This window comes from Variovorax sp. FW305-3-2-15-B-LB1 (assembly GCF_058787635.1).
On sequence record NZ_JBYSZY010000001.1, the window covers coordinates 1 to 54810 of the forward strand.

Annotated in this window: 60 protein-coding genes and 1 riboswitch (1 of these 61 only partly in view); of the genes, 35 read left to right on the forward strand and 25 right to left on the reverse strand. The window is 68.7% G+C overall.

The window, feature by feature from the left end:
• Positions 1-51: 51 nt before the first annotated feature.
• The 7 genes from AC3WQR_RS00005 to AC3WQR_RS00035 are packed head-to-tail and all read left to right on the forward strand — an operon-like array spanning position 52 to position 8388.
• Positions 52-1578 (forward strand): ABC transporter substrate-binding protein, encoded by a 1527-nt coding sequence (locus AC3WQR_RS00005; RefSeq protein ID WP_492740950.1) that lies wholly within the window; start codon positions 52-54, stop codon positions 1576-1578.
• 15 nt (positions 1579-1593) lie between these two features.
• A complete protein-coding gene (locus tag AC3WQR_RS00010; protein WP_062473187.1) occupies positions 1594-2538 on the forward strand; it encodes an ABC transporter permease in 945 nt (314 codons plus the stop codon).
• The gene (locus AC3WQR_RS00015; protein WP_492740818.1) at positions 2535-3350 is read left to right on the forward strand and encodes an ABC transporter permease; all 816 of its coding nucleotides are present in this window, start codon (positions 2535-2537) and stop codon (positions 3348-3350) included. The genes AC3WQR_RS00010 and AC3WQR_RS00015 overlap by 4 nt, the downstream gene beginning before the upstream one ends.
• Positions 3347-5008 (forward strand): ABC transporter ATP-binding protein, encoded by a 1662-nt coding sequence (locus AC3WQR_RS00020; RefSeq protein ID WP_492740819.1) that lies wholly within the window; start codon positions 3347-3349, stop codon positions 5006-5008. Before AC3WQR_RS00015 ends, AC3WQR_RS00020 begins: the two co-directional genes overlap by 4 nt.
• Positions 5005-5994 carry an alpha/beta hydrolase fold domain-containing protein gene (locus tag AC3WQR_RS00025; protein ID WP_492740820.1) on the forward strand — a complete coding sequence of 330 codons (990 nt, stop codon included), beginning with the start codon at positions 5005-5007 and terminating at the stop codon, positions 5992-5994. The genes AC3WQR_RS00020 and AC3WQR_RS00025 overlap by 4 nt, the downstream gene beginning before the upstream one ends.
• A gap of 10 nt (positions 5995-6004) precedes the next feature.
• Complete coding sequence (locus tag AC3WQR_RS00030; RefSeq protein ID WP_492740821.1) at positions 6005-6643, forward strand: FMN-binding negative transcriptional regulator; 639 nt, start codon at positions 6005-6007, stop codon at positions 6641-6643.
• A 23-nt stretch (positions 6644-6666) separates the two neighbouring features.
• Positions 6667-8388, forward strand: coding sequence for a hypothetical protein (locus AC3WQR_RS00035; protein WP_492740822.1), 1722 nt, complete (start codon positions 6667-6669; stop codon positions 8386-8388).
• Between the two features lie 25 nt (positions 8389-8413).
• Here AC3WQR_RS00035 and ilvB read toward each other — a convergent pair whose 3' ends face one another.
• A complete protein-coding gene (gene ilvB, locus AC3WQR_RS00040) occupies positions 8414-10201 on the reverse strand; it encodes a biosynthetic-type acetolactate synthase large subunit (RefSeq protein WP_492740823.1) in 1788 nt (595 codons plus the stop codon).
• Between the two features lie 65 nt (positions 10202-10266).
• On the opposite strand from ilvB, the gene AC3WQR_RS00045 reads away from it, so the two are divergent.
• The 16 genes from AC3WQR_RS00045 (at position 10267) to AC3WQR_RS00120 (ending at position 21075) form a co-directional block, all read left to right on the forward strand.
• Positions 10267-10761: an Lrp/AsnC family transcriptional regulator gene (locus AC3WQR_RS00045; protein WP_174250212.1), complete on the forward strand. Its 495-nt coding sequence runs from the start codon at positions 10267-10269 to the stop codon at positions 10759-10761.
• A 77-nt stretch (positions 10762-10838) separates the two neighbouring features.
• Positions 10839-11366, forward strand: a complete 528-nt coding sequence (locus AC3WQR_RS00050) for a P-loop nucleotide/nucleoside kinase family protein (RefSeq protein ID WP_369629187.1) — start codon at positions 10839-10841, stop codon at positions 11364-11366.
• 4 nt (positions 11367-11370) lie between these two features.
• Positions 11371-11691 (forward strand): hypothetical protein, encoded by a 321-nt coding sequence (locus tag AC3WQR_RS00055; RefSeq protein WP_492740824.1) that lies wholly within the window; start codon positions 11371-11373, stop codon positions 11689-11691.
• A 25-nt stretch (positions 11692-11716) separates the two neighbouring features.
• Positions 11717-12250 (forward strand): GNAT family N-acetyltransferase, encoded by a 534-nt coding sequence (locus tag AC3WQR_RS00060; protein WP_492740825.1) that lies wholly within the window; start codon positions 11717-11719, stop codon positions 12248-12250.
• Positions 12251-12316: 66 nt separating this feature from the next.
• Positions 12317-12565: a DUF1272 domain-containing protein gene (locus AC3WQR_RS00065; RefSeq protein ID WP_369629190.1), complete on the forward strand. Its 249-nt coding sequence runs from the start codon at positions 12317-12319 to the stop codon at positions 12563-12565.
• 131 nt (positions 12566-12696) lie between these two features.
• Positions 12697-13014 (forward strand): hypothetical protein, encoded by a 318-nt coding sequence (locus tag AC3WQR_RS00070; RefSeq protein ID WP_369629191.1) that lies wholly within the window; start codon positions 12697-12699, stop codon positions 13012-13014.
• Between the two features lie 622 nt (positions 13015-13636).
• A complete protein-coding gene (locus AC3WQR_RS00075) occupies positions 13637-13957 on the forward strand; it encodes a hypothetical protein (RefSeq protein ID WP_369629192.1) in 321 nt (106 codons plus the stop codon).
• Positions 13958-14035: 78 nt separating this feature from the next.
• Positions 14036-14614 (forward strand): imm11 family protein, encoded by a 579-nt coding sequence (locus tag AC3WQR_RS00080; protein WP_369629193.1) that lies wholly within the window; start codon positions 14036-14038, stop codon positions 14612-14614.
• Positions 14615-14736: 122 nt separating this feature from the next.
• Entirely contained in the window at positions 14737-15153 is a 417-nt protein-coding gene (locus AC3WQR_RS00085) for a VOC family protein (RefSeq protein WP_492740826.1), read from the forward strand.
• 55 nt (positions 15154-15208) lie between these two features.
• Complete coding sequence (locus AC3WQR_RS00090) at positions 15209-15418, forward strand: DUF4287 domain-containing protein (protein WP_070061083.1); 210 nt, start codon at positions 15209-15211, stop codon at positions 15416-15418.
• Between the two features lie 104 nt (positions 15419-15522).
• On the forward strand, positions 15523-16062 hold the full coding sequence (locus AC3WQR_RS00095) for a DUF6886 family protein (protein WP_492740827.1): 540 nt from the start codon (positions 15523-15525) through the stop codon (positions 16060-16062).
• Between the two features lie 84 nt (positions 16063-16146).
• Positions 16147-16518, forward strand: a complete 372-nt coding sequence (locus tag AC3WQR_RS00100) for a VOC family protein (RefSeq protein ID WP_492740828.1) — start codon at positions 16147-16149, stop codon at positions 16516-16518.
• A 73-nt stretch (positions 16519-16591) separates the two neighbouring features.
• Positions 16592-17116, forward strand: a complete 525-nt coding sequence (locus AC3WQR_RS00105) for a sigma-70 family RNA polymerase sigma factor (RefSeq protein WP_070061085.1) — start codon at positions 16592-16594, stop codon at positions 17114-17116.
• Positions 17113-18108, forward strand: coding sequence for a FecR domain-containing protein (locus tag AC3WQR_RS00110; protein WP_492740829.1), 996 nt, complete (start codon positions 17113-17115; stop codon positions 18106-18108). Before AC3WQR_RS00105 ends, AC3WQR_RS00110 begins: the two co-directional genes overlap by 4 nt.
• 130 nt (positions 18109-18238) lie before the next feature.
• Positions 18239-20746, forward strand: a complete 2508-nt coding sequence (locus AC3WQR_RS00115) for a TonB-dependent siderophore receptor (RefSeq protein WP_492740830.1) — start codon at positions 18239-18241, stop codon at positions 20744-20746.
• A 137-nt stretch (positions 20747-20883) separates the two neighbouring features.
• Positions 20884-21075, forward strand: a complete 192-nt coding sequence (locus tag AC3WQR_RS00120; RefSeq protein WP_492740831.1) for a hypothetical protein — start codon at positions 20884-20886, stop codon at positions 21073-21075.
• A gap of 36 nt (positions 21076-21111) precedes the next feature.
• Here the strand turns inward: AC3WQR_RS00120 and AC3WQR_RS00125 are convergent, their stop codons facing one another.
• The 4 genes from AC3WQR_RS00125 to AC3WQR_RS00140 form a co-directional block, all read right to left on the reverse strand.
• Positions 21112-21543, reverse strand: a complete 432-nt coding sequence (locus AC3WQR_RS00125) for a VOC family protein (protein ID WP_492740832.1) — start codon at positions 21541-21543, stop codon at positions 21112-21114.
• Between the two features lie 80 nt (positions 21544-21623).
• On the reverse strand, positions 21624-21812 hold the full coding sequence (locus AC3WQR_RS00130; RefSeq protein ID WP_492740833.1) for a hypothetical protein: 189 nt from the start codon (positions 21810-21812) through the stop codon (positions 21624-21626).
• The gene (locus AC3WQR_RS00135; RefSeq protein WP_492740834.1) at positions 21809-23104 is read right to left on the reverse strand and encodes an ankyrin repeat domain-containing protein; all 1296 of its coding nucleotides are present in this window, start codon (positions 23102-23104) and stop codon (positions 21809-21811) included. Before AC3WQR_RS00135 ends, AC3WQR_RS00130 begins: the two co-directional genes overlap by 4 nt.
• Before the next feature lie 59 nt (positions 23105-23163).
• The gene (locus tag AC3WQR_RS00140) at positions 23164-23673 is read right to left on the reverse strand and encodes a hypothetical protein (RefSeq protein WP_492740835.1); all 510 of its coding nucleotides are present in this window, start codon (positions 23671-23673) and stop codon (positions 23164-23166) included.
• A gap of 123 nt (positions 23674-23796) precedes the next feature.
• Between AC3WQR_RS00140 and AC3WQR_RS00145 the strand changes: the two genes are divergently transcribed.
• Positions 23797-24498: a phytanoyl-CoA dioxygenase family protein gene (locus tag AC3WQR_RS00145; RefSeq protein WP_492740836.1), complete on the forward strand. Its 702-nt coding sequence runs from the start codon at positions 23797-23799 to the stop codon at positions 24496-24498.
• A 152-nt stretch (positions 24499-24650) separates the two neighbouring features.
• On the forward strand, positions 24651-25037 hold the full coding sequence (locus AC3WQR_RS00150; RefSeq protein ID WP_492740837.1) for a VOC family protein: 387 nt from the start codon (positions 24651-24653) through the stop codon (positions 25035-25037).
• A gap of 18 nt (positions 25038-25055) precedes the next feature.
• Here the strand turns inward: AC3WQR_RS00150 and AC3WQR_RS00155 are convergent, their stop codons facing one another.
• Positions 25056-25772, reverse strand: a complete 717-nt coding sequence (locus AC3WQR_RS00155; RefSeq protein ID WP_492740838.1) for a winged helix-turn-helix transcriptional regulator — start codon at positions 25770-25772, stop codon at positions 25056-25058.
• Between the two features lie 103 nt (positions 25773-25875).
• Between AC3WQR_RS00155 and AC3WQR_RS00160 the strand changes: the two genes are divergently transcribed.
• A complete protein-coding gene (locus tag AC3WQR_RS00160) occupies positions 25876-27297 on the forward strand; it encodes an FAD-binding oxidoreductase (protein WP_492740839.1) in 1422 nt (473 codons plus the stop codon).
• 63 nt (positions 27298-27360) lie between these two features.
• Here the strand turns inward: AC3WQR_RS00160 and AC3WQR_RS00165 are convergent, their stop codons facing one another.
• Together AC3WQR_RS00165 and AC3WQR_RS00170 are read right to left on the reverse strand one after the other, a co-directional pair.
• On the reverse strand, positions 27361-27672 hold the full coding sequence (locus AC3WQR_RS00165; protein WP_095747647.1) for a hypothetical protein: 312 nt from the start codon (positions 27670-27672) through the stop codon (positions 27361-27363).
• A gap of 133 nt (positions 27673-27805) precedes the next feature.
• Positions 27806-28699 (reverse strand): LysR family transcriptional regulator, encoded by an 894-nt coding sequence (locus tag AC3WQR_RS00170; protein ID WP_492740840.1) that lies wholly within the window; start codon positions 28697-28699, stop codon positions 27806-27808.
• 88 nt (positions 28700-28787) lie between these two features.
• Between AC3WQR_RS00170 and AC3WQR_RS00175 the strand changes: the two genes are divergently transcribed.
• A complete protein-coding gene (locus AC3WQR_RS00175) occupies positions 28788-29606 on the forward strand; it encodes an NAD(P)H-dependent oxidoreductase (protein WP_492740841.1) in 819 nt (272 codons plus the stop codon).
• A gap of 95 nt (positions 29607-29701) precedes the next feature.
• Positions 29702-30091, forward strand: a complete 390-nt coding sequence (locus tag AC3WQR_RS00180; RefSeq protein ID WP_062481469.1) for a DUF427 domain-containing protein — start codon at positions 29702-29704, stop codon at positions 30089-30091.
• 126 nt (positions 30092-30217) lie between these two features.
• Here the strand turns inward: AC3WQR_RS00180 and AC3WQR_RS00185 are convergent, their stop codons facing one another.
• From AC3WQR_RS00185 to AC3WQR_RS00205, 5 genes are all read right to left on the reverse strand, one after another.
• Positions 30218-30598: a helicase SNF2 gene (locus AC3WQR_RS00185; protein WP_492740842.1), complete on the reverse strand. Its 381-nt coding sequence runs from the start codon at positions 30596-30598 to the stop codon at positions 30218-30220.
• A gap of 247 nt (positions 30599-30845) precedes the next feature.
• Entirely contained in the window at positions 30846-31655 is an 810-nt protein-coding gene (locus AC3WQR_RS00190) for an APH(3'') family aminoglycoside O-phosphotransferase (protein ID WP_492740843.1), read from the reverse strand.
• Positions 31656-31658: 3 nt separating this feature from the next.
• Positions 31659-31994, reverse strand: coding sequence for an SMR family transporter (locus AC3WQR_RS00195; protein WP_062481473.1), 336 nt, complete (start codon positions 31992-31994; stop codon positions 31659-31661).
• Between the two features lie 114 nt (positions 31995-32108).
• Complete coding sequence (locus AC3WQR_RS00200) at positions 32109-32642, reverse strand: cupin domain-containing protein (RefSeq protein ID WP_492740844.1); 534 nt, start codon at positions 32640-32642, stop codon at positions 32109-32111.
• On the reverse strand, positions 32639-33382 hold the full coding sequence (locus AC3WQR_RS00205; RefSeq protein ID WP_492740845.1) for an NAD-dependent epimerase/dehydratase family protein: 744 nt from the start codon (positions 33380-33382) through the stop codon (positions 32639-32641). The genes AC3WQR_RS00200 and AC3WQR_RS00205 overlap by 4 nt, the downstream gene beginning before the upstream one ends.
• Before the next feature lie 96 nt (positions 33383-33478).
• Here AC3WQR_RS00205 and pdxR point away from each other — a divergent pair, with 96 nt between their 5' ends.
• Positions 33479-34900 (forward strand): MocR-like pyridoxine biosynthesis transcription factor PdxR, encoded by a 1422-nt coding sequence (gene pdxR, locus AC3WQR_RS00210; protein ID WP_492740846.1) that lies wholly within the window; start codon positions 33479-33481, stop codon positions 34898-34900.
• A gap of 3 nt (positions 34901-34903) precedes the next feature.
• On the opposite strand, the gene AC3WQR_RS00215 is transcribed toward pdxR, so the two are convergent.
• Positions 34904-35716, reverse strand: coding sequence for an ankyrin repeat domain-containing protein (locus AC3WQR_RS00215; protein WP_492740847.1), 813 nt, complete (start codon positions 35714-35716; stop codon positions 34904-34906).
• Positions 35717-36054: 338 nt separating this feature from the next.
• Here AC3WQR_RS00215 and AC3WQR_RS00220 point away from each other — a divergent pair, with 338 nt between their 5' ends.
• Genes AC3WQR_RS00220 through AC3WQR_RS00240 form a run of 5 tightly spaced genes read left to right on the forward strand, consistent with a single transcriptional unit; the run spans position 36055 to position 40383 of the window.
• Positions 36055-37155 carry a GNAT family N-acetyltransferase gene (locus tag AC3WQR_RS00220; protein ID WP_492740848.1) on the forward strand — a complete coding sequence of 367 codons (1101 nt, stop codon included), beginning with the start codon at positions 36055-36057 and terminating at the stop codon, positions 37153-37155.
• Positions 37152-38003 carry a PA4780 family RIO1-like protein kinase gene (locus AC3WQR_RS00225; protein WP_492740849.1) on the forward strand — a complete coding sequence of 284 codons (852 nt, stop codon included), beginning with the start codon at positions 37152-37154 and terminating at the stop codon, positions 38001-38003. The genes AC3WQR_RS00220 and AC3WQR_RS00225 overlap by 4 nt, the downstream gene beginning before the upstream one ends.
• 22 nt (positions 38004-38025) lie before the next feature.
• Complete coding sequence (locus tag AC3WQR_RS00230; protein WP_369646632.1) at positions 38026-38952, forward strand: ABC transporter substrate-binding protein; 927 nt, start codon at positions 38026-38028, stop codon at positions 38950-38952.
• A gap of 13 nt (positions 38953-38965) precedes the next feature.
• Complete coding sequence (locus AC3WQR_RS00235) at positions 38966-39832, forward strand: GNAT family N-acetyltransferase (RefSeq protein ID WP_062481484.1); 867 nt, start codon at positions 38966-38968, stop codon at positions 39830-39832.
• Complete coding sequence (locus AC3WQR_RS00240) at positions 39829-40383, forward strand: SET domain-containing protein (protein ID WP_062481486.1); 555 nt, start codon at positions 39829-39831, stop codon at positions 40381-40383. The genes AC3WQR_RS00235 and AC3WQR_RS00240 overlap by 4 nt, the downstream gene beginning before the upstream one ends.
• Positions 40384-40405: 22 nt before the next feature.
• Here AC3WQR_RS00240 and AC3WQR_RS00245 read toward each other — a convergent pair whose 3' ends face one another.
• From AC3WQR_RS00245 to AC3WQR_RS00290, 10 genes are all read right to left on the reverse strand, one after another.
• A complete protein-coding gene (locus tag AC3WQR_RS00245; RefSeq protein ID WP_255221224.1) occupies positions 40406-40669 on the reverse strand; it encodes a DUF1090 family protein in 264 nt (87 codons plus the stop codon).
• Between the two features lie 123 nt (positions 40670-40792).
• Complete coding sequence (locus AC3WQR_RS00250; protein ID WP_062481490.1) at positions 40793-41200, reverse strand: RidA family protein; 408 nt, start codon at positions 41198-41200, stop codon at positions 40793-40795.
• A gap of 133 nt (positions 41201-41333) precedes the next feature.
• Positions 41334-41780 (reverse strand): vWA domain-containing protein, encoded by a 447-nt coding sequence (locus tag AC3WQR_RS00255; RefSeq protein WP_492740850.1) that lies wholly within the window; start codon positions 41778-41780, stop codon positions 41334-41336.
• 191 nt (positions 41781-41971) lie between these two features.
• The gene (locus AC3WQR_RS00260) at positions 41972-43030 is read right to left on the reverse strand and encodes a magnesium chelatase ATPase subunit I (protein WP_369646630.1); all 1059 of its coding nucleotides are present in this window, start codon (positions 43028-43030) and stop codon (positions 41972-41974) included.
• Positions 43027-46839, reverse strand: a complete 3813-nt coding sequence (cobN, locus tag AC3WQR_RS00265) for a cobaltochelatase subunit CobN (RefSeq protein ID WP_492740851.1) — start codon at positions 46837-46839, stop codon at positions 43027-43029. The genes AC3WQR_RS00260 and cobN overlap by 4 nt, the downstream gene beginning before the upstream one ends.
• Positions 46840-46843: 4 nt before the next feature.
• On the reverse strand, positions 46844-47908 hold the full coding sequence (cobW, locus tag AC3WQR_RS00270) for a cobalamin biosynthesis protein CobW (protein WP_390343234.1): 1065 nt from the start codon (positions 47906-47908) through the stop codon (positions 46844-46846).
• 112 nt (positions 47909-48020) lie between these two features.
• On the reverse strand, positions 48021-48698 hold the full coding sequence (locus AC3WQR_RS00275; RefSeq protein WP_390343232.1) for an energy-coupling factor ABC transporter permease: 678 nt from the start codon (positions 48696-48698) through the stop codon (positions 48021-48023).
• 73 nt (positions 48699-48771) lie between these two features.
• Positions 48772-50310: a PepSY domain-containing protein gene (locus tag AC3WQR_RS00280; RefSeq protein ID WP_492740852.1), complete on the reverse strand. Its 1539-nt coding sequence runs from the start codon at positions 50308-50310 to the stop codon at positions 48772-48774.
• Positions 50311-50320: 10 nt separating this feature from the next.
• Positions 50321-52345 (reverse strand): TonB-dependent receptor, encoded by a 2025-nt coding sequence (locus AC3WQR_RS00285; protein WP_492740853.1) that lies wholly within the window; start codon positions 52343-52345, stop codon positions 50321-50323.
• 290 nt (positions 52346-52635) lie between these two features.
• Positions 52636-52918: riboswitch (cobalamin riboswitch) on the reverse strand.
• A gap of 81 nt (positions 52919-52999) precedes the next feature.
• Positions 53000-53221 carry a hypothetical protein gene (locus AC3WQR_RS00290; protein WP_062480886.1) on the reverse strand — a complete coding sequence of 74 codons (222 nt, stop codon included), beginning with the start codon at positions 53219-53221 and terminating at the stop codon, positions 53000-53002.
• A gap of 151 nt (positions 53222-53372) precedes the next feature.
• On the opposite strand from AC3WQR_RS00290, the gene AC3WQR_RS00295 reads away from it, so the two are divergent.
• Complete coding sequence (locus AC3WQR_RS00295) at positions 53373-53780, forward strand: hypothetical protein (RefSeq protein WP_070061115.1); 408 nt, start codon at positions 53373-53375, stop codon at positions 53778-53780.
• Positions 53781-53784: 4 nt separating this feature from the next.
• On the opposite strand, the gene AC3WQR_RS00300 is transcribed toward AC3WQR_RS00295, so the two are convergent.
• Positions 53785-54810 carry the 3' portion of a cation:proton antiporter domain-containing protein gene (locus AC3WQR_RS00300; RefSeq protein WP_062480880.1) on the reverse strand. Its footprint extends 678 nt past the window's final position, so the window shows 1026 of its 1704 coding nt (coding positions 679-1704); its start codon lies off the right edge, out of view — the gene reads right to left on this strand; its stop codon occupies positions 53785-53787.

Sequence of the window (54810 nt, forward strand, 5' to 3'; positions counted from 1 at the left end):
TCCCTCCCTCCCGCTGCGCGCACCGCCGCCGCGCTGGTCCTCGGCCTCGGCCTGGCCGCCAGCGCGGCCTTCGCCCAGGCCCCGGCCGGCCAGACGATGCGGATCCAGATCAACTCCGACATCCGCTCCACCGACCCCGGCGGCAACCGCGACGACAACACCGACAACGTGCTCATCCACGTGGTCGAAGGCCTGGTCGCGCTGCGCGAAGACACCTCGGTCGGCCCGATGCTCGCGAGCAAGGTCGACACCTCGGCCGACGGCCTGACCTACACCTTCACGCTGCGCGACGGCGTGAAGTTCCAGAACGGCGCGCTGCTCACGGCCGACGACGTGGTGTGGAGCTGGCAGCGCTACCTCAAGCCCACCAGCGGCTGGCGCTGCCTGCCCGAGTTCGACGGCAAGGGCATGACCAAGGTGCTCGCGGTGGAAGCGCCCACGCCGAAGACGGTGGTGTTCAAGATCGAGCGCCCGAGCGCGCTGTTTCTCACCATGATGGCGCGCCCCGACTGCGGCGGCGCCGCCATCCTGCACCGCAGCTCGCTGGGCGCTGACGGCCAGTGGAAGGAGCCCGTGGGCACCGGCCCCTACAAGATCAAGGAGTGGAAGCGCGGCCAGTACATCGAGCTCACGCGCTTCGACGGCTACAGCTCGCGCCCCGAAGCGCGCGACGGCCTCACGGGCGGCAAGAAGGCCGAGATCGAGAACCTGCGCTTCGTCGTCATTCCCGACTCGGCCGCGGCCAAGGCGGCGCTGTACAGCGGCGGCATCGACGCCTTCATCAGCCCCAGCCCCGCCGACGTGGTCGAGATGCGCGGGCGCAGCGACGTGCGCGTCGACACCACGCCGGTGATGACCATGGTGGCCCTGCTCCTGCAGACCACCGACCCGCTGCTGAAGGACGTGCGCATCCGCCGCGCGCTGGCACTGGCGCTGGACACGCCCGAGATCGCCAAGTCGGTCACCGAGGGCCTGTCGGCCGTCAACAACTCGGTCGTGCCCTCGTCCAGCCCGTTCTACAGCCCCGTGCAGGCCGGCGGCTACAAGCGCGACATCGCCGGTGCCAAGAAGCTGCTGGCCGAGGCCGGCTACCGCGGCCAGCCGATCAAGCTCGTCGCCAACAAGCGCTACGAGGCGCTGTACTCGGCCGCCGTGCTGGTGCAGGCCATGGCCTCCGAGGCCGGCATCAACATCGAACTCGAAGTGCTCGACTGGGCCACACAGCTCGACCGCTACACCAAGGGCCAGTACCAGAGCATGGCCTTCATCTACTCGGCGCGCATCGACCCCTCGCTCAACTACGAGATGGTGTCGGGCGACAAGGCCACGCAGCCGCGCAAGGTGTGGGACAACGCCGCCGCGCAGACCCGGCTCACCGAGAGCATGGTCTCGCGCGACAAGGTGCGCCGCCAGGTGCTGTTCGACGAGCTGCACAAGCAGATGCTGCAGGACGTGCCGATGGTCGTGCTCTTCAACGCCAGCGACGCCACCGCCATGCGCAAGAGCGTGGCCGGCTTCAAGGGCTGGGCGCCGGCCAAGCCGCGGTTCTGGAACGTCCGGCTCGACGCGCGCGGCTGACGGGGCGCCGCCGCCATGCTTGCCTACCTCTTGCGCCGGATCGCCATGACGGTCCCGACGCTGCTGCTGGTGTCGATTGCCGTCTTCACGCTCATGCGGCTGATTCCGGGCGACCCGGTGCAGCTCATGCTCGGCGAAGGCGCCGACCCCGCGCAGCTCGAACTCGCCCGCCAGCAGATGGGGCTGGACCAGCCCCTGGTCACCCAGTACGTCGTGTGGCTGCGCCACGCGCTCACCGGCGACCTGGGCGTGTCGACCACCAACGGCCTGGCCGTGCTGCCGCTGATCTGGGAGCGCTTTCACGTGAGCGCCGTGATCGTGCTCACCGCCGTGGCGCTGGCCTCGCTGATCGCCGTGCCCGCCGGCCTCGTCGCCGCCTGGCGCAAGGACCGGCCGACCGACCTCGCCATCATCGGCGCGGCCACGCTGATGCTGTCGGTGCCGAGCTTCTGGCTCGGCCTGCTGCTGTTGATGTTCTTCGGCCAGTACCTGCACTGGCTGCCGGTGGTGGGCTACGTGCCCATGTCGGAAGACTTCTCGCAGGGCCTGCTGTACGTCATCTTGCCGATCGTCACGCTGGTGCTGGTCGAGACCGGCGTGCTCACGCGCATGTCGCGCGCCAGCACCATCGAGGTGCTGCGGCTCGAATACGTGACGCACGCGCGCGCCAAGGGCGTGCCCGAGTCGCAGGTGCTGCGCCGCCATGTGCTGCCCAACGCCTTCAACCCCACGCTCACCATGATCGGCCTCATCCTGGGCCATCTGCTGAGCGGCATCGCGGTGCTCGAAACGGTGTTCACCCTGCCCGGCCTGGGCCGCCTGATGATCGATTCGATCTTCGCGCGCGACTACCCGGTGCTGCAGGGCTGCCTGCTGTTCACGGCCTGCATCTACGTGGTCATCAACCTGATCGTGGACATGTGCTATCCCCTCTTCGATCCCCGGGTGTCGGTGCAGTGAAAAAGCTCAAGACCCATACCCTCGTGGGCGGCGTGCTCATCGGCGTGCTGCTGGTCCTGGCGCTGGTGGCCGCGCTGTGGACGCCCTACAACCCGCTGGGCATCGACCTGCGCGGCAAGCTGCAGCCGCCCTCGGCCGCGCACTGGCTGGGCACCGACGAGTTCGGGCGCGACGTGGCCAGCCGCGCCATGCGCGCGGCCTCCACCAGCGGCCTCATCGCGCTGCTCACGGTGGCGCTGGCCACCGCCGTCGGCCTCGTGGTGGGCGTGCTTGCCGGCTTCGTGCGCGGCTGGACCGACCGCGTGCTCATGGCCTTCAACGACACGCTGCTGGCCTTTCCGGGCCTGCTGCTGGCGCTGGGCGTGATGGTGATCGTGGGCGCCAACCAGTGGGGCATCGTGCTCGCGCTGAGCATGGCCTACGCGCCCTCGGTGGTGCGCGTGGTGCGCGGCACCGTGCTGTCGCTGCGCGAGCGCGAGTACGTCGAGGCCTCGCGCATGATCGGCAACGGCGAGATCTACACCATGTGGCGCCACATCCTGCCCAACTGCGTGGCGCCCGTCGCCGTGCTGGCCACCAGCATGTTCGGCTGGGTGCTGCTGTCGGAAAGCGCCCTGAGCTTTCTCGGCCTGGGCGTGCCGCCGCCCGCGCCCACCTGGGGCAACATGCTCTCCAGCGCACGCCCCTACATGGCCTCGGCCGTGTGGCTGTGCCTGGTGCCGGGCCTGTGCATCGCGCTCACGCTGCTGGGCATCAACCTCCTGGGCGAATCGCTGCGCGACCGGCTCGACCCGCGCACGGAGAAGTCATGACCCATCCCTCTACTTCCGCATCGCCCGTGCTTTCCGTGCGGCACCTGAAGATCGACCTGCACGGCGGCGCCCAGACGCTGGTGCACGACCTCTCGTTCGACGTGCGCCCCGGCGAGTTCCTTGCCGTGGTGGGCGAATCGGGCAGCGGCAAGACCATGGCCGCGCGCGCCATCCTGCAGCTGCTGCCGCCCGGCATCGCGCAAAGCGGCGGGCAGATCGTGTTCGACGGCGAAGACCTGAGCACCCGCGACGTGAAGGCCATGCGTTCCATCCGCGGGCCCGGCATCGGCATGGTGTTCCAGGAGCCGATGGTCTCGCTCAACCCGGTGCACCGCATCGGCGAGCAGATGGCCGAGGGCCTGCGCATGCACACGAAGCTGTCAGCCACCGAGATTCGCGCGCGCTGCCTCGACATGCTGCGGCGCGTGCAGATCGCCGACCCCGAGCGCTGCCTGCACGCCTACCCGCACGAGTTCTCGGGCGGCATGCGCCAGCGCATCATGCTGGCCAGCGTGATGCTGCTCAAGCCCCGCCTGCTGATCGCCGACGAGCCGACCACCGCGCTCGACACGCTGAGCCAGCGCGAAGTGCTCGACCTCATGGTCGGCCTCGCGAAGGACCAGGGCACGGCCGTGCTGCTCATCACGCACAACCTCGGGCTGGTCGGGCGCTATGCGCAGCGCGCCATCGTGCTGGAAAAAGGCAAGCTCGTGGAGACGGGCGACGTGCCCGCCATCCTCGTCGACCCGAAGCAGCCCTACACCCGCAAGCTGGTCGACGCCCTGCCGCGCCGCCAGGCTGCGAAGCCGGCCCCGGCCACGGCGCAGCAGCCGCTGGTGCAGGTGCGCGGCCTGTGCGTGAGCTACCCCGGCGCGCGCGCGGGCTTCTTCAAGCGCCATGCGCCGGTGCAGATCATCGACCGGCTCGACCTGGACATCCACCCCGGCGAGATGGTCGCGCTGGTGGGCGGCAGCGGCTCGGGCAAGACCACGCTGGGCCGCGCCATTCTGCGGCTCGCGCCGTCGCACGCAGGGCAGATCCTGTTTCGCGGCGACGACGTGCGCAGCGCCGACCGCGCCGCGCTGCACCGCTTCCGGCTCGCCTGCCAGCTGGTGTTCCAGGACCCGTTCTCGTCGCTCGACCCGCGCATGCGCGTGCAGGAGATCGTGGCCGAGCCGCTGCGCCACCTGCCCGCGCTCGATGCCGCCGCGCGCGTGAAGCGCGTGCACGAAACGCTCGACGAAGTCGGCCTGGACGGCCTGGGCGCGCGCTACCCGCACGAGCTCTCGGGCGGCCAGCGCCAGCGCGTGGCGATTGCGCGCGCGCTGGTGCGCCGGCCCGCCTTCGTGGTGGCCGACGAGCCCGTGTCCGCGCTCGACATGACCATCCAGGCGCAGGTGCTGCGCCTGTTTCAGAGCCTGCAGGCGCACCACGGCTTTGCGTGCCTCTTCATCAGCCACGACCTCGCGGCTGTCGAGCAGATCGCCGACCGCGTCGTCGTGATGGAGCGCGGCCGCATCGTCGAGCAAGGCCCGCGCGACGCCGTGTTCGACCAGCCGAGCCATGCCTACACGCAGGCGCTGCTGGCGGCCACGCCCCGGCCGCTTGCGTCGCTGGCCGAACCCGTCCTTCGCCCTCCCGAGAAAGTGTTTGCGTGACTGCCAACCCCTTGCCCGCCACTTGGCTGAACCCCACCGCCCCGCCCCCGCTCGATCCGCAGATCGTCGAGTTCATGCGCCTCATGGCGGCCGAGGGCGGCCGCTACCCGAAGCGCCACACCATCCCGATCGCCGAAGGCCGCGCCAACGCCGAGAAGGTGCGCGCGCCGTGGACCGAAGGCGGCCCGACGATGGCGCGCACGGTCGAACAGCAGGTGCCCACGCGCCACGGCAACGTGCGCATCCGCGTGCACTACCCCAAGACGCGCTCGCTGCAGGGCGCGCTGGTCTACATCCACGGCGGCGGCTTCGTGCTGTTCAGCCTCGACACCCACGACCGCGTGATGCGCGAGTACGCGGGCCGCGCGGGCATCGCCGTCATCGGCATCGACTACACGCGGGCACCCGAGGCACAGTTTCCGCAGCCGCATGATGAGTGCGTCGACGTGATGCGCTGGCTCGCGACGAACGCGGGCGCGCTCGACATCGACCCCGCGCAGCTCTTCATCGGCGGCGACTCGGCGGGCGCCAACCTGTCGGTGGGCGCCTGCCTCGTGCTGCGCGACGCGGGCGAGCCGCTGCCCCTGGGCATGCTGCTGAACTACGGCGCCTACAGCACCGAGCTGTACCGCGAGTCGGTGGTGCGCTACGGCGCGGGCGAGTACGGCCTGTCGTTGCACATGATGGTGTGGTTCTACGGCCTGTACCTGCGCCGGCCCGAAGACTTTCGCGACCCGCGCCTGGCCAGCCTCACGGCCCGGCTCGAGGGCCTGCCGCCCGCGTGCCTGGCGATCACCGAGTGCGACCCACTGCACGACGACAGCGTGCTCATGGCCGCGCGCCTGCGCGAGGCCGGCGTGGCCGTGACCGATGTGCTCTACCCCGGCACCATCCACGGCTTTCTGGAAGCGGTGTCGATCGCCGACGTGGCGGGCCGCGCCTTCGACGACGCCGCCCGCTGGATGCACGCGCTGGCCGCGCGCTGAAGCCTTCGCCATGTACACGCCCAAGCCGTACACCGAGGACGACCTTGCGACGCTGCACGCCGGCATCCGCGCGTGGAGCTTCGGCACGCTCATCACCGTGGGCCCATCAGGCGCCAGCGCCACGCACCTGCCCTTCCTGCTCGACGCGCAAGACGACGGTCCCGGCCTGCTCACCACGCACCTGTCGAAGAAAAACCCGCAGTTCGACGAACTGCGCGCGGGCGCCGAAGTGCTCGCCATCTTCCAGGGGCCGCATGCCTTCGTCACGCCCAGCTGGTACGTGAAGCAAAGCACCTTCCCGACCTGGAACTACACCGCGATCCACGCGCGCGGCACACCCCGCGTGATCGAGGAGCGCATGGCCATCCATGCCGTGCTGCGCCGCACCGTCGCGCTGTACGACACGCCGCTGGGCGGCAACTGGGACTTCGACGCCATGCCCTTCGACTTCGTGGCGCCGCGGCTGGACATGATCGCGGCGGTCGAGATTCCGGTGCGCGTGCTCGAAGGCAAGTTCAAGCTCAACCAGGACCGCTCGGAAGACGATCGCAAGGGCGTGATCGCCGCGCTGGAACGGCTGGGCGATCCGCAGGGCGTGGCTGTGGCCGGGCTCATGCGACAGCAGATGGCGTTGACGGTGGCGGGCTGAATCGCGGCGGCACAATCGTCCGCGTGCCACGCCTACTTCACCTTCTGACCGCCGGCCTCGCGCTCGCATCCTCCTTCGCCCACGCGGCCGACCCGGTGCTGCTCGTCACCTCGCCCGTCGCGCTGCAGGCCGCCGAGAAAGCCGGCGCCGGTTTCGGCCGCTGGTTCGACGTGCCCTCTGCGGCCAGCGGCATCGCCACCAACCAGGCGCTCGCACGCTCGCACGCCTGGCAATCGATCGCCGATCCGCTGAAGACCAGCCTCGCCGCCCTGCAGCGCCGCGACCCGCAGGCCGGCGTCGGCATTGCGCGCTACCCGCACCGGATCTTCGATGCGCGCTGGCTTGCCAGCCCCGACGCCTTCTTCGAACTGGTCGGCGTGGCCAACCGCATGGACCGCCGCCCCTTCCAGCCCGGCGCCTGCGGCGAGACGCGGCTCGTGTACCGGCTCGCCTACCGCTCGGCCGCGATGCAGTCGCGCCTGCCGATGACCGTCGCCGTCGAGCTGCGCGGCGATGCGCCCGATGCCGACGGCAGCTGCGCCAGCGCGGCGCGGCGTTGGCAGCCACCACAGGCGTCGATGAAAGACGAGGCCCTCGGCCGCTGGCTCGTATCGGCCGACGGCCCGCTCGCGCCGCAGCAGCTCGCGCAGGCCCGCATCTCGCAGGTGACGACCAACCTGCAGAGCGTGCGCTGGCCCTCGGCCGTGCGGCCCGACCTGGGCGGCCACGCCGAGTACCTGCTGCGTGCCTTCCGCTGGAACGCGGGCACGCAGCGCTTCGACGCAGGCCCGCTCGAGAACACGCCCGACGTCGCGAAGCTCAAGGCCGACGCCCCGCTGCGCAAGGCGCTGCTGCAATGGCTGCAGCAGCCCGACACGCTGCGCGCGCTCGACAGCGCCACCGTGCGCATCCCCGATCGCTTCCTGGCGACCGAGTCGGTCTCAGTTGCGCCGCGCGGCCTCGAGCGCCTGGCGAACCGCCCTTTCGAACAGCTGTTCGCACCCGGCGACTGGCAGCCCGTGCCCGGCAGCCGCACGCTGCAGTCACCGCAGGCCGTGCTGCGCCGTCTCGACGACCTGAGCTGCGCGGGCTGTCACCAGAGCCGCGCGGTTGCGGGCTTTCATCTGTTGGGCGTGGACCGGCGCGGCGCCTCGCGCACCTTCACGACCGGCAACGCGCTCGCGCTGCCGCACTCGCCGCACCTGCAGGATGAGTTGGCGCGGCGCGAACGCTATGTGAAGGCCACGTTGACGACGCCCGTGCCCGACCCGTTCCGCCCGCTGGCCTCGTCGGACGATGCGAACGCCTTGCCCGACAAAGCCACCGTCGGCGCCAGCTGCGAGCCCACGCGCATCACCGCCTCGGCCGACCCATGGCGCGACCGCGCGCAAAAGCTGCCACGCACCGCCACCACGACCTGCGAAGGCGCGGATTCGGTCTGCGAGAAAACCTCGGTCGGATTCCCCGGCGGCATGTGCTCGGGTCGCTGCGATCCGAAAGACCCGAACGGCACCTGCGGCGGCATCGCCATCCTCAGCGACTTCAACCAGTGCCTGGCAGCGAAGCAACCCTTCGGCGATTGCCTGAGCAAGCACACGCGACCCGGCAACCTGCGCAGCTGCTCGGCGCAACAGCCTTGCCGCGAGGACTACATCTGCGCGCAGGCCGAAGGCCAGCCCGAAGGACGCGGGGCGTGCATTCCGCCCTACTTCCTGTTCCAGATGCGGGTGGACGGGCACTCCTGAACTGAGCGAGCGCGAGGACCCGCGCTCAGCTTTCTTCGTACCACCTGTCCTTCGCCAGCATCACCCGGTGGTGCCCGCACCCCGACGGCATCATCGGAAAGCAGTTCTCCTGCGCCGCCACCTGCACGTCGAGAAAGAACGGCCCCTTGCTCTCCAGGCATTCGGCCAGCGCCTCTTCCAGCTCCGCCGGATCGGACACGCGTCGCGCCCCCCAGCCAAAGGCCTTGGCCAGCGCCACGAAGTCGGGCAGCGCCTCGTTCCAGCTGTGGCTCAGGCGGTTGCCGTGGTTCAGCTCCTGCCACTGGCGCACCATGCCCATGTAGCCGTTGTTGCTCAGCACCAGCTTCACGGCCGTTCCGTGCTGCATCGCCGTCGACAGCTCCTGGATGTTCATCAGCACCGAGGCGTCGCCGCTCACGCACACCGTGAGCGCGTCGGGGTGACCGATCTGCGCGCCGATGGCTGCGGGCAGCCCGTAGCCCATGGTGCCGGCGCCGCCCGAGGTGAGCCAGTGGCGCGGGCTGTCGAAGCGCAGGTACTGCGCGGCCCACATCTGGTGCTGGCCCACGTCGGTCGAGACGATCGCGTCGCGGCCCGCGATGGCCCGCTGCAGCGATGACATCAGCTGCTGCGGCAGGATCTCTTCGGTCGACGGCGTGAAGGCCAGGCAGTCTTCGGCGCGCCAGCGCTCGATGCGCGCCCACCACGGCGCCAGCCGCTCGGGCGCAAAGTTTTCGGGCAGCAGCCCCAGCAGCGCTTCGACGATGGCGCCGCAGTCGCCCACCATCGGCACGTCGACGTGCACCACCTTGTTGATGCTGCCGGGGTCGATGTCGATGTGGATCTTGCGGGCGTGCGGACAGAACTCGTCGAGCTTGCCCGTCACGCGGTCGTCGAAGCGCGCGCCCACGCACACCACCAGGTCGGCCTCGTGCATCGCGAGGTTGGCTTCGAGCATGCCGTGCATGCCCAGCATGCCGACGAACTTCGGATCGGACGCGGGGAACGCGCCCAGCCCCATCAGCGTGAGCGTGCACGGCGCGTGCAGCCGGTGCACGAGCTGCGTGAACGCCTCGCAGGCCGCCGGCCCCGAGTTGATGAGCCCGCCGCCGCCGTAGAGCACCGGCCGGCGCGCGGTCGAGATCAGGTCGGCGGCGCGCTGCAGCATCGCCCGCGGCGGCAGCGGCGCGCGACCCGTGCGCAGCGCGCGCAGCGGGGCCGGCGCGGCGCCGTGCGTGAGGCGCATCAGCTGGATGTCCTTCGGCACGTCGAGCAGCACCGGACCGGGGCGGCCGGTGGTGGCGATGTCGAGCGCGCGGCGCACCAGCGCGGGCACGTCGTCGGCCGCGCGCACCTGACGGTTCCACTTGGTCACCGGGCGCGACATGCCCAGCGCGTCGCTTTCCTGGAAAGCCTGCGTGCCGATCACCGCCGTCGACACCTGCCCGCTGATGCACAGCACCGGCACCGAATCGCTCATCGCGTCGAGCAGCCCCGTGATCGTGTTGCCTACGCCCGGCCCCGAGGTGACCAGCACCACGCCGACGCGGCCCGTGCTGCGCGCATAGCCCTCGGCCGCATGCACCGCCGCCTGTTCGTGGCGCACCAGCACATGGCGCAGCCGGGGTTCGCCGTGCAGCGCGTCGTACAGCGGCAGCGCCGCGCCGCCGGGGTAGCCGAAGATCGTGTCGACGCCGCACGCGACCAGCGTGTCGAGCAGCGCTTCGGCGCCGTTGCGCACGCGGAGTGGGGTCTCGGGCATGGCCGGCGAGAGGGAGGGCGAGGATGTGGGGGGAAGGTCGAGCAGTCGCATGCCGTCAATTCTTCCGCTCTTGAGGCAGAATTTGCTTCTTTCTTTTGGCTGTTTAAGCTCGAAACATGAAAACTAATCGCCAAACATCGACAGACAACGAAGGATCTTTCGACAAGACCGATCTGGCGATCCTGCGGGTGCTGCTGCTCGACTCGCGCAAGACCCTGCAGGAGATCGGCAACGAGGTCGGCCTGTCGCCCACCAGTTGCTGGACGCGCATCAAGAAGCTCGAGGCCTCGGGCGTCATCAAGCGCTACACCGTCGACGTCGACCCGGCCAAGCTCGGGTACCACGATTCGGTCATCGTGCAGGTCACGCTCGAGAGCCACACCGACGAAACCCTGTACGACTTCGGCCGCACCCTCGCCACCATTCCCGAGATCCAGGAGGCCTACCTCGTGTCGGGCGACTACGACTACTACATCCGCATCGCCGTGCGCGACACGCGCGACTACGAGCGGCTGCTGCGCGAGAAGCTCTACAAGATCCCCGGCATTCGCCACAGCAAGTCGCACTTCGTGCTGCGGGTGCTGAAGGAAGCGACGGTGCCGCTGATCTGACAGGTCGACGGGCCCGCATGAACGAATGGTGGGTACGATCGCCGACGAACGGCCCTTCACAGACGCCATCCCTTTCCATGAGATCGACTTCGGAACATCGAACCCTGATCGTCCTGAGCGGACTGCCCGGCACAGGCAAGACCACCATCGCGCGCGAACTCGTGACGCGCGCCCCGTCGGTGTACCTGCGCATCGACGCCATCGAGCACGCACTGAAAACCGCAAGCGGGCGCACTGACGACGTGGGCCCGGCGGGCTACGTCGTGGCCTACGCGCTGGCTCGGTCCAACCTTGCGCTCGGCATGTCCGTGGTCGCTGATTGCGTCAACCCGCTGTCGGTCACGCGTGAGGCGTGGCGGGCCGTGGCGGCCGAGACGTCATTGCATCTGGTAGAGGTTGAGGTCGTGTGCTCTGACGTCGTTGAACATCGCAGGCGGGTGGAGCACCGGGAAGCCGACATGGCGGGCTTTGCGTTGCCGAGCTGGGAGGCTGTGCTTGGGCATGACTACGAGGCTTGGGATACGAGTCGCCTAGTCATCGACTCGGCGCTGGTGAGCGCAAGTGAGGCGGCGGACCTGATCTGGCGGCGCATGCGTGAGCGGTAAATCGATGCGCTCCCGTTTCATCGACGCCTTCCTGGGCGCCATCGTGCTCGGCCCCTGGGCGGCGATGTTTGCCTATCTGGGCCTTGCACCGTTGGCCGCGTACTGGCTCGACGGCACCAAGCATCGCACGGGCGCCAGCCGCGGTTCTTCCTATTGGTGGAGCTTCCCGGACGCCGTGGCCGCGCAGTACCCGATGCTCACCTGGCTGCTCGAGCTCAAGAGCCATGTCGTTGTGTGGAGTTGCCTGGCTGGCATGGTGATCGGGCCGGTGGTTGCGTGGATCATGAGCAGCCGCTTGAACCGCATGCGTCGCGGCATTCGCTAGTATTTTTTTGAATGAACGATCGTCCATGAATCCGACCGCAGAGATCTCGGTGCAACCGGCCAAACTCGATGAATGGAAGACCTATCGAGACCTGCGTCTGCGGGCGTTGCTCGACTCGCCGGACGCCTTCGGAAGCACGTACGAGGCAGAGGCCACGAGAACCGATGCGATGTGGTCCGCTCGCATTGCTGCGGCGACTTCGTCGGGGAAAGACCGTGTGCTTTTCGCGTTCAACCGCACCGACGCCTGCGGCCTGATCTGGTGCAAGGTGTCCGGCGATGAACCGACTGTCGCTCATCTGTTTCAGATGTGGGTCGACCCCGCCTCACGAGGCATCGGGGCCGGTCGCGCCTTGCTTGAAGAAGCGGTTTCCTGGGCAGCGCGTGCAGGGATGAAGCGCGTCGGCCTGGGGGTCACTGTCGCAGACACGCCCGCGATGCGCCTGTACATGGCGTGCGGCTTCCGACCCGATGGTGCGTTGGAGCCGCTGCGGGAACACTCGCATCTGATGGTGCAGCCGATGAGCCTTGCACTCGGGCCCGTTGGCTCGACGAACTGAATTCCGCCATCGGCCGCCTTGCCTTCGTTTAAGCTCAACTGACAAAACGCTCTCTGAGGTTTCGCCATGCTCCAAATGCGCCCCGGGTGTGAATGCTGCGACCGAGACTTGCCGCCGGATTCGGCCGATGCCCGCATCTGTTCTTTCGAGTGCACGTTCTGCATTGATTGCGCGAACCAACGCATGGCGGGCACATGCCCGAACTGCGGCGGAGAGTTGGTGCCGCGCCCGTCGCGGCCGGCGGCCAAACTTGCAAAGTTTCCGGCATCGACCACGCGGGTGTTCAAGCCTGAGGGGTGCGCGGCGGCATCGTGAAAGGCCTCGCCAGATTCGTCCCATCGACGACTGCTAGTGGCCAAGAAGAGCGGACCTTGATGGCTACGTCGCGAGGCTCTGCGCAACTGTTCAGACAAAGTCCTTCCATCCAAGTTCGCTCGGGAGAAATCATGGAATGGTCACCGATTTCTGCCAGAGAGCTTGAGGCCTTGGTGGAACTCCAACTCTCAGAGTGCACGCTGACGGAGCGGGAGATTTTTGCGCAGTACCGCATTCCATTTCGTCTCGCGGCTATCGAGCGCTCCGGTGAATTCGAGAGCGTCTTTGTTGTCGCGATGCACCGCAGCGTCGCCATGTACTTCGAGGATGTAGAAGAAGGGTTCAATCTTTCTCCACTGCGCTCTGATGGTTCGATTGCGCAGCCTGGATGGCGGCAATGGAGTCTTCAAGAAGCACTCAATAATCTTGTCCTCCCGCAGCCTGAATAGGCTGGGCTGCGGCCAACGGTGGACTTTCATCGAAGCTTCAGAATTTGGGTAGAAGCGCTCTATATTGCAGCATGCCTTATCGGATTCGATTGCCTGAAACGTACCTGTTGGTTCACTCAGCCAACACGCACAGCGGCCGCTGGACGGCAGAGGTTCTTCGCGCGTGTCACCAGGTTGGAATCGACTTGGAATCCATAGAGATCGTCGATGAGGAACAGGCCACAGCAGCAGGCGACCTTGCTAGCGTCGTCTTGAAGATCTGCGATCGGGTGTCTCCTGAAACCGGCCAGCGCCTGCGAAATGAGGTGCAAGCTGGCTGTCCGCAGGGCGTATCGGCTCGGCTGATAAGGGCCGTCTCACCGGGAGATTTTTCCCTTGAGCCAGGAGGCATCTCCACCGCATATTTCAGACGTGAGTTCGCAGTGAACAGCTGCATGATCTTTCACACAACAAGCTGCGTAAGGCTCACACACCGTGCCACCGGTCGCAGCGTGCGCAGCACGGCGCATCGCTCTAGGGCTCTCAACTCCGAAGAGGCACTCTTCCTCTTGGAGTCCCTTATGAGGAGCGGCACCGAGGTGGCATAGTCGTCCGCTTTCAGCTAGGAGAAGACGTTGAGACCATGAACCCTCAAAACATTCCGCTTCGCCTCGTCGTGGTAGTCGCTCTCACCATCTCACATGTTGGATTAACCATGTCGCAGGCCCTCATTTTGAAAGTCGGAGACACCGGGTCGCATGCCGAACTGGCAGCAAGGCCGAATCCAGAAGGCTTGGTGTTGCTGCACAACCCCGGCATCTCTGCTTTGCTCGCTCGGGCCGAGTCGCTCAAGGGTTCTACTCTCACGGGCAGCGAGAAGAAGCGTATCGCGGACAGTGCCCCCGTGATCGCTACACCGAAGTCAGTTGCAGAGGCAACCATTCAGAAGCGCGGGTATGAATAGCACCAACGCGTTGAGCTCAAGCGATTCGTTGGGAAGCCCGCACGGCTGAAGACGGCCAAGCAGACACTAAATATCTACATGACAAAGCTGCTGACCATCAATCTTCGGCGCGGCATCCCTGCACCGGAAGCGGTTCCTCATCAAGCGGATCTGACTAGGCTATTTGACGACTTGAACGTTGGACTCAATGAGGGGCAGCTTTGCGAACCGAATTGGGGGCGGATGAGGGTCACCCTTCGAGATGATCGGGAAAGCCCTGCGGGGCTGACCGACTTCATCATGACGGTCCCCTTTTGGATCGTCTCACGGCGGTTTGCGCTCCTCTTGGAAGCGCATCAGTGCCAATGCGAGTTTCTTCCCCTAGAGATTACCTATCGCAAGAAGATTCTGATGGGTGAGTTTTTTGCTCTCAATGTCTTGACGGTGGAGGACGCGGCGATCGATTTGGCTCATTCAGAATTTGATCCGCGACTACTTAAGCATGGCTTGATGAGGGAGGTGACGAAGCTCGTTCTCAAACCCGATGCATTGACCTCTACGTCGCTCGCATACCTGCCGCAAATTGGCCAGATTGCGGTGCAAGATGAACTGTCGCAAGAATTTGAACGAGAACTCGTTGGCGTGAAATTCGTAGATCCCGCAGCCTTCACAAGTTGATGAGGCGTATCAGTGACTAACACTGATTTCTGCGCAAGCATCTGCTTTGCACCGGTTCAGCCTCCGTCTCAAGCATGAACGACTTCTCACCTTACCGCCCCTGATTTCTCCGACCACACCCCATGCACCAATCACTCGGCCTCGTCTCCTTGGTGGTCCCCGACTACGACAAGGCGCTCGAATTCTTCGTCGGCACGCTGGGCTTCGAACCCGTCGAAGACACCCCCGTGCCCGGGCAAGGAAAGCGATGGGTCGTGGTCAAGCCGCAGGGCGGACAAGGGGCCTGCCTTCTCCTGGCGCAAGCGTCGGCGCCAGAACAGCAACGCGCCATCGGCGACCAGGCCGGCGGCCGTGTGTTCCTGTTCCTGTACACGGACGACTTCTGGCGAGACTACGAAAAGTACAAGGCCGCAGGCGTCGAGTTCGTCCGCCCGCCGGAGGAGCAGCCGCACGGGGTCGTGGCTGTCTTCAAGGACCTGTGCGGGAACATGTGGGACCTGATCCAGCCCAATGCCAGCAACAGGAGCTGGCAGCTGTAAGAATGGCCTCGCTCCCTTTCACGAACCTCACTCTTCACCCGCGAAAGAACCGCCCATGACCGAGACCGCCAAGGTAAAAGGACCCGCCTCGTACTTCCCCTCCATCGAGAAGACCTACGGCCAGCCGATCGCGCATTGGATGGACATTCTTCAGGCGGCGGGCCCGCTGAAGCACATGGAGCTCGTGAGCCAGCTCAAGACCCAGCACCAGATGGGTCATGGGCATGCGAATGCGTTGGTTGCAGCGTTTCTTGCGAAGAAGTAGCACGCGCCATCGGCGCCGAGAACGCATGCCTTCGGCCCACGGCGGTGCGAACGGCTGACGACGCGTTTCCTTTTCGTCGCAACTGTCATCTTCGACGCCCCGACATGCGCCTCTTTCACTTCAGCGAAGACGGGCTGATCGACCAGTTCACGCCACGCTCTGTGCGCCAGCCGGCACTGCGCAGGCCCGGCCAGGAATGGCTCAACGGTCCGCTCGTGTGGGCCATCGATGCCGATCACCAGCGGCTGTATCTCTTTCCGAGAGAGTGCCCGCGCATCGTTGTCTGGGCGCACTCGGCATCGAGCCACGATGATCGAATGGCGTGGATGGGCGATCTTCCGTGCGGCGTACAGGCCGTTGCTTTCATAGAGCGAGCCTGGGTGGATCGCCATCGATCTGGCTCGATCTTCCGCTACGAGTTTCCCGTCCACTCGTTCGAGTGCATTGAGGACGCAGGCATGTTCGTCAGTCGAAGCGTGGTGCGTCCGCTGGGCTGCGAAAGAATCGCGAATCTTCCCCTGGCCTTGAACGACAGCCACACCGAGTTGCGAGTTGTCGATTCGTTGCTCCCTTTGCGTGATGTCTGGAACAGCACGCTGCACGCGAGTGGCATACGCTTGCGCAATGCGTCGGGTTGGGCCTGACCTCAATGCCCAACCGAGGGCAAGTGGTCATCTCGATCTGTTGCCCTTCGACAGTACACACCTCATCCTCACCCAGGAGGCACCATGCAGCTTCACACCGCCCGCATCTTCGTCCAGGACCTCGCCCTCGCCGCCCGCTTCTATGAAGAGATCCTCGGCCTGCCCCTGAAGGCCGACGGACGCGGCCAGGGCTTTTGCGTGTTCGACGCAGGACCCATGAGCCTGGTGGTCGAAAGTGTCGACGCAGATGCCCCTGCAGAAGACCAAGCCCTGGTAGGCCGCTTCACAGGCCTGTCTTTCGACGTGGACAACATCCAGTCGAAGTACACAGAACTCTCGTCACTCGGCGTCGCCTTCAGCGGCCTCCCCGAGCCGCAGTCCTGGGGCGGCATCCTCGCCACATTGCGCGACCCCGCCGGCAACGAGCTTCAACTGGTGCAGCTGCCCCGAACGTAGCCATTGGTGCACAGTCGTCATACAATGAGAATAATTCTTATTTGGATGGCTTGGCCACCGCACTACGTCCGCCATGGCCGCCGATCCCGCTCTGCACCCGCACATCCACACCCTCTATAGCGAGCACCACGGGTGGCTGCAGGGCTGGCTGCGCAGGAAGCTCGGCAACGCCTTCGATGCGGCAGACCTCGCACAAGACACCTTCCTGCGCATCCTCACCGCGCCAGACCACACGCCCGAGAAGCAGTGCGACTGGCAATTGCGGGAGCCGCGCGCCTACCTGACGGTGGTCGCCAAGCGGTTGCTGGCCAACCTGTACCGCCGGCGTTCGCTGGAGCAGGCCTACCTCGAGGCCTTGAGCGCGTTGCCCGAGCCGCTCGCGCCCTCGCCCGAGCAGCAGGCGATCATTCTCGAAACCCTGCAGGAAATCGACGCGATGCTCGACGGCCTGGCGCCGCCGGTGCGCCAGGCTTTCCTGATGGCGCAGCTCGAAGGGCTGGGCTATGCGGAGATCGCCGCGAAGCTGGGCGTGAGCGAGCGCACCGTCAAGCGCTACATGGCCGAGGCCATGGCCCGCTGCATCCTGCTGGTCGCGTGACGGTGCAACGCACGATGGCGGTCGGGGTCGACAAGGCCGTCGCCCTGCAGGCGGCGCAATGGTTCGTCCTGCTGCAGTCGGGCGAGGCCACGGCGGCCGAGCGCACGCAATGGACGCGCTGGCGGGCGGCCGACCCCGCGCACGAAGCGGCCTGGCAGCGCGCCGAGCAAGTCAGCGGCAAGTTCGGCAGGCTGCCGGGCGCGCTGTCGATGCCGGTGCTGGGCCGCGCGGTGCGAAGCGACCGCCGCACCGCCGTCAAGGCACTCGCCGTGCTGCTGACTGCGGCGCCCGCCGGTTGGCTGGCGTGGCGTGCGTCGCCGGCGCGCGAATGGCTGGCCGACCACCGCACCGCCACCGGCGAACGCCGCGAACTGCGCCTGGCCGACGGCACGCGCCTGCAGCTCAACACCGCGACGGCCATCGATGTGGCCTACAGCGCGACGCAGCGCGTGGTGCGGCTGCATGCAGGCGAAATACTCATCGACACCGCACCCGATGCCGTGCCCTCCTCCGACGCCTCCTACCGCCCCTTCATCGTCGAGACCGCGCAGGGGCGCCTGCGTGCGCTGGGCACGCGCTTCGTGGTCCGGCAGCACGAAGGCGATCGCAGCCAGCTGACGGTGCTCGACGGCGCGGTCGAGGTTCGCCCCGACAGCGCACGCAGCCTGGCTGCGGTGGTGCGTGCCGGCGAGCAGGCCATGTTCTCTTCGACGGCCGTCGGCGAGATCACCGCAGCAGATGCCGATGCCGACGATTGGTCGCGCGGTGTCCTGCGCGCCAGGAACATGCGACTGCACGACTTCCTCGCCGAGCTGGGCCGCTACCGGCCCGGCGTGCTGCGCTGCGATCCGGCGGTGGCCGACCTGCGCGTGTCGGGCGTCTTCCAGTTGCGCGACACGGGCCCGGTGCTCGACAGCCTGCCGCAGGCCTTGCCGGTGGACGTGCTCTTTCGCACGCGCTACTGGGTCACGGTGGTGGCGCCGGGCGGTTGAGGCGTCGGGTGCCGGCGGCGATTCCGGCCGTTGCGATTTTTTCTGTCGCGGCCTGTCCCCTTTTCTTTCCTCGCGTGTGAAGCCTTGAGGAACAGCAACTTCACACCCCTTGCAGGAGAAAGAGAAATCCATGGCCCGTCGCCGACCGTCCCCCCTTGATTCCGACACCGTCTCGTTGCGCACGCTGTCGCTCGCCGTGCATGGCGCGTTGTTCGCCATGGCGTGCGCCGCCGCCGGGACGGTCGCCGCGCAGACGCAGGGCGCACCCAACGCAACAGCCGTGCAGACCGAAGCACGCAAGGCCTACAACATCGCACCCGGGCCGCTCGACGAGGCGCTGTCGAGCTTCGCCGCTTCCGCCGGCGTGAGCATCACGATTCCGCCTGCCCTCGCGCAGGGCAAGCGCTCGCCCGGCCTGCAGGGCCAGCACGCTGTGGGCGAAGGCTTCGCGCGGCTGCTGGCCGGCTCGGGCCTCGAGGCGGCGGGTGGCGCGGGCGGCGCGTATGCGTTGCGCCGCTCGAGCATCGGCGGCCCTGCAGACACCGGCGCCGACGGCAGCACCACGCTCGCACCAGTCACCGTCACGGCCGAGGCCGAACGCAGCGCCACCACCGAAGGCACGCGCTCGTACACGGCGCGCGCGCTGACTCTCGGCAAGGGCGAGCAGGCGCTCAAGGACATTCCCCAATCGGTGAGCGTGATCACGCGCCAGCGCATGGATGACCAGGGCCTCGTCGACCTGCGCGACGCGGTCAACAACGTCACGGGCGTGGTGGGCGTCAAGGGCGTGGGGCCGGGCATGGTCCTCACGTCGCGCGGCTTCCAGATCGACGCCTGGCAGTACGACGGCGTGCCCGTGCCGCGCAACATGTACTCGCTGGGCAACTGGGCCACCGAAGACACGGTGTTCTTCGACCGCGTGGAGGTGCTGCGCGGTGCCTCGGGCCTGTTGCAAGGCACGGGCAGCCCGGGCGGCGCGATCAACCTCGTGCGCAAGCGCGGCCAGCCCGAGAAGACGCTCACGCTCACCGGCAAGGCGGGCTCGTGGGACCACTACGGCGCGCAACTCGACGCCGGCGGCCCGCTCAATGCCGAAGGCACGCTGCGCGGCCGCGTGGTGGTCGACGAAGACCGCAGCCACTCGTTCACCGACTACGTGTGGCGCAAGACGCGCTCGCTCTACGGCGCCATCGACTACGACATCTCGCCCGACACCACCGTCGGCTTCGGCGTGAGCCACTCGCACGCCAAGGGGCGTCCGATGCTGCGCGGTTTTCCGCGTTACCCGGACGGCACCGACATCGGCCTGCCGCGCTCCGTGTTCACGGGTGCCCTGTGGAACCACAGCGACATCGAGCAGACCACGGTGTATGTCGACGCCGAGCACCGCTTCAACGACAAGTGGAAGCTGAAGTTCTCCGCGCTCGGCATGAACGAGAAGAACAGCGCGCAGCACCAGCGCATGCACGGCGACGTGCAAGCCGACGGCAGCGGGCTGAACTTCGCCGACTGGGACACCCGCTTCGATTCGCGCAAGCTCGGCTTCGACGTCTACCTGCGCGGACGCTTCGACGCACTGTCGATGCAGCACGACCTGACCATCGGCGCCAACTACTCGAAGTTCGAGTCGACCGACCGGTACGCGCGCCGGTTCAGCGGCGGCGGCAACATCTTCGCCATCGACCACAACCGCCCGGCGCAGAACTACGACACCATCATGGCGGCGGGCGGCGGGAAGAGCCACACGCACTACGACGTGCGGCAAAAGGGCATCTACGGCAGCTGGCGGGCCCAGCTGGCCGAACCGCTCACGGCCATCGTCGGCGCGCGCCTGAGCTGGTACGACTACCTCTATTCGAGCCAGTCCGCGGGCTTCACGAGCACCGTCTCCACGTCGGGCGAAGTGACGCCCTACGTCGGCCTCGTGTTCGCGCTCAACAAGCAATGGTCGGCCTACGCGAGCTACACCGACGTGTTCGAGCCGCAGACCGAGCGCACCGTCTCGGGCGACGGGCTCAAGCCCATCATCGGCAGCAATTACGAGGTGGGCCTGAAGGGCGAGCTGATGGACGGCCGCCTGAACACCTCGCTGGCCGTGTTCCGCTACAACCACACCAACCGCGCCGTGACCGACCGCGACGGCGGCTTTGCCTGCGATGGCTGGTACTGCTCCAAGTCGTCGGGCAAGGTGCGCAGCCAGGGCTTCGAAGCCGAGGTCAGCGGCGAGGTCGTGCCGCGGCTGCAGCTCACGGCGGGCTACACCTACAACACCACCAAGTTCCTCGAAGACCCGGACAACAAGGGCAAGATCTTCAGCCAGTGGACGCCCAAACACATGCTGCGCGTGTGGACCAACTACCAGCTGCCCGGCGACTGGAGCCGGCTCAGCGTGGGCGGCGGCTTCAGCATCCAGAGCCACACGCTGGGCTACGACCGCACGTACAAGGTGCCCGGCTTCGCCGTGTGGAGCGCGCGCCTGGCCTACCAGCTGACGCCGGAGGTGGCGCTGGCCGTCAACATCAACAATATCTTCGACAAGCGCTACTACATCCCGGCCTACAGCGAGGCCAACGGGAACAACAACTATGGCGATCCGCGCAACGTGCTGTTCACTGTGAAGTACACGCCGAAGCTGTGAGTTGTGGGGAAGGGGCGCGAGGTGGGTGTCGCCCCTTCTTTTTTCCCACGTTGCCAAAGCGCGGAAAATCTCCTCGTCATGAACTACAGCCCGAAGCGACTGCACGAGTGCAGGGCGAACGCTGGACCAGTCACGCAATGAGTGAAAAGCAGAACTTCGTATGGGGATGCATCGGCCTCCTGGTTCTGCTGGGCGGCACGGTTTTCTGGCTCCGACACGACCTGAAGCGCCTGCGCAGCCTCAAGCGAAAGCTGCGGCTCGGCGCCCTGCTTACGCAGGCAGAACAGGACGAGCTGGCGTCGCTGCAGGGAAAGTACCCTTGGGCCTGACGACCGCCCTCGCCTTCACGCAGCACCTCGAACGGATCAGAACCTGATCCGCACCGAAGCCGCACTCCGATCGGCCTCGCCATGAAACACGGCCTCGATGTTGTTGCCGTCCGGGTCCAGCACGAACGCCGCGTAGTAGCCCGGGTGGTAGGCGCGTTCACCCGGCGGGCCGTTGTCCCGTCCCCCGTGCGCCAACGCAGCCTTGTAGAAGGCGTCCACCATGGCCCGGTCTTGCGCCTGGAACGCAATGTGGTGGCGCCCTGTGAGTTCGCCCTGCACTTCGTCGCTGTCGTGCGTCGACACGAACAGTTCGTCGGCCCAGAAGTTGCGCGCGTCGGAGCCGCCCATCGGGATCTTCAGCGCCTCGAAGACGGCGCTGTAGAAGACCTTGCTGGCCGCCAGATCGCGAACGACCAGTCCGATGTGGTCGATCAGGCGGCCGCGATGCAGTTCTTTTTGCGTACCCATGAAGCGCTCCTGTCAGTGGAGATCGGAGTGGCGGAATCTACCAAAGCCAACCTCGGATATCGAGCGACAGGGTTTGCATCTCAGGGCCGACCCAGCTTCAGCAATTTCTTCCATGCGGCCAGCGACGCGCCATGCGATGGCGGGTGCGCCTGCAGCCATGCCTGCGCCGATGCGTGCGGCGGGTAATGGCTTCGCAGCGCCGGATCGGCACCGGCCGCCACCAGCAGCCGCGCGATCTCGAGGTTGTTCCGCTCCACGGCGCGCATCAAGGCGTTGTCCGTCCAGAACCCCGCTGGCGGCAAGGCGCTTCCAGTGCCGGGCGCGGGTGCGAACGGCAACCGGCCGACAGGCAGCGTGGCCTGCAGCAACGCGGTGAACCCGCCTGCGGCGCGAGCGAAGCGTCGTTGCAAGGAGGCGGCAGCACATGGACAAGGCGAGGCAGCCCCGACGAGGTCTGCGGCTGCGGCACCAGTTCGCTGCGCAGCGGCGCGGGGGTCTGGTGGTTCACGTCGACGCCCAGGGCCAGCAAGGCACGCACGGCCTCCACGTTGCCGGCATCGACCGCCGACGCCAACGGCGTCATGCGTCCGCAAGCGACCGTCTCGAAGGCGCGGTAGGCGGCCAGGGCCTCCTGCGGCTTCTGCTGCAGGATCAGCAGATAGACCCGCGCCTCGGCCGGCGCCCCTGCTTCGAGGGACGGCCACTGCGGCGGGTCCATGGCCCGTTGCAGCAGGCGGGCGGCCTGCAGATGCCCATGCGTCGCCGCTGCACGCACGGCGCGCTCGGTCGCCGGCAGGCCTTGCGCCAGCAGCAGGCGAACGATCCCCGCATCGCCACCCTTGGCCGCTGCATCGAGCGCGTTGTGCCCATCGGCATCGGCGCCCCGCACCGCGTCCAGCGACATGGCTGCCAGGAGCTGCCGGACGCTTTCCAGGCGGCCCTTCTCCGCCGCCACCGCCAGCGCCGAAGCGCCCTGCGCATCGCGCACATCCGGCCGCGCGCCAGCGGCCAGCAGCAGCCGCACGCGCGCAGGGTCGTGTGCGTGCTCGATCAGCGGTGGGTTACTGGTCGCAGCATTGGGGTCCGCGCCCGCAGCCAGCAGCGCCTGAATGACCCAGGTCGTGGGCGCGAAGAACAACGGAAGGCCGCCGTTGCGATCGGGCGTGTCGGGGTTCGCGCCCTCTTTCAACAGCAGCGCCAGGGTCTGGCGGAAGTCGATGGCGTGCGTGTCGCTGATGCCGCCAGAGCCCGCGAACTTGGCTGCACGCAACAGCGCCGTCTCGCCGTCGTTGGCATTGCGGTAGTTCACATCGGCATGGCGACGCAGCAGAAACTTCACCATCTGCGCGTTGCCTTGCTGCGCGGCCTTCATCAACGGGGAGTCGCCCACATTGAAACCGTAGCCCTGCACATCGTTGGTACCGAAGCCCTGCGCAAGAAATGCCTCGACCTCGCGCAGGCGACCGCGCTCCACGGCATCGAAGAACGCGATCTGCGCTTGTGCGGACGTCGTGTCACGTGCGGGTTCGGCCTCAGCGGGGTGTGCGGGCATGTGGAGCATGAAAGCTGATGCGAGGGTGATGCACCAACGAAGGGATGGGTTTCGTGGGAACACTGCGGTCAGGCCTCGCTGGCCTGTCGATCGATGTCCGCCACGAGGCCTTGCAGCCACAGGCGGTGATCGCTGAAGGTACTCAGTCGCTCCTCGGCCTCTTCCCGCGCGGTCAGGTGCCGATCCAGGTACCGGAACCCGACCCGACGCGCGGCCTCGTGCAGGACGCTCTCGGGCACGTCGTTTTCATACAGCGCGTCGAAGCGGGTCACCCAGAAGCCTTGCTCGGTCAACGCGATCCGCTCGAACGCGCGAGGGTCTTCCACGCTGAACTCGACGAACTCCAGGCCACCCGGATGCGCGCGCAGGCCCGTCACCCGGCTGCCGCGATCCCACAGCGGAACCCATGGCGGCCCGTCGGGTGCGCGGGCGCCGTGGTACGCCAGGAACGCTGGCCCTAGGCAGACCGTGCGAAACACTTCATGAAGGCACTCGCCCATCGCCAATTGCACCAAGGGCGCGGACGCCCCGAGCCGCTGCAGCGTCGCCATCCGCAAAGTCTCTGCAACCACGGTCATCCTGCGTCCTCCTTGATCTGCTTTCGGCCGATGTTAGCCATGCTCGCCCTGTGCAGCCGCTCTTGTATTCTTGCTTCCACGCCGCGCGACGTTCATTAGCGGACTGCGCGGCCGCTTCAAGCCATGACGCCCTCTCACACCGACTTCTTCACCGACAAAGGCTATGTGCGGTTGGAAGGCTTCCATCCGCACAAGCAGATCGCGGGCCTGCGGCAGAAGCTGCTCGGTGAGATCAAGCGCCTGAAAGCCTTGTCCGGCGGAAGGAGCCTGCCCGGCGCGCTGCACAAACTCCCCGTCTTCCAGCAGATCGGCAAGCTGTCGGCGCTCGTCAAGGTGCCCGGCGTGCACGAAGCGCTGGTGACGCCGACGCTGATCGACTGCGTCACCCGCCTGGGCGGGCGCGCTCCAACCGCCATCCAGGACACGCAGCTGCTGCTGTCCCCGCCCCTTCAAGGCGCCTCGACCCTCACTGGTTTGAACTGGCATGTCGACGTCTCGACCCGACCGCAAGATCCGCTGCCGGGAATCCAGGCCTTCTTCCTGATCGACGACGTGGCACCCGGCGGCGGCGCGACGCTGGCATTGGCCGGATCGCATCGCGTCGGCACGCCGGGGCGGGTTGCGGCCTCCGAACTGCGACAGCTTCTGAAGACGACCGGCGACCTGTCGCAAAGCCTTCACCCACTGGGCATCGGCCTCGTCGAGATGTCAGGGCGCGCCGGCGATGTCTTCCTGATGGACCTGCGCCTCTTGCACACGCCCTCCGTCAACTCGACGAAGAACGTGCGGATGATGGCGACGACGCGCTGCTTCCTGAACACCTGAGGCGAGTTCGCGAAGGGCCTCGCATCACCAAACAGGTTACCCACCGCACTGGCATCGCGCCCGCCTCAAGCGTAAGCTGACCACCACCCGGCCAGCCAAGGCCATGCCGCCAAGCGGCACCCGCTGCGCCGAACTGTGCGAAAGGACCCACCATGCTGTCCGACTCGTCTGTCACGACCATGCTTCCCGTGAAGGACATGGACCGCGCGCGTGCCTTCTACGAGGGCTGCCTGGGCTTGAAGGCGGGTGGCTTGCGGCCCGACGGCAAGTTCGTCTACACGGTGGGCGGCAGCACGCTGGCGCTGTTCCCCAAGCCCGAGGGCACCAAGGCCGATCACACGGCGATCAGCTTTCAGGTGCCGGACATCGCCGCCAGCATCGACAAGCTGAAGCGCGCCGGCGTGGTGTTCGAGGACTACGACTTTCCCGACCTGAAGACGGTCGACCATGTCTGCGTGCTCGGCTCGGAAAAGGCGGCGTGGTTCCAGGACACGGAAGGCAACTTCCTTTGCATCCACGAGGACCTTGCGCCGGCGTAGCTGGCTCGCCGTGAGCAGCTACGGCGCCAGAGATTGGCCGTCCGGCAACTTCCGTCCCGCGGCGCGACGCGTCGAGGCGAACACGCTGGTGCCCAGCCACCGCCACAGGTCTTGCGCGTCGCACCTCGCCCCATCGACACGGATCTCGCGCGACTGAAGCGCCTGCTCAGGCGTGCGGTCGCCCGTCCACACTTCGGTCAAGGCGCGCACGGAGGCATCCACCACGAGCGTCAGCTCGCGCCCCGGGTCGTCGCGGCACAGATCGGCCACGCCGTCCTCCACCACGAGCCACCACGTGCGCTCGCGCGTCCGTGCGTCGCGCAGCTGGAAGTGGATGATCACAGGCCGGGGCGGGAACTCCTGGATGCACGCGAACCGGCGCATGTCCCACATGAGCAGGCCCGCATCCAGTTCGTCGTCGCGCAGGCGGCTGCCGATCCACTGCGCCCCCCAATGGCCCAGCGCCATGACGATGGGTCGAAGTTCCTCGCCGGCCTCTGTGAGGCTGTATTCCCACACCTTGCCGACGGTGTTGCGGCGCACGACACCGAATTCCTCGAGGCGATGAAGCCGCTGCGCCAGCAAGCTGGTGGACATTCGCGGGACGCCGCGATGCAGGTCATTGAAGCGCTTGCTGCCGCACAGCAACTCGCGCACGACCAGCGGCGTCCATCGCTCGCACAACACCTCGGCCCCCCTGGCGACGGTGCAGAACTGACCGTAGGTGTTTTCCATCGCCTCGTCTCCAGAGCGGCAACGCTTCAGATTCTGGACTTGTTCGCTCGCCTGGTCACGCGCAAGCTGCCCCCGACTTCCTCACTCATTTCGGAGACGACTCATGACGATCCAACTCACACGCATGGACGGCGGGACCGTGGACCTTTCGCCGGAGATCCTGCAGTCGTTCAAGGCCACGTTCAAAGGCCAGGTGCTGACCGCGGACGACCCGGCCTACGAGGAGTCGCGCAAGGTCTGGAACGCGATGATCGATCGCCGCCCTGGCCTGGTGGTGCGCTGCACCGGCACGGTCGATGTCGTGCAGGCCGTCCGGTTCGCGCGCCAGCATGGGCTTCTGAGTTCCGTGCGCGGCGGCGGCCACAACATCGCAGGGCTTGCGGTCTGCGAGGGCGGCCTCATGATCGACATGTCGCTGCTCCGAGGTGTCTGGGTCGATCCCGCGCGCCGCACGGCCCGCGCGCAGGCGGGCTGCACGCTGGGCGACGTCGACCGCGAGACACAGCTGCACGGGCTCGCCGCCGTGCTCGGTTTTGTGTCTGCCACCGGGATTGCAGGCCTCACCGTCGGCGGCGGATTCGGCTACCTCACGCGTCGCCACGGCTGGACCTGCGACAACGTGGTCTCGATGGAGGTCGTGACGGCCGGCGGCGAGGTCCTGCGTGCGTCTGCGGAGGAGAACGAGGACCTGTTCTGGGCGCTGCGTGGTGGCAGCGGCAACTTCGGCATCGTCACCTCCTTCGAGTACCGGCTCTTTCCCGTCGGCCCCGAAATCCTGGGCGGTGCGATCGCATGGAGCGGCGACGACGCCCGGCAGGTTCTCGACGCCTACCGTGCGTTCAGCGCAGAGGCCCCGCGCGAACTGACCAGCGTGGCCGTTCTGCGGATCGCGCCGCCGGCGCCCTGGCTCCCGAAGGAGGTGCACGGCAAGCCGATCGTGGCCATCTTCGTCTGCTACACCGGCAAGGTCGAAGAGGGAGAGGCATTGATCGCACCGCTGCGCGCGCTTGGCCGGCCGGTGGCCGACATCGTGACGCGCAGGCCCTACACGCAGATGCAGAGCCTGCTCGACGCCACGCAGCCCAAGGGACGGCGCTACTACTGGAAGTCGCACTACCTGCCAGGCATCGATCAGCAGACCATCGACCTCGCCGTGGCGCACGCGGGCCGGATTCAGTCGCCCCATTCGGCCATCCTCCTGTTCCAGATACAGGGTGCACTGGGCGAGCTGCCTGCCGGGCATTCGCCGGCGGGCAACCGGGACGCGGCCTATGTGCTGAACATCGCGGGCTCCTGGGAGCAGCCGGGCGACGACGACATCCACATCCAGTGGGCGCGGGACTGCTTCGAAGCGACGCGCGCCTGCTCGACAGGCGGGGCCTACATCAACTTCCTGACGGCGGAAGAGGGTCAGGACCGCATCGAAGCCGCATACGGCCGGGCCAACCTGGACAAACTCGCGGCGCTCAAGCGCAGGTACGACCCCGAGAACTTCTTCCGTCACACAAAGAGCGTCTCCGGCTGAACCGATCGTCGGCGACTTGTTGACGGCCCTTCACAGCTGCATCCAGCGCGGGCGCCCGGTGACCTAGTCCCACGCAGGAAGCTGCAGCAAGGCATCGGTGGGACGGTCCAGGATGTCGACGCCGGCGAAAGCGGTCCCGCCCGGCAAGAGCCGGGCGTCGCAAATGACTTCCCAGCCGTGGTTTTCAGTGCGCCGGGCCAGGCACACCTCCTCGCCGGCCGCAAGGAGCTTGACGCATTCGCCGACGCTGACGCGCTGTGCCGTGCCAAGGGAAAACTCCGTCGAACCAAACTCCTTCTCCACGACCGGGTGAATGGCGACGAGGTCCACCTTTCCGTCCTTGAAGTGAACCGCGGTAATTGCGTGCTGGGCCATCTTCGACCTCCATTCGTGCAGAGAGAGCCCCGACAGGCCCACGCTTCGACTGTACGCCCGCGGCGGCAAGTTCCCCGTCGTCATGGCGAAAAGCCGATGCCGGCAAAGGGGGCGACTGGCTCGCCAGCCGGCGCTACAAGCTGCGGGCGATCTGCTCGCGCAGCCACCGATGCCCCGGGTCGCGATGCCGCCGCTCGTGCCACAGCATCGCCATCTCGTAGCCCGGCACCTCCAGCGGCGCCTCCACCACGCGCAGCCCCGGCGCGCCGCGCGCCAGGCGCTCGGGCAGCATGGCCACCATGTCGGTGCTGGCCAGCACGGACATCATGAAAAGAAAGTGCGGCACCGACAGCGCCACGCGCCGCGTGAGGCCCTGCGCCGCCAGCGCCTCGTCGGTGGGGCCGGCAAAGCCGCCGCCACTGAGCGACACCACCACATGCTCCAGCGCGCAGAACTGCGCCAGCGTGGGGCGGCGCTTCAGGCGCGGGTGCCCTGCCCGTCCGGCCAGCACGTAGCGCTCGTGGAACAGCACGCGCCGGTGCAGGCCGGGCGGCGCGCCCACGCTGGTGTGGAAGAACAGGTCGATCTCCGCCTGCTCGAGCTGGCGCGCCATGCGCGTCGGCACGGCCTCGACCACGGCCAGCCGCGTGTTCGGCGCGGCCGCGCGCAGGCCGGCCAGCGCGGGCAGCAGGATGGCCGACTCGGCGTAGTCGGCCGCGGCCACGCGCCAGGTGGTGGTCGCCTTGGCCGGGTCGAAGGGCTGGCTGGGCGCCACCGCGCGGCCCAGCGAGGCGAGCGCTTCGCGCAACGGCTCGCGCAGTTCGTCGGCACGCGCGGTGGGCCGCATGCCGCGCTGCGCGGGCACGAGCAGCGGGTCGCCGAAGAGCTCGCGCAGCTTCGCCAGCTGCACGCTCACCGAGGGCTGCGAAAGGTTCAGGCGCTCGGCCGCGCGGGTCACGTTGCGCTCGGCCAGCAAGGTGTCGAGCGTGACCAGCAGGTTGAGGTCGATGCGGCTGAAATTGTTCATGGCGATACCTGGCATTCAAACTATTCATTTCCAATATAGCGCGGCGCTCCCTAACCTGAGGGCATCTTCACTCGAACCCTTTGACACCGTGAACATCCTGCTGGTCCTTGCCCATCCCGAAGCCGCCTCGCTGAACGGCTCGCTCCATCGCTTCATGGTCGAACGCCTCACGAGCGCCGGCCATACCGTGCGCGTGTCCGACCTGTACGCGATGCGCTGGAAGCCCGCGCTCGACGCCGACGACTTTCCCGCGCGCGACACCGCCGCGCCCTTCGACCCCGTGCTCGATTCGCTGCGCGCCTTCGAGGGCGGCACGCAGACCGCCGACATCGCCGCCGAGCAGGAGAAGCTGCTGTGGGCCGACGCGGTGATCCTGCAATTCCCGCTGTGGTGGTACTCGATGCCCGCCGTCCTCAAGGGCTGGATCGAGCGCATCTACGCCTACGGCTTTGCCTACGGCGTTGGCGAACATTCCGATACACACTGGGGCGACCGCTTCGGCGAAGGCACGCTGGCCGGCAAGCGCGCGATGCTGGTGGTGACCACCGGCGGCTGGGCCTCGCACTACGCCCCGCGCGGCATCAACGGGCCGATGGACGACCTGCTGTTTCCCATCCACCACGGCATCCTCTACTACCCCGGCTTCGATGTGCTGCCGCCCTTCGTGGTGCACCGCACGGGCAAGGTCGACGCTGCAGCCTATGCGCGCATCACCGGCGAGCTAGGCGAGCGGCTCGACACGCTGTGGACCACCGACCCGATCGCGTTCCGCCCGCAGAACGGCGGCGACTACGAAATTCCGGCGCTCACGCTGCGCGAACACATCGCGCCGGGCCGCGCGGGCTTCGGGGTACACCGCAAAAACAGCGAATCTGAAACTTTGGTTTTCGAGCCCGGCCGCCTTTGACCACGCCGGGAACAGGTGGATTCGCGGGAGACTTCAAATCGTCGCGACAACGCAGCAAGATGCGCATCCGCCGATTCGTCCGAAGGAGCTTGTCCATGTTCGCCACGCCAGAACGCACCGTCAAGATTCCGGGCCCCGACCATGCGATCACCATCACGCCGAATCCGTTGCGCGTGGTGGTGTCGGTGGGAGGCCATGTCATTGCCAGCTCGCGCGAGGCGCTGACCTTGCGAGAGTCGCATTTCGGCACGGTGCATTACCTTCCGCGCAAGGACGTGCGCATGTCGCTGCTGGAGCGCACCACGCATGCGACCTACTGCCCGTACAAGGGCGAGTGCGCCTACTACAGCATTCCAGCCGGCGGCGAGCGCTCGGTGAATGCCGTGTGGACCTACGAGTCACCCTATGAATCGGTCGCGCCGATCAAGGACTACGTGGCCTTCTATCCGGACCGCGTGGGCACGATCGAAGAACGCTGCTTCTGACGACCGCCCCACCCCGTTCGTGAAAAAACCGGCCCTTGCTTTCGCAAGGCCGGTTTTTCTTTCCCTGGCCCGCCGACACCCGCCCCGTGGGGCCGAGTGCGCGTGCCTGCCTGTCAGACCGATCGATTACAGCGGCAGTGCTTCGCCGCGTGCGGCGGCACGGGCTTCGGCGCGCACGCTGGCACGGTCCAGGCCGCTGGCCAGCACCGGGGCCACGCGGGAGGTCACGGCTTCGCTGTAGGGGTTCTCGCTGCGAGCGGCCACCACGGCCTGGGCGCGCACGGCGTCGCGGCTCACGGTCGACACGAACACCTGGGCGGGGCCTGCCTCGGCGCCGGTGGCATAGGGGTCGGCGCTGTGCGCGGCCACGACAGCTTGTGCGGCGACGTCGGCGCGGTTGGCGGCCGAGGTCAGGCGATGCACGCCTTCGTAGGTTTCAGCGTGGGCGGCCCCGGCGACGGCCATCAGGGCAACAGCAACGGCGGAGAGGATCTTCGAGGCGTTCATGGCGGTTTCCTTCTTCAATTCAGTTCAGTAGTACAAGTGTTTGCTTGGAGGGTTTGAACCGGTCTGGGGTGGGTCACCGTCCCTCTTCTTGAAGGGCGGCCAACTCGCTCGGGGCCTGTTCATCCGGACCGGCTTTTGGGGGCCGGTCCGTGAGATGAATTGTGCGGCGTGATCTAGGTAAAAACCCGCAGCAAAAAGAACCACGGCGTTCCCGAAAAGGAAACAATGCGGCGCGCCGGCGCGGCCATCAGCCCCAGGTCAGCGGGTCGAGCCGAAGATAGAACTCGAGCCGGCCGTCGTCGGGCGCGTCGATGCCCAACTGCGCGAACAGCAAGGCATGCGCGGCGCGCGCGTCGGCCGCATCACGCCAGCTCTCGCGCGCATTGCCCAGCAGCAGCGACAGGTCGACATACCGGTCCGCCGTGCCCAGCCGCCCCACGTCGATGAGGCCCGTGCATTGCAGCGTCTGCGGATCGACAAGGAAGTTCGGCAGGCAGGCATCGCCGTGGCACACCACGAGGTCTTGCGCTTCCTGTGCCAGCCGGTGCGGCAGGTCGGCGTGCAGCCGTGCCAGCAGCAATGGTGGGGGAACATCCTGCTGGTCCGGGTCGAGGAACTCCGGGTTCACCGCGCCGCGCGCGACGACATCGGCGGCGCGGTCGAACATGGCTGACAGCGGGCGCGCAAACGGGCACTCGCCCGCCGGAATCTCGTGCAGCGCGCGCAGGCGCCGCGCCATCGACGGCCAGGCACGCAGCAGGTCGGCCGCCGGCAGGTCGCTGGCCGGCACGCCCGGCATCGCGGCCGTGACCAGGCAGGCGCCTTCGGGTGTCACGCGCCAGTCGAGCACGCGCGCGGAGCCGATGTTGTACGGCGCGAGCCATTCGGTGCGACGACGCTCTTCGTCGAGCTGCGCGGCGCCCGCACCGAGCGACACCTTCGCGAAGGCCGCGCCATCGCTGCGGCGGAACACCGCATCGCCCGACTCGCCCTCGCTGGCCGGCGTCCACGTCGTGCCGGCGGGCAAGCGGGGCAGCAGCTGTTCGATCGTGCCCATGCCTCAGTGCCCCACCGACTTCGAGAACACGTTGACCACCACCACGCCCGCGATGATCAGCCCGAGCCCGACGATGGCCGGCGCATCGAGCGTCTGGCCGAACCAGAGCCAGCTCACGACCGAGATCAGCACGATGCCCACGCCCGACCAGATCGCGTAGGCGATGCCAGTAGGCAGCACGCGCAGCGCGAGCGAGAGAAAGTAGAACGACACGGCGTAGCCCACCACCGTGGCCACGCTGGGCCAGAGCTGGGTGAAGCTGTCCGAGGCCTTGAGGAAGCTGGTCGCGAGCACTTCGACGACGATCGCGACAGCGAGGTATGCATAGGTCAGGGTCATCGCCGGACTCTAAACGCGCGCAGTCCGTGCGGCCCCGGTGGCCTTGCGCGATCCGGGGCCGAAGGCGCGTGCGTTTGACGCTCTCTCGAAGCTGTGCGCACAGCACCAGAAGCTTCAGGGCGGCAGCAACAACGGTCCGCAGTTGGTATCGGTGACGAACACTGCCATCAGCTTCGCGGGCTTCACCGGGTCGGGGTTCTCCGCGAACATGTGCAGCGTGTTCGGCGGCTCGAAGAAGGTCTCGCCGCTCTTGAAAGTGCCCACGGGACCGCCGCCCAGCTGCGAGCGGATGGTGCCCTCGACAATGATCGCGGTCACCGAGCCCGGGTGCCGGTGCGCGGGCGAATAGGCCAGCGGCGGAAAGTCGACCAGCACTGTCGTCACCGACTTGCCGGGCACATGCGGCAGCGCCTCGCACGACAGCACCTTGACCTGCGTCGCGGGCCGCGCCGTGGCCTCCGAGCCTGCGGGCACGGGCGCAGACGCGAACATCGGCCGCGCCACCGAACTGCACACGTCGGCGAACCACTGCACGGCCTCCTGCTGGCCGGCGCGCGGCATCAGCGCCCAGCCGGCGGCGAGCACCAGCGACAGCCCCGCGAGGCCCGCGCCGATGGAGGGCGCGCGATGCCAGCGTGCGGCCTTCATGACGCGACCTCCTGTGACAGCCGGAATGCCGCATGCCACCCCAGTTCGCGCCTTGCCTTCTCGCTGCTGACCTCGGCGCTGTCCTCCGCGATGTTGAAGATGCCGCCGCGCGCATGCCGCATCGCGAGCAACGCCGCCCAGGCCGCGGCCTCGACATGCACCGGGCTCACGCCCTTCGGTGCCGCGTTCGAAGTGCCCGGCCCATGCAGCTGCCCATAGCGCAGCACGGTGCCCGTGAGACCGACGGCACCCAGCACGCTGCGCTCCAGCGCCGCCACGCCGTCGATGCTGATGCGGCGACCGCCTTCGGCCCCGAGGTCGAGCGGCTCGTCCTCGGCGTGCGGCGTCGGCCCGGGCGCGTAGGCCCAGGCGATGCTTTGCGCAATCAGCTGCTTCGCACCGGCCGCCAGCGTCGCCGCCACGAGGTGCCGCGTGCCCTCGATGCGCACGCGCGCATTGCGTACCACCGCCTCGGCCATCAGCGCCGGGTCCAGGTCCCGGGGCAGATCGGTGAGCTGGTGGATGACGACCGTGGGCGCGATGCGCACCAGCGCGTCGCGCAAGGCCTGCGCGTCGAACACATCGACGACGACCGGCGTGGCACCGCGTGCCTCCAGCGCCGCCGCACGCTCGGCCCGGCGGGTGCCGCCATGCACCGTGTGGCCGGCCTCGACCAGCAGCGGGATCAGCACCGAGCCCACGGCCCCGGTCGCGCCCGCCACGAATACCTTCTCGCCCATTGCGTGTCCTTCTTTCCTGCTGGCTGTTCGAAGGCTCGAGCTTAGGATCGTGATGCACCAGACGAAAGAACCAAGAATCGTCAAAATGACTGGGCCATGACCGAACCGCCAGACAACGCCCTCCCCGGCATCGACCGCTCCACGGCGACCCCGCTGCATCGCCAGGTCTACGAGCGCTTTCGCACGGCCATCGAACACGGCGTGCTGCGCCCCGGCGACCGCGTGGCGTCGGCGCGCAGCCTGGCCAGCGAGCTGGGCGTGGCGCGCGGCACGGTGGAAGCGGCCTACAGCCAGCTCGCGGGCGAAGGCTATTTCTGCGCGCAGGGACAGGCGGGCACGGTGGTGTCGCCGTCGCTGCCGATGCAGCGGCCGGTGCGCGCCGGTTCGCGCCCCGTCGCGGATACGCCTGCACTGGCGGGCCCCGCCGCCCCACCGCCGCTGCAGCTCGGCATCCCGGCACTCGATGCCTTTCCGCGCAAGCTCTGGGCACGGCTGATGGCCCGCCGTGCGCGCGCCATGGGCGCGGCCGACCTGTTCTACGGCGACCCCGCGGGCCATGCGCCGCTGCGCGAGGCCATCGCGGCCTACCTGCGGGTGTCGCGTGGCGTGGCCTGCCAGCCGGCGCAGGTCTTCGTCACCGGCGGCTACCGCGCGTCGCTGGCGCTGGTGGCGCGCACGCTGCTCGCCAGGGACGACCGCGTGTGGATCGAAGACCCTGGCTACGCCCCCACGCGCGACGTGCTGCACAGCGCCGGCCACCGCGTGGTGCCCGTGCCGGTGGACGACGAGGGCCTGATGGTCGCGCGCGGCGTGCGCCGCTCGCCGAAGGCGCGCATGGCGGTCGTCACGCCCTCGCACCAGGCGCCGCTGGGCGTGTCGATGTCGCTGGCGCGCCGGCTGCAGCTGCTCGACTGGGCCTCGCGTGCGAAGGCCTGGATCGTCGAGGACGACTACGACGGCGAGTACCGCTACGCCGGTGCGCCGCTGCCCGCGCTCAAGAGCCTCGACGGGCACGACCGCGTGCTGTACGCGGGCAGCTTCTCGAAAGTGCTCTACCCGGGCCTCGCGCTGGGCTACCTGGTGGTGCCGGAATCGCTGCGCGCACGCTTCGAGGACGCGTCGCGCACCGCGTCCAACGGCTGCCCGCAGATCACGCAGGCCACGGTGGCCGACTTCATGCGCGACGGCCATTTCTCGCGCCACCTGAAGAAGATGCGCCTGCTCTACGCGCGCCGCCGCACCCTGCTGGTCGAGGCCTTGCACAAAGCCTTCGGCGACGGCGTGCGCATCGACCTGCAGGCCGGCGGCATGCACCTGATCGCGCGCTTCGAAGGGCACCGCGACAGCGACGTGGTGCTGGCCCGTCGCGCGCAGGCGGCCGGCCTGAACTGCCAGCCACTGACAGCCCGGGGCACCACGGCCGTTGAAAGCCAGGGGCTGCTGATGGGCTTCACCAACGTCGCCTCGCCCACCCAGGCGCGACAGCTCGCGACCCGGCTGCGCGCGGCGTTGGGCTGAGGCTCAGGCGCGCAGATCGACTTCAGGCCGCATCGACGACGCGCCGTTCCAGCGCACCTCGAAGCCCGCGCCGCGAAACTGGCCGACCACCAGTTCGCCGACGCGCTGCATGTCCGCATCGCCGCCCTCGGGCGCGCCCCAGAACGCGAGCGAGAGCTGGCTGGTGCGCTTGGCGCGGTTCTGGTCCTGCCGCGTGTAGAAGCAGAAGCCGTGCACGCCGGCCTTCTTGCCGCCGCGTTCGCGGAACGCTTCGGAGCAATCGGAGAAGCCGTCGGACTGCGTGTCGCCCGCGTCCTGCAGCGCGACCAGGCCCGCCTGCGTCAGCGCGGCGAACACGTCGGCGATGCGTGCTTCGGCGGCGCGCCATTGCGCGGCGCTCATCTTCACCGGGTCGGGCTCGGGCGGCGGCGGTTCGGGCAGCGCGTGGCCGGTGATGCGCGAGAGCAGCTGCGCAACCTCTTCCTCCATCGCGTTCTCCGTGATGTGGTTGCCGTGGCTGTCGCGCACGTCGGGGTTGGCGCCCGCGTCGATGAGCAGTTGCACCGGCTCTGTGGTCGGCGAGAACTCGGCCGCGAGGTACAGCGCGGTGCGGCCGTCGGTGCCGGTGTATTCGAGCGGGCTGCCGGCCTCGAGCAGCAGTTGCAGCACGGCGAGGATCGGTTCGAGCTCGGCTTCGTTCGTACCCGCCGCGGCACATTGCAACGCGGTGAAGCCCTGCTTGTTCACGGCGGCCAGGTCGGCCCCGGCCGCGATGCAGGCGCGCACCGTGTCGACATCGGCTTCGCCCGCCGCGTCGAAGATCTTCTTCGGATTCATGGCATCTCCCTGTTGGTTTTTGGATTCTGCCGCAGGCGCCTTGCACTTCACAGACCGCGCGAACCTCGCTACATTCGACGCCTCGATCAACAAACCGGACTGGAGGTGCGCGATGGAAGACACTGCTATTCACTCTCCCTCCCACGTACGGTTCGTCGGGTCGCATCCGAACTGCTGCTGAAGCGCTTTCCACGCTCCAGGTGCCGCTGAAGGCACCACCAGCCAGCCCGTTCGACCCTCGCGGTGTCCTGCCGCGACACGCCGTCCGATTCAGACAACGCCACGCCGGCACACGAGTGCCGCGCGCGGTCCGTTCCCTTTTCGAATCAAGGCTCACCATGCTTGAAACCCGTGCCGCCGATGCGCGGCAGTTCGTGACTTCCCTTTTCGATCCGCAGCGGGCGTCCGCTGAAGAATGGGCGCAGGCCCTGGCCTACTGGCGCCAGCGCCACGACGAAGACTTTCCGGGCGAGCCGCAGCCCGACGACGCCCACACCCAGCAGGACGTGCGCCAGCACACGCCGCTGCATGTGGTGCACCGCGCCTTCGCGCGGGACGCACAGGGGCGCATCGTCGGCAGCCTCAACATGGGCGTGCGCCGCGAAGGCTCGCCCGACTACGCGACCTTCGCGCCTTTCATCGACGTGTGGGGCGGCGTGCTGCGATCGCACCAGCGCCAGGGCGTGGCCAGCACCTTGCTGCACCGGCTTCTGGCGCTGATGGAGGCGCGTGGCCCTTCCACTGCGACCTTCAAGACCCACTTGCCGGAAGGCCGGGCGTTCCTCGCGGCCATCGGCGCGACCGAGAAGCACCGCAGCATCGAGAACCACATGGCCTTCGCCGGCCTCGACTGGGCGGCGCTCGCACGCTGGCGCGCCGACGCCCTCGCGCCCACGCACGGGCTGCGCCTGGAGATCCACGCAGGCCGCGTGCCCTTCGATCGGCTGGCCACGCTGATGGCGCCGCTGTCCGCGCTGCTCGAAGACGCGCCCACCAGCGCGCTGGAGCGCGCGCCCCTGCGCTTCGAGCTCGAAGGCTTCCACGCCTGGTACGCCGAAATCGACCGGCGCGGCGGCGAGCACTTTCTCGTGCTGCTGCGCGATGCCAATGACGAGGTGGCCGCCGTGTGCGACGCCAGCTGGAACCAGCTGTACCCCGACCGCATGTTCCAGCGCCTCACGGGCGTGGCCCGCGCCTGGCGCGGCAAGGGACTGGCCAAGGGCGTGAAGGCGATCATGCTGCAGCTGGTGCGCGAGCGGCATCCCGAGGTGGTGATCGCCGTCACGCAGAACGCGGAGGCCAATGCGCCCATGCTCGCCATCAACCGCCAGCTGGGCTTTGCCCCGCACAGGCATGATGGCGCCTACCAGATCGGCACGGAAAGCCTGAGGGCCTTCCTCTCGACCCGCCCCCTGGCTGTGCCGGAGGCGCGCGCATGAAGACACCCCCCAGACTGCAATCCCTCGTCGACGAGGGCCTGATCGACAGCGTCGTGCGCCAGCTCATGAGCGGCAAGGAAGCCATGGTCTACGTCGTGCGCTGCGGCGACGAAACGCGCTGCGCCAAGATCTACAAGGAAGCCGACAAGCGCAGCTTCCGCCAGGCCGTCGACTACACCGAGAACCGCCGCGTCAAGAACACGCGCGAAGCGCGCGCCATGGCCAAGGGCACGAAATTCGGCCGCCAGGTGACCGAGGCCATCTGGCAGAGCGCCGAGGTCGATGCGCTCTACCGCCTGGCCGCGGCCGGCGTGCGCGTGCCCACGCCGCACAACTTCCTCGAAGGCGTGCTGCTCATGGACCTGGTGACCGACGCCAACGGCGACGCCGCCCCGCGCCTGAACGACGTGGCCTTCTCGCCCGAAGACGCGCTGCTGCACCACGCGAGCCTGCTCAAGGAAGTGATGCGCATGCTCTGCGCAGGCATCGTGCACGGCGACCTGTCGGAGTTCAACGTGCTGCTGGCCGAAGACGGCCCGGTCATCATCGACCTGCCGCAGGCGGTGGATGCCGCCGGCAACAACCACGCCAAGCGCATGCTGCTGCGCGACGTGGAGAACCTGCGCAACTTCTTCGGGCAGTACGCGCCCGCGCTGCTGAAGACGCACTACGGCGACGAGATCTGGCAGCTCTACGAGCGCGGCCTGCTGCGGCCCGAGACCGAGCTCACGGGCACCTTCGTGCGCGAGACCGGCCCGGTCGATCTCAGCAACGTGCTGCGCGAAGTGGACGACGCACGGGCGGAAGAAGCGGCGCGCCAGCTGCGGATGCAAGCGCCGCGACAATAGCGGGCTGACTCCGCCCGCCCCGATGACCTTCAACGCCCTGCCCCAGCGCCCACCCTTTTCAACCGCCTTCCGCCACATCGCCCGGGCCGCGGCCTTCGTGGCACTGGGAATCGGCCCGGCCGCACACGCCGGCGCCATCCGGCTGGAAGACGACCGCGGCCGCGTGCTCGAGCTGCAGGCGCCGGCCAAACGCATCGTGTCGCTGATGCCCTCGCTCACCGAGACGGTCTGCGCGCTCGACGCCTGCGACCGGCTCGTGGGCATCGACCGCCACGCCAACTGGCCGGCGGCGGTGAAGGGCCTGCCGCAGGTGGGCGGCATGGACGACGCGAACATCGAGCGCATCGTCGCGCTCAAGCCCGACCTCGTGCTGCTGCGCCCGCGCAGCCGCGCTGCCGAGGCGCTGGAGCGCCTGGGCATCAAGGTGCTGGCGCTCGACGCCAAGACCCATGCCGACATGCGCCGCGTGATGGAAACCGTGGCCCGCGCCACCGGCAAGCCGGGCGCGGGCGAGGCTTTCTGGCGCAGCCTCGATGCCCGGCTGAACGCGGCGCGCGCCCGCGTGCCGCTGAACTGGCAGGGGCGGCGCGTGTACTTCGAGGTGCACGGCGGCGTCGCGGCGGCAAGCGAAAGCTCCTTCATCGGCGAAACCCTGGCGCGCCTGGGCCTGGCCAACGCGGTGCCCGGCTCGCTCGGCCCCTTCCCTAGGATGAACCCCGAGTTCGTGGTGCGCGCCAACCCCGACGTGCTGATGGTCTCGGCCCTCGGCGAAATCTCGGCCATGGCGGGGCGCCCCGGCTGGTCGGCCATGTCGGCCATCCAGCGCGGGCGCGTCTGCAGCTTTGCCTCGGCGCGCTTCGACCTGATGATGCGGCCCGGCCCCCGGCTCGACGAGGCGGCCGATGCCATCGTGAATTGCCTTGCGTCGCTGGATGCGCCGCGCAACTGATCTTCGGCACGCCATGAACTTCGACATCGTTCCCGCCGCGAACTTCGGCACCGACGAACTCACCGCCCTGTGGAACCGCTCGTACGAAGACTACTTCGTGCCGATCGCGTTCGACCGCGCGATGTTCGAGCGGCACGTGCGGCGCGCCCAGGCCGACCTTGGCCTCTCGCGCGTGAGCGTCGCCGACGGCGAGGCCTGCGGCCTCTCGCTCGTCGGCCGGCGCGGGCCGCGCGCCTACCTCGCGGGCTTCGGCATCGCGAGCGCGCAGCGCCGCCGCGGGCTGGCCAAGCAACTCATCGACGCGCAGCTGCGCGACCTGTCGGCGGCCGGCATCGCGCAGGTGCAGCTCGAAGTGATCGAGCAGAACCCGGCGCGGCAGCTGTACCGGCAGGCGGGCTTCGTCGAAACCCGCGCGCTCGAGGTGCTCGAAGGCAGCTTCGAGCCTCGTGCCGATGCAGCTTCGACAGCGCCCGATACCGATGCGCTCGCCGCCCTGCATGCAGCCTGCACCGCCGTCTCGCGCCCCACCTGGCGCCGCGAGTGGCCGACCGTGCAAGGTGCGCTGGTGCACGACGGCGCCGTGGCCCTCGGCACGGCAACGAGCGGCTACGCCATCCTCCTGCCAGCGACCCTGCCGCTGAACACCTTGCTCGACGCCGCCGCACCCGACGAGGCCTCGGCCCATGCGCTGCTCGATGCGCTCGCGCAGGCACGCCCGGGCGCACGCTGGCGGCTGGTCGACGAGCCCGAGGGCAGCCCGCTGCACCGCGCCCTGACCGCACGCGGCGCCACCCTTGTCATACGCCAGATCGAGATGACCGCCACACTCCAGCCCCAGCCCACCTTTTCTTCCGATTCCTCGCGCCCCGTCCGTTCATGAAGTCCCCCAAGCGAACCTCGTCCACCCCTTTCATCCGCGTGGGCCCCAGCGGCGTGCATGGCCTGGGCGCCTTCGCCACGCGCGACCTGCCGGCCGAAGCCTTCCTGGGCCTGTACGAAGGCCGCCGCTACACCAGGCAGGAAGTCGCCTCCAAGCTCTGGGACGACCAGCTCACCTACCTGTTCACGCTGACGACCGGTGAGACCATCGACGGCGCCAAGGGCGGCAACGCCACGCGCCACCTGAACCATTCGTGCGAGCCGAACTGCGAGGCGGTCGAGGAGTACGACGAGGCGGGCGAGATGGTGCTGCGCTTCCAGACGATGGAAGCGGTGGAGGCCGGCGACGAGCTCTTCATCGACTACTCGCTCACGGCTGACGACGGCTCGCCGCCATCGAAGTACCCCTGCCATTGCGGCTCGCCGAACTGCCGCGGGACGATGTTGGCGCCGGTGGAGGCCGTGGCGGAGAAAGACGGGCCGGCCACGGCGGCCGACGTGGCGCCGGCTGCGTCGGACCCGCGCAGGCAACTCAGCGACCTGCCCTGGTGAGGTAGCTGCGAGCCGCCAAGGCTCAGGGCGACTCGCTCTTCACGCTGCGCAGTTGCGCCTCCGCGCGTTCGAGCTCGGTGCGCAGCGTGCGGATCTCGCGTTCCAGTTTCTCGATGCGCGCTTCGCGGCTCATCGGCGCCAGCGCCTGGCAGCGCTGCTGCAGCGCGCTCAGGGTGTCGGCCAGCTCACGCCGGCGCAGCATCTGGCCGCGCGAACGGGCCAGGGCCATGTCCCGCTCCAGCACGGCTTCCTGCGCCTTGCACTCTTCGGCACTCAAGGGCTGCACGGACGCCTCGGTTTGGGCAAAGGCGGCAGGCATGGCCAGGGTCAACGCAAGGGCCAGGAGACGGGGTTTCGGACGCATGCCATACGGTACCCGAACTGCCTGGCGGAACAGGCCTTCAGCCCTTCAGGCTGCAGCTGTTCTGGCGATGCACTTGATCTCGATCAGCCAATCCGGGCTGCCCAGCCGCGCCACCTGCACCAGCGTCTGCGAGATCTGCGGCTCGCCGCCGAACATCTCGGCGCGCAAGGCGAACAGCGCGTCGGCCTGGCCGAGGAAGCCGTCGATGTCGGTCACGAACAGGGTTTCGTCCACCACGTCGGCCATCGAGGCGCCGAAGGACGCGAGCACGCCGCGCACGTTGGCGTAGGCCTGCCGCACCTGCGCCGCAATGTCGCCGGCGCCGAGGGTGCGGCCCTCGCCGTCCACGCTCACCTGGCCCGAGAGATAGATCGTGTCGCCGACCTGCACGCCGTCGGCAATGATGTGCTTGAACGCGCCTTCGCGCACCACGCGGCGGGGAGTGACGGACATGGGGTTTCCTGGGTTTCGTTGGGAGCGCCGCAGTATCGAAGGCGCCACCTGCACTGGCATGCCGTGCCGCGGATGCCCCTTCTCGCCCCAAGTCGATCCACGAGCGCCGAGGCACGCCCCTCAATCCTGTGATTCAGGCGCTCACGTAGCGGGCGTCCCATTGCGCCGCCAGTTGCCTAGCCCGGTGCAGCGGCGTGCGGGCGCGCTCGAAGTCCATCACGCAGGCGACGTCCGCCGCGGCGGGGCGCGCGGGGCTTTCGTTGCTGCGGCCGTCCGTCAGCAGCCAGAGCCAGCGTTGGCGAGTCTCGTGCTTCGCCAGCAACTGCTGCGCGCGCAGCACGCCGAGTGCCAGCGGTGTGCCCCCACCGGCCGCGATGGGTGCAACCCAGTCGTCGTTCCAGGCGCTGGCGCGGCGCGGTGGCAGGCGCAGCTCGACCACGTCGCCGGCAAAGCACAGCAGCGCCACATGGTCGCGCCGCTGGTAGGCCTCCTGCATCAGCGCGAGCAGCTGGCCCTTGGCGCGCGCGAGCTGGCCGTCGTGGCGCATCGAAGCCGAGCAGTCGAGCAGGAAGCAGTGCAACGCGCCGCTGCGCGCTTCCTGCGGGCGATGGCGCAGGTGCGCGGCCTGCAGGCGGTCCGCGCCGCGGGCGACGAGCGTGCGCGGCCAGTCGAACGCCGTGCCGGGCGCGGCGGCACCGTGCCAGGCGTCCCGTTGCGTGCCCTGCCTCCGGTCACCCTGGCGTGCGCCAGCGGGTGCGGCGTCCCGGAGGCTCAGGCTTTTTTTGGGGCGGCCTGGGACGCGGAGATCAGCGGGCGCAGCGGCTTCACGCGCTCGATGCCGACGGGCTCGGGCGGCATCGCGCCCCAGTCGCCGTCGCCGGCATCGCGTGCGGGCGCATCGCCCGGCTTGCGGTGAGGTGCGGGTGACGTCATTGGGGGCGTCACGACTGCTTCGACCGCTGGATGGCGCCGGTGCAGCAGCACCGCCTCGGCCACGCGCTGCACATGGTCGTCGATGATCGATGCCGCGCCCTCCCACGCCGCGAGCGCGCGCGCCGAGCGCAGCATCACGAGGTCGGCGCGCAGGCCGTCCACGCCGGCCGCGATGCACAGCGCGCCGACGGCTTCGTGCACCGCGTCGCCGTAAGGCAAGGTCGCCGCGTCTGCCACGCGCGCGCGCGCACGCACCAGCGCCGCCGCGAGTTCGGCCTCCTCCTTCGCATGCGCCGCGCGAAAGCCTTGCGGGTCCGCGTCGAAGGCCAGCCGTGCACGCACGATGGCCTGGCGCTCGGCCGCGTCCTGCAGGTTGCGCAACCGCACACACAGGCCGAAGCGATCAAGCAGCTGCGGGCGCAGCGTGCCCTCTTCCGGGTTCATGGTGCCCACGAGCACGAAGCGCGCGGCATGCCGGTGCGAGATGCCGTCGCGCTCCACCACGTTGACGCCACTGGCCGCCGCGTCGAGCAGCGAGTCGATGAGCGCGTCGGGCAGCAGGTTGATCTCGTCGACGTACAGCACGCCGCCATGCGCGCGCGCCAGCAGGCCGGGCGCAAATTTCAGTTCGTGGCCGGCCAGCGCCTGCCCCAGGTCGAGCGTGCCCACGAGGCTTTCGAGGCTCGCGCCCAGCGGCAGCGTGACGAAGGGCGCGCCGGGCAGCAGCTCGGCGAGCGCGCGCGCGGCCGTGGTCTTGGCGGTGCCGCGCGGGCCTTCGATGAGCACGCCGCCCAGCGCGGGATCGACCGCGGCCAGCAGCAGCGCCTGGCGCAGTTGCGGCTGGCCGGCGATCGCGGCAAAGGGGAACGGCACCGGCATCGGGGCGGCTGTGGTCATTGGGGGCTTCCTTCCATCTGCTGCTCGTGGTCGAGCAGCAGGTTTTCCAATTGGTCCTTGTAGTCGCCGGGCGACTGCCAGAGGCCGCGCTGCATGGCTTCGAGCAGGCGGTTGAGCATGTCCTGCAGCGCGCGCGGATTGTGCGCGTTCACGAAGTCGCGGGTGGCCTCGTCGAGCACGTAGGCGTCGGCCACCATCGCGTACTGGTGGTCGCCCACCACGCGCGCGGTGGCGTCGAAACCGAAGAGGTAGTCGACCGTGGCGGCCATCTCGAAGGCGCCCTTGTAGCCGTGGCGCTTCACGCCGTCGATCCACTTGGGGTTGACCACGCGCGAACGGATCACGCGGCTGATTTCTTCCTTCAGCGTGCGCACGTGCGGGGCCTGCGGGTTGCCGTGGTCGCCGTGGTACATCGCCGGCTGCTGCCCGCTGAGATGGCGCACAGCGGCGGCCATGCCGCCCTGGAACTGGTAGTAGTCGTTGGAGTCGAGCAGGTCGTGCTCGCGGCTGTCCTGGTTCTGCAGCACGACGTTCATGGCGCGCAGCCGCCGCACCAGCGCATCGCTGGCGGGCACGCCGTCGCTGCCCTGGCCGTAGGCATGGGCGCTGCCGCCGACGTAGGCCTTCGACAGGTCGTCGTCGGTCTGCCAGTCGCCATGGTCGAACAGCGGCTGCAGCCCCGAGCCGTAGCTGCCGGGCGCGGAACCGAACACGCGCCAGCCGGCCTGCGTGCGTGCCTCGCCGGGCGCCACGCCCTGCGCTTCGAGCGCGGCGGCCTCGCGCAGGATGCGGGCGCGGATCGGGTTGCGCTCGGCGTCTTCGTCTTCCTGCGCGGCCACGGCCTGCACGGCGGCGTCGAACATCTGCACGGCGTTGGGAAAGGCATCGCGGAAGAAGCCCGAGATGCGCAGCGTGACATCGATGCGTGGACGCCCAATGCCGACTGTGGGCAGCACTTCGAAATCGACCACGCGCTGGCTGCCGGGCGCCCACTTGGGCCGCACGCCGATGAGCGCGAAGGCCTGCGCCAGGTCGTCGCCGCCGGTGCGCATGGTGGCCGTGCCCCAGACCGACAGGCCCAGCGCCACCGGGTAGTCGCCGTGTTCCTGCAGGTGGCGTTCGACCAATTGCGCGGCGGACTTGAGACCGAGCATCCAGGCCGTGGGCGTGGGGATGGCACGCGTGTCGACCGCGTAGAAGTTGCGCCCGGTCGGCAGCACGTCGGGCCGGCCGCGCGAAGGCGAGCCGCTCGGACCCGGCGGCACGAAGCGGCCTTGCAGTGCGCGCGACAGCTGGCGCAATTCTTCCCCGCCACATGCATCGAGCGCGGGTGCGAGACGGTGCGCGATGCGGCCCATCACGGCGGCGGTGTGCGGCAAATCGGGCGGACAAGCGTCCGCTTCGAGCAGCTGCTGGGCCAGCAGCTCCAGCCGCTCGCGCGTGTCGCCCTGGTGGCGCCAGGCCTCGTCGCTCACGGCCGCCAGCAGCGCGGGCCGCGCGCCCTGCCAGGGCTTTGCCGCATCGATGTCGAGCGGGTCGAAGGCGTCGCCGGGCAGCAGGTCGGCCGCGAGCGCGCCGAGCAGCCCGGCGTTCTCGCCCGCCCCGTCGCCGGCCGGGTAGCGCGCGAGCGCGAGCAGCGTGTCGCGCCGCAACCGCGCGCGCGGCGAATCGCCGAACACATGCAGGCCGTCGCGGATCTGGGTTTCTTTCAGCTCGCACAGGTACGCATCGACGCGTGCCAGCACGGCATCGTCTTCCGCGCCCGGCAGGCCCAGTTCTTCGACCAGGTGCTGGGCGCGCACGGTCGCGAGGATCTGCGCGCGCAGCACCTTGGCGCGGCGCGCATCGACCAGCAGCGCGTCGTAGTACTCGTCGACCTGCCGCTCCAGGTCCTGCAGCGGGCCGTGGTTCTCGGCGCGCGTGAGCGGCGGCATCAGGTGGTCGACGATCACGGCCTGCGTGCGGCGCTTGGCCTGCGCGCCCTCGCCGGGGTCGTTGACGATGAAGGGGTACACGTTGGGCAGCGGCCCGAGGATCGCGTCGGGCCAGCAGGTGGCCGCGAGCGCTAGGCTCTTGCCCGGCAGCCATTCGAGGTTGCCGTGCTTGCCGACGTGGACGACCGCGTCGATGGCGAACACATCGCGCAGCCAGAAATAGAACGCGAGGTAGCTGTGTGGCGGCACCAGCTCGGCGTCGTGGTAGCTCGCGTAATCGGCCAGGCCGAGCGGGCCGAGGGCGCGCGCGGGCTGGATGCCGACGAACACACGGCCCAGCCGCAGCCCGGCGATCATGAAGCGGCCCTGGCGCAGCATCGGGTCGTGCTCGGGCGGGCCCCATTGCGCGTCGATGGCGGCGGCCATGCCCTCGGGCAGCGCCGCGAGGCGTGCGCGGTAGTCGGCGAGCGCGTAGCTCTGCCACGCGGGCCGCGCGGCCCATTGCGCGGGATCGTTGGCGATGCCCTCCTGCAGCGTGCGCATCAGCGCGTCGCCGTCCGCGGGCAGCGTGTCGAGCGTGTAGCCCTCGGCCTGCATCGTGCGCAGGATGGCCATCACCGAGGCCGGCGTGTCCAGCCCCACGCCGCTGCCGATGCGGCCTTCGCTGCCGGGATAGTTCGCGAGGATGAGGGCGACGCGCTTCTCGTCGGCGCGCAGGCTGCGCAGCCGGCACCAGCGACGCGCCAGTTCGGCCACGAAGGCGATGCGATCGGGCTCGGGCCGGTAGCCGACCACCTCGGTCTGCGTGAACTCGCAGCGGTGCGACAGGCCCTTGAAGCTCACGGCGCGCGTGACGATGCGCCCGTCCATCTCGGGCAGCGCGATCTGCATCGCGATGTCGCGTGGGCGCAGGCCCTGGCTGTCGGCCAGCCAGTCTTCGCGGTTGCCGCCGCTCACGATCACCTGCAGCACGGGGGCGTCGCCCGCGAGTGCCAGAGGCTCACCGCTTTCATCCGAAACGCCCTGCCCCAGCGCGGCGAAGGCGGTGGTGTTGAGCACCAGCTGCACGTCGTGCTCGGTGCACAGCGCGCGCAGTGCGGACAGGCACAGCGGGTCTTTCAGCGAATCGAGCGCCACAGGCAGCGGGTTCAGTCCTTGCGCATGCAGCGCGGCGGCCAGCGCATCGAAGGCCTCGGTGTTGCCCGACAGCAGGTGCGAGCGATAGAACACCAGCGCGACCACGGGGGCATTCGCATGCCAGCCGGCGCGCAGGTCGTCGATGCCCGCGACCGTGTGCGTCGCGTCCATGCCGCCCGGCACATGCAGCGCCACCTGCGGCAGGCTGCGCGGCGGCAAGGGCGCCTCGCCATGGCCCAGGCCGTGGAAGGCCACCGCGCGCAGGAACTGCGCCGCGTTGCCCGCGCCGCCCGAGCGCAGGTACTGCCACAGCTGCCGGCTCACGCCGCGCGCCGCGGTGCCGCGCGCGAGCAGGTCCTCGTCTTCCTGCAGGTCGCCCGAGAACATCGCGAGCTGCTGGCCCTGGCGCTTCGCGAGCTTCTCGAGCTGCTGCAGTCCGTAGGCCCAGGCCGATTCGGCCCCCAGGTGATCGACCACCACCACGCGCGCATGCCGCAGCACCTCGTCGACGTACAGGTCGAGCGACGCGGGCTGGCGCAGGTGCATGAGGTTGGCCAGCCGCAGCGAGGGGTAGCCGGGGTCGGTGGCCGCCAGCGCCGTGCGCGCGGCGGCGAGCAGCGCGAGCGTGGTGTCGGCCGAGCTGAGCACCACGATGTCGCCCGGCGTCTGGTCGAGCCGGGTGACGACGCTCGGGTCGTCCTCGACGAAGCGGCCGGGCTGGGTGCTCAGCAGGTGCATGCGGTCAGGCGGGAACGGCCGCCACGCCTTCCAGTGCCTTGCGCAGCGCGCCTTCGTCCAGGTCTTCGCCGATGAACACGAGCCGCGTGCGCTGCGCCTCGCCGTCGCGCCAGCGGCGGTCGAAGTGGTGGTCGAAGCGACGGCCCACGCCCTGCACCAGCAGGCGCATCGGCTTGTGCGGCACGGCGACGAAGCCCTTCACGCGGTAGATGGTGTGCTGCTCGACCAGTGCGGCCAGCACGGCGATGAGACCGTCGCGGTCCACGGGCGGCAGCTCGATCACGAGCGAATCGAACTCGTCGTGGTCGTGGTCTTCCTCGTGGTCGTGGTGGCTCTCGCGCAGGTGGATGGTGCTTTCGGCGGCGCGGCCCTGGCCCAGCAGCAGCGCGAGCGGCAACTTGCCTTCGGTGGCGCCGACGATCTTCACCTCGGGCGGCAGTTCTTCGCGCACCAACGCCTCGACCTGCGCGCGCGCGGCGGCGTCCATGAGGTCGGTCTTGTTGAGCACCACGAGGTCGGCGGCCGAGAGCTGGTCTTCGAACAGCTCGTGCAGCGGCGATTCGTGGTCCAGGTTGGGGTCGGCGCGGCGCTGCACGTCGACCTGCGCGGGGTTCGCGGCGAACTGGCCCGCCGCGGCGGCGGGGCCGTCGACCACGGTGACCACCGAATCGACGGTGAAGATGTTCGCGATGTCGGGCCACTGGAAGGCCTGCACCAGCGGCTTGGGCAGCGCCAGGCCCGAGGTCTCGATGAGCACGGCGTCGATCTGGTCGCGCCGCTCGGCCAGCTGCAGCATCACGGGCAGGAACTCTTCCTGCACGGTGCAGCAGACACAGCCGTTGGCGAGTTCGTACAGCGCACCTTCACGCTCGTTGCCTTCATCGTCGCAGCCGATGCCGCAACCGCGCAGGATGTCGCCGTCGATGCCGAGTTCGCCGAACTCGTTGACCACCACCGCGATGCGGCGGCCCTCGGCATTGCCGAGGATGTGGCGCAGCAGCGTGGTCTTGCCGCTGCCGAGGAAGCCCGTGACGATGGTGACGGGGATCTTGGCGTTGCTTTGTGTCATGGAGTGAATGCTTTCAGGCGCGATGGCGCACGGGGAATCGGGCGCGCGGCGCGTGCGTGGCGCACGCGCCGGCGAACGGCACGCCCTCTTCAGGAGGGGCTGCCGGCGCGAATCAGACGGCGCTGTACAGGCGGCGCTCGACCAGGGCCGTGCCCTGCAGGCGGCGCCAGGCCTTGGCCGCGGCCAGCACGCCCAGGTCGACCAGCGGCTCGACCAGCACGACCGTCATGTAGGCCGCGCCGAAGCTGGCGATCTGGCTGAGGTTCTCCAGGCCCGTGCCACGGCCGTAGAGGGCCCAGAAGCCCACCCACACCACGATGCCGCCCTGGTAGGCCACCGACAGCTTGAAGGCCTGCTGGTAGCTGATGTCCACATAGGCCATGTTCGCGGGAATGATGCGGCGTGCCAGCGCGGCGGTCGCGAACAGCGGCACGAGCAAGGTCGTGACGTTCATGCCGTACTGCGGCAGGTCGGGCGGTGCGAAGAACAGGCTCTGGATGAGCAACCCGCCCGCCAGACCGATGGCCGCGGGCGCAAGCCCGAAGAGCAGCATCAGCGTGGTGCCCAGAATCAGGTGCACCTCGGACACGCCCACGGGATGGTGCGGGAACACCTCGAAGAAGCAGAACACGAGCATGATCGTGAAGGCGGAGCGCAGCAACAGGCCCACGGGGCCGTCCTTCAGCAAGGTGTCGAAGGCGACCTTGCCTGTGTAAGCCAGTGCAGCCGCCCCCGTGGCATAGCTGAGGAAGATCTTGGATCCGTCGACGAGTCCGGGTTCGATGTGCATCGCGCACCTCCTGAAATGCACCGAAGTGCGAAAGTTGATTGTTGGGGGATGGACTGGCTTGCGCAAGTCCCCGTCATGAAACCCGGGAGCCTTGCAGCCCCCGCTGAACAGGCGAAGGCTGTGGCTTGCGCCGCAGCCGTCGCCAGCCGATCACCACGCCGCTCGCCGAAGCGACGACGCCGATGACCGACAGGAACCACACCACCAGGTCCCAGACGGGCCGGTACTGGATGAGCCAGGGAAAGTCGAGGCTGTGCGCGGCGTTGAAGAGCCAGCGGCGCAGCCGCGCGTTGCGGTCGTTGCTGCCGGCCACCTGGCCGCTCGTCGGGTCGATGTAGAGCCAGCTGCGCGCGGCGTCGTCGAACTCGAGCCGCCACACGGGCAGCACGCGCGTGCGGTGGTGGCCGTACCAGTGGAAGTCTTCCTGCGTCTGCAGCGTGGCCTGCGTGATCGTTGCGCCGGGGCGCAGGCGGGCGGCGGCGCGCACGATGTCCTCGCGGGCGATAACGGCCGGGGCACCGGTGGCGGCATCGATCACACGCACGCGGGCCTGCGCATCGCGCAGTTGCAGCAGCGGCTTGCCATCGAACCCCATCAGCAGCGCCTCACGCGGTGCGCCGGCGCCCTCGCCTGCCGGCGCCACGGCCGGCGGCCAGGGGAACGGCGAGGCGCCGGTGCCCGTGTAGCGCGCCATCGCGGCCGCATCGGCGGGTGCGCGCTGGAACCAGCCATTGGGATTCATCGACAGCCAGCCGCTCACGATCCAGGTCAGCACGAAGAAGCCGCCGATGAGCCCCGCGATGTGATGCCAGGCCATCCATCCGGTGTACGGCGTGACAGCGCCGCTGCGAAAGCGCCGCCGCAGCCGGATGCGCAGGATGCCGATGACGATGCCCGTCACGGCCGAGACGATGCAGGCGGCCGACAGCCACACGACCACGTCGTGCCACAGCGGCGGGTCGGCGCGCAGCGGCGTGAAGTAGATCCAGTGCGGCACGGCGCCCAGCCAGTTCCAGAAGCGCTCGGCGCGCGTGGTGTCGCGCACCACCTCGCCGGTGCGCGAGGACACGTACAGCTCGGTGCCCGCCGCGTCGCCGACTTCGATGCGGTGCAGCGGGCGCAGCGGGTTCAGGCCCTGCGGCACGGTCCACTGGTCGCGCTCCAACGTCTCGGCCCAGCGTGCGCCAGGCTGTGCGGAGAAGTCGCGGGCGATGGCCTCGGCCTGCGCCGCATCGACCGATCCGAGCACACGGGCGTCGCGCGCGGACACGGCATGCCGCCCGCCGCGCGCATCGACGATGCGCCACACGGGCTGCGCGTCGGTGCCGGCCTGCATCTCCAGCGCCATGCGCCGGGGCGGCTGCGTGCGCACCGCGGGCGGCAGCGCCTCGAGCGCGGCAGACGGCGTGACCACCGCCTGTTCGAAGCGCACCGGGGCGAGCCCCGCGAGCCGCTCTTCGTCCGTGAGGTTCGGGTACCCCACGTACATCATGACCACACCCGAGACAAACCACATGACGAACAGCAGGCAGCCGCCGATGCCCAGCCATCGGTGCGTCCAGTACAGCGCCCGCCGCAGCGGGGGCCATGTGCGTTGCCATGCGGTGCTCATGCGGCCATGCTCAGAAAGTCACGAACGCCGACAGCTCGAACGAGCGCGGACGGCCCAGCAGCCACTGGTTACCGCCGTTCGAGAACGAGACCGGGTACCTGCGGTCGGCCAGGTTGTAGGCACGCAGCGCGAGCTTGAGCGACGGGTTCGCCTGCCAGCTCACGCCCGCATCGGCCACGGTGTAGGAGCCGATCCGCCGCGTGTTAGCCGCATCGACCTGCCGCGCGCCGACGTGGCGCACGCCCAGCTCGGCCTCCCACTGCGGCAGGAAGCGCCAGTGCAGCCACAGGTTGGCCGCCACCTCGGGCACGCCGGCCGGTGTGTTGCCCGCACGCGAGACCAGCGACTTGCCGACCGCCTCGTTGAAGTCGTCGTAGCGCGCGCGCAGCCGCGCGGCGTTGGCTTCGAGACGCAGCGTGGAAGTGAGCGCCAGGTCGAGCGTGGCCTCGATGCCTTCGGACGACTGCTTGCCGATCTGCTGCACGACGGTCGGATCGTTCGCGTCGCGCGACAGCAGCTTGGTCTTCTCGATGCGGTAGGCGGCCACGCTCCAGGCGCCGCGGCCCTCGGCCAGCTGGCGCTTGTAGCCGACCTCGACCTGCTTGCCGACGCTGAGCTCGAACGGCACCTGCGTGGCCGAGGTGCTGATGAGCCCCGTGAGCGGATCGGCCGCGCGCGCCACCTGCGCATAGAACGACTGCGCGGCGTCGGGCGCGTAGACCACGCCGAGGCGGCCGGTGGCGTACTCGAAGGTCTTGTCCAGGCGCGGGGCGCGGTTCTGCGGGTCGGTGCGCACGATCTTCGCGTGGTCCCAGCGCAGGCTGCCGACCACCGACCAGTGTTCGTTGAAGGCCAGCTTGTCTTCGGCGAAGAAGGCGTAGGTGCTGGTCTTGGTCTTGTAGCGCGGCAGGTAGGGCGTGGGCGAAGCGTAGTAGCCGGGGTTGAACACGAAGGCATCGACCACCGAGCGCCCGCCGTAGGGCGTGTCGCTCGAGTTCAGGAAGTCGATGCGGTTCACATCGAAGCCCACCAGCACCTGGTTCTTCAGGCCGAACAGCGCGTGCTTGAAGGTGGCGTCGGTGCGGTTGCCGATCTGTTCCTGGTCGTGGCCGATCTCCAGGTAGTCGCCGCGCGTCACGCGGTTCGTGGTGGCGCTGTAGGTGTAGGTTTCGCTGTCGCGCCAGTGGCGCTTGCTGTCCAGGCGATAGAGCTGGTTGCGCACGGTGACGGCGTCGTTGGGCGTCCACTGCGCATCGAGGCGGGTCCAGCGGTCGCGGTACTTGACCTCGGCGTCGTCGAGGTTGTAGTTCTGTTCGCGGTTCAGGCTGCTCAGGCGGCCGTTGATGAGCGGCACGCCGAAATAGCGCTGCGGCGTCTGGCGGCCCTCGTCGTGCGAGAGCGTGAACTGCAGCCGCGGCGACACGTCCAGCCGCACCGCGCCGCCCACAGCCAGGCTCTCGGCCTCGCCGCGCCGCATGAAGCCGTCGGTTTTCCGGTGGCTGATGTCGAAGCGGTACGAGAGCATGTCGTTGATCGCCCCGCCGCTGCCGAAGGCGACCTGGCGCGTGGCGTCGGAGCCGACGCTCACGAGCGCCTCGTTGCGAATCGGGCCGCGCGTGGGCTTCTTGGGCACCACGTTGATTGCGCCGCCGATGGCGCCTTCGCCGAACATCACCGAAGCGGCGCCGCGCAGCACCTCGATGCGGTCGGTCGACCAGGTGTCGAACGGGAAGGTGACGGTGCCCGCGCCCACGTACAGGCGCGTGCCGTCGTACAGCTGCATCACCGAGCCGTGGCCGTTGAAGCCGCGCGCCGACAGCGACGAGCCGCCGTTGCCCGGCGCGGGCGAGCCCGTGATGCCGGTGGCGCGGCTCGCGGCCTCGACCACCGACACGTCGCCGCGCGCGCGGATCGTGTCGCCGGTGAGCACCTCGATGCTGGCCGGCGTTTCGAGCGGCGTGAGGCCCAGACGGCTGCCGGTCTGCGTGGGCTCGTCCAGGGCCAGCGGCGTGTGGCGGCTGGCTTCGACCTGCACGGGGGTGAGGCTGGGGCGACCGGCCGTGTCGCCCGACTGGGCGAGAACTGGCCCGCAAGCGAGGCCGAGCCCCAGTGAAAGACCTGAAAGACCCGAAAGGCGCGCCCGTTGCAGGGGCGGGCCCGAGCGATCGCGCGGCGGCGATGCAATGCGATTCATCCGACTTCTCCTCCGGCCCGCGTCCCCGCAGGCTCCTGACCGATCGCGGACGCCGAGGGAGAAGAGACGAGGGGCGGTGCCGTTTCGCGCGAGGGAAAAGCGGCAGGCCCGGACACGCACTCCCGCAGCATCCGAAGGCGGTTGCGAAGGCCGGTATCCGGGCTCGCGGAGTGCGTCGGGGTGCAATGCATGCACCTCGGCGCCGAAGCCCTCGCCTTCCCACGCCGAAGCGCAGTGGCTGCCCGGGCGAAAGATCGCCGGGGCCTGAGGGTGTCGATGTCCGCTGACCGTTGCGGGGGCAGCGCAGGAATGGAAGGGTCGTTCGAAAAAACGACGCCTCGCACCTGCTTCCCGTTTAACCCCGCCGCCAATCCTGTGACTGGTCGTGCAGGGCACCTTCGAACCGTGGGGTGTTGGACGACACCGGTGTGAACCAATGTTTCCAACCGCCGGGATTATAGGGAGCGCCCTGCGGCGGCGCCCCCGCGGGCCCCGTCAGACGGGCTTGCCGTCGGGCCCGAACAGCCGCCGCAGCACCGCCACGCCGGCCACCAGTGCATTCGAATACGTGGCGTAGGGCTCGTGGGCGGCTTCGAGCGGCACGTACACATGGGTGGAGTCGCCGGGCGAGCCGTCGACGGCCTCCATCAGCACCCAATAGAACTCCCCTTCTTCCAGTTCGTGGACGGTGAGTGCGATGTCTCTCGGCGAAGGCATGACGATCAGAGAAATGAAACAGGGAATGAACTCGCCTTTGTACGGGCAAGGGGCCGGCGCGGTTGTCAGTACTAGGGCTTCTCCTACAGTGCATGGACGCCGCGCGGCCTAATGTTAGGGGTGGGGAGTTGCATCAGAACAAGGAGTCAGCATGAAACATTTCACGCTTGAACCCAACATGCGCGCCGCCTTCGGTGGCGCGTTCTACCCGACCGGTTACTCCCTGGTGATGTTTCCGAGCGTCGAAGATGCCAGCCGCATCGGCCACGGGCTGATCGCGAAAGGCATCGTGAGCGGCGACGAGGTCTACCTGATACCGGCCGAAACCGTCCTGGCGGAAATCGCGCCGACCGTGCATGCCTCGCACAGCCCCCTGCCCTCCGCCGGCACCGACGGCGACACGGTGCGCGCCTTCATCCAGCTGGCCCACGAAGGCCACACGGGCCTGCTGATCCGCACCAAGGACGGCGCCATCGCCGAGCGCGTGATGGAACTGGTGCGTACCGTGCCCTACTCGATCGCCGAGCGCTATCGCACGCTGGTGATCGAGGACCTTTGAATCGTCAAGCTGGCACCGCCATCGCGGCGGCGCGCTGCACCACATCGCGGGCCATGGCCTGGGCGAGTTCCTGTTCGCCCAGGAACACCTTCGCGTCGGTTTCGGCGGCCAGCAGGCGGGCTTCCTGCTCGTTGTGGCTGCGCACCACGGTCTGGATGGTGGGGTTCAGCGTGCGCGCGGTTTCGATCATCTGGCGCACGTTCATGGCGTCGGGCGTGGCCACCACGAGCACGCGGGCGCGCGCCACGTGCGCCTGGATCAGCACCGCCGGGTCGGCCGCGTCGCCCCACACGGCGGGAATGCCGGCCTCGCGCAGCTTCTCGACCAGCTCGCGGTTCTGCTCGGCCACCACGTAGGGGATGTCGTTCGTCTCGAGCTCGGCGGCGATGCGCCGGCCCACCCGGCCGTAGCCGACCAGCACCACCTGGCGCGACAGGTACTTGGCCTCGGTGGTCATGGGCAGTTCGGCCAGCGGGTCGCTGCGCGCGTCGAGTTCGCGTGCGAACTTCGAATGCGCGTGCAGCCATTTCTGCAGCGGCGCGATGAGGCTGAACCACAGCGGGTTGGTGGCGATGGAGATCAGCGCGCCCGCCAGCACCAGGCTCTGCCCTTCCACCGGCAGCAGGCCGAGCGACACGCCCAGCCCGGCCAGGATGAACGAGAACTCGCCGATCTGCGCCAGGCTCGCGCTCACGGTGAGCGCGGTGGCCAGCGGGTAGCGGAACACCAGCACCAGCGCGCAGGCCGCGAGCGACTTGCCCAGCACGATCACCAGCACCACGGCCAGCACCTGCAGCGGGCGCTCCACCAGCACCGAGGGGTCGAACAGCATGCCGACCGACACGAAGAACAGCACGGCAAAGGCATCGCGCAGCGGCAGCGACTCCTGCGCCGCGCGGTGGCTGAACTGCGACTCGCGCATCACCATGCCGGCGAAGAAGGCGCCCAGCGCGAACGACACGCCGAACAGCGCCGCCGAGGCAAAGGCGATGCTCACGGCCGCCGCCACCACGCACAGCGTGAACAGCTC

Excerpts from the sequence above, each read along its gene's own strand:
- AC3WQR_RS00010 (WP_062473187.1), top strand. The coding sequence starts at position 1,594 with ATGCTTGCCTACCTCTTGCGCCGGATCGCCATGACGGTCCCGACGCTG.
- AC3WQR_RS00020 (WP_492740819.1), top strand. The coding sequence starts at position 3,347 with ATGACCCATCCCTCTACTTCCGCATCGCCCGTGCTTTCCGTGCGGCAC.
- AC3WQR_RS00030 (WP_492740821.1), top strand. The coding sequence starts at position 6,005 with ATGTACACGCCCAAGCCGTACACCGAGGACGACCTTGCGACGCTGCAC.
- ilvB (WP_492740823.1), bottom strand. The coding sequence starts at position 10,201 with ATGCGACTGCTCGACCTTCCCCCCACATCCTCGCCCTCCCTCTCGCCG.
- AC3WQR_RS00045 (WP_174250212.1), top strand. The coding sequence starts at position 10,267 with ATGAAAACTAATCGCCAAACATCGACAGACAACGAAGGATCTTTCGAC.
- AC3WQR_RS00050 (WP_369629187.1), top strand. The coding sequence starts at position 10,839 with ATGAGATCGACTTCGGAACATCGAACCCTGATCGTCCTGAGCGGACTG.
- AC3WQR_RS00055 (WP_492740824.1), top strand. The coding sequence starts at position 11,371 with ATGCGCTCCCGTTTCATCGACGCCTTCCTGGGCGCCATCGTGCTCGGC.
- AC3WQR_RS00060 (WP_492740825.1), top strand. The coding sequence starts at position 11,717 with ATGAATCCGACCGCAGAGATCTCGGTGCAACCGGCCAAACTCGATGAA.
- AC3WQR_RS00065 (WP_369629190.1), top strand. The coding sequence starts at position 12,317 with ATGCTCCAAATGCGCCCCGGGTGTGAATGCTGCGACCGAGACTTGCCG.
- AC3WQR_RS00070 (WP_369629191.1), top strand. The coding sequence starts at position 12,697 with ATGGAATGGTCACCGATTTCTGCCAGAGAGCTTGAGGCCTTGGTGGAA.
- AC3WQR_RS00075 (WP_369629192.1), top strand. The coding sequence starts at position 13,637 with ATGAACCCTCAAAACATTCCGCTTCGCCTCGTCGTGGTAGTCGCTCTC.
- AC3WQR_RS00080 (WP_369629193.1), top strand. The coding sequence starts at position 14,036 with ATGACAAAGCTGCTGACCATCAATCTTCGGCGCGGCATCCCTGCACCG.
- AC3WQR_RS00085 (WP_492740826.1), top strand. The coding sequence starts at position 14,737 with ATGCACCAATCACTCGGCCTCGTCTCCTTGGTGGTCCCCGACTACGAC.
- AC3WQR_RS00090 (WP_070061083.1), top strand. The coding sequence starts at position 15,209 with ATGACCGAGACCGCCAAGGTAAAAGGACCCGCCTCGTACTTCCCCTCC.
- AC3WQR_RS00095 (WP_492740827.1), top strand. The coding sequence starts at position 15,523 with ATGCGCCTCTTTCACTTCAGCGAAGACGGGCTGATCGACCAGTTCACG.
- AC3WQR_RS00100 (WP_492740828.1), top strand. The coding sequence starts at position 16,147 with ATGCAGCTTCACACCGCCCGCATCTTCGTCCAGGACCTCGCCCTCGCC.
- AC3WQR_RS00105 (WP_070061085.1), top strand. The coding sequence starts at position 16,592 with ATGGCCGCCGATCCCGCTCTGCACCCGCACATCCACACCCTCTATAGC.
- AC3WQR_RS00115 (WP_492740830.1), top strand. The coding sequence starts at position 18,239 with ATGGCCCGTCGCCGACCGTCCCCCCTTGATTCCGACACCGTCTCGTTG.
- AC3WQR_RS00120 (WP_492740831.1), top strand. The coding sequence starts at position 20,884 with ATGAGTGAAAAGCAGAACTTCGTATGGGGATGCATCGGCCTCCTGGTT.
- AC3WQR_RS00125 (WP_492740832.1), bottom strand. The coding sequence starts at position 21,543 with ATGGGTACGCAAAAAGAACTGCATCGCGGCCGCCTGATCGACCACATC.
- AC3WQR_RS00135 (WP_492740834.1), bottom strand. The coding sequence starts at position 23,104 with ATGCTCCACATGCCCGCACACCCCGCTGAGGCCGAACCCGCACGTGAC.
- AC3WQR_RS00140 (WP_492740835.1), bottom strand. The coding sequence starts at position 23,673 with ATGACCGTGGTTGCAGAGACTTTGCGGATGGCGACGCTGCAGCGGCTC.
- AC3WQR_RS00145 (WP_492740836.1), top strand. The coding sequence starts at position 23,797 with ATGACGCCCTCTCACACCGACTTCTTCACCGACAAAGGCTATGTGCGG.
- AC3WQR_RS00150 (WP_492740837.1), top strand. The coding sequence starts at position 24,651 with ATGCTGTCCGACTCGTCTGTCACGACCATGCTTCCCGTGAAGGACATG.
- AC3WQR_RS00155 (WP_492740838.1), bottom strand. The coding sequence starts at position 25,772 with ATGGAAAACACCTACGGTCAGTTCTGCACCGTCGCCAGGGGGGCCGAG.
- AC3WQR_RS00160 (WP_492740839.1), top strand. The coding sequence starts at position 25,876 with ATGACGATCCAACTCACACGCATGGACGGCGGGACCGTGGACCTTTCG.
- AC3WQR_RS00165 (WP_095747647.1), bottom strand. The coding sequence starts at position 27,672 with ATGGCCCAGCACGCAATTACCGCGGTTCACTTCAAGGACGGAAAGGTG.
- AC3WQR_RS00170 (WP_492740840.1), bottom strand. The coding sequence starts at position 28,699 with ATGAACAATTTCAGCCGCATCGACCTCAACCTGCTGGTCACGCTCGAC.
- AC3WQR_RS00180 (WP_062481469.1), top strand. The coding sequence starts at position 29,702 with ATGTTCGCCACGCCAGAACGCACCGTCAAGATTCCGGGCCCCGACCAT.
- AC3WQR_RS00185 (WP_492740842.1), bottom strand. The coding sequence starts at position 30,598 with ATGAACGCCTCGAAGATCCTCTCCGCCGTTGCTGTTGCCCTGATGGCC.
- AC3WQR_RS00190 (WP_492740843.1), bottom strand. The coding sequence starts at position 31,655 with ATGGGCACGATCGAACAGCTGCTGCCCCGCTTGCCCGCCGGCACGACG.
- AC3WQR_RS00195 (WP_062481473.1), bottom strand. The coding sequence starts at position 31,994 with ATGACCCTGACCTATGCATACCTCGCTGTCGCGATCGTCGTCGAAGTG.
- AC3WQR_RS00200 (WP_492740844.1), bottom strand. The coding sequence starts at position 32,642 with ATGAAGGCCGCACGCTGGCATCGCGCGCCCTCCATCGGCGCGGGCCTC.
- AC3WQR_RS00205 (WP_492740845.1), bottom strand. The coding sequence starts at position 33,382 with ATGGGCGAGAAGGTATTCGTGGCGGGCGCGACCGGGGCCGTGGGCTCG.
- pdxR (WP_492740846.1), top strand. The coding sequence starts at position 33,479 with ATGACCGAACCGCCAGACAACGCCCTCCCCGGCATCGACCGCTCCACG.
- AC3WQR_RS00215 (WP_492740847.1), bottom strand. The coding sequence starts at position 35,716 with ATGAATCCGAAGAAGATCTTCGACGCGGCGGGCGAAGCCGATGTCGAC.
- AC3WQR_RS00220 (WP_492740848.1), top strand. The coding sequence starts at position 36,055 with ATGCTTGAAACCCGTGCCGCCGATGCGCGGCAGTTCGTGACTTCCCTT.
- AC3WQR_RS00225 (WP_492740849.1), top strand. The coding sequence starts at position 37,152 with ATGAAGACACCCCCCAGACTGCAATCCCTCGTCGACGAGGGCCTGATC.
- AC3WQR_RS00230 (WP_369646632.1), top strand. The coding sequence starts at position 38,026 with ATGACCTTCAACGCCCTGCCCCAGCGCCCACCCTTTTCAACCGCCTTC.
- AC3WQR_RS00235 (WP_062481484.1), top strand. The coding sequence starts at position 38,966 with ATGAACTTCGACATCGTTCCCGCCGCGAACTTCGGCACCGACGAACTC.
- AC3WQR_RS00240 (WP_062481486.1), top strand. The coding sequence starts at position 39,829 with ATGAAGTCCCCCAAGCGAACCTCGTCCACCCCTTTCATCCGCGTGGGC.
- AC3WQR_RS00250 (WP_062481490.1), bottom strand. The coding sequence starts at position 41,200 with ATGTCCGTCACTCCCCGCCGCGTGGTGCGCGAAGGCGCGTTCAAGCAC.
- AC3WQR_RS00260 (WP_369646630.1), bottom strand. The coding sequence starts at position 43,030 with ATGACCACAGCCGCCCCGATGCCGGTGCCGTTCCCCTTTGCCGCGATC.
- cobN (WP_492740851.1), bottom strand. The coding sequence starts at position 46,839 with ATGCACCTGCTGAGCACCCAGCCCGGCCGCTTCGTCGAGGACGACCCG.
- cobW (WP_390343234.1), bottom strand. The coding sequence starts at position 47,908 with ATGACACAAAGCAACGCCAAGATCCCCGTCACCATCGTCACGGGCTTC.
- AC3WQR_RS00275 (WP_390343232.1), bottom strand. The coding sequence starts at position 48,698 with ATGCACATCGAACCCGGACTCGTCGACGGATCCAAGATCTTCCTCAGC.
- AC3WQR_RS00280 (WP_492740852.1), bottom strand. The coding sequence starts at position 50,310 with ATGAGCACCGCATGGCAACGCACATGGCCCCCGCTGCGGCGGGCGCTG.
- AC3WQR_RS00290 (WP_062480886.1), bottom strand. The coding sequence starts at position 53,221 with ATGCCTTCGCCGAGAGACATCGCACTCACCGTCCACGAACTGGAAGAA.
- AC3WQR_RS00295 (WP_070061115.1), top strand. The coding sequence starts at position 53,373 with ATGAAACATTTCACGCTTGAACCCAACATGCGCGCCGCCTTCGGTGGC.